The organism is Streptomyces chengmaiensis, assembly GCF_029846775.1.
Taxonomy (GTDB): Bacteria; Actinomycetota; Actinomycetes; order Streptomycetales; family Streptomycetaceae; genus Streptomyces; species Streptomyces chengmaiensis.
Genome location: NZ_JARWBG010000056.1, coordinates 1 through 40,828, shown reverse-complemented (window position 1 = coordinate 40,828; position 40,828 = coordinate 1). Strand labels below are relative to the sequence as shown.

The window sequence follows — 40,828 nt, the reverse complement described above, 5'->3', positions numbered from 1 at the left end:
GCCGGCGCCTCGGGCGCATGCGCCCGCTGCCCGGCTGTCGCCGCGGGCCCGGACTCGGCCCGGCTCTCCGGCTGCGGCGGCCCGCAGGCCGCGCCGTCGTGGCCGGTCGCCGCCGCCCGGCGCATGGAGGAGGCGCACTCCGGGCGCTGCCCGTCGGCGCTCGACGCGAGAATCGTCACATCCGCGTCGAGCGCGGTCATGTCCCCGCGGCCGTCGTCGCAGGCGAACAGGTAGCGGCCCGACAGGGCGGTCGCCGTCTCGCTCGCACACAGCAGCGAGTCCAGTTCGCGCACCCAGGGCAGGACGTCGTACGCGCCGCGCCCGTCCAGACCGGTCAGCGGCGAGGCCACGATGTTGCGGACGCGTTCGTGGCGCGGTGCGGGCAGCAGGCCCGCCGCGTCGAGCAGGCGGGCCAACTCCCCGCCGCAGGCGGCGCCCAGGCCGCGCAGCTGGACGTTGCCGCGGGAGGTGAGGTCGAGCCGGGCGTCGCCGAGGCGCTCGGCGGCGGATGCGAGGACGTCCGCCTGCGCGGCGGTCAGCAGGCCCGCGGGGACGCGCACGCGGGCCAGCGCGCCGTCGTTCGCGGAGTGCAGCCGCAGCGCCCCCGGGCAGGCGTCGGCGCCGTCCCGCGGGGGCGGTTCATCCCCGTACGGGCGGTTGGCGGCGGAGGGAGCCGTGGGCATGGGCGCGAGCATACCGACCATCACACAAGCCGTATCCCCTGCTCAGCTGCCCGCACCCCTACTATGCTCGATGACGGGCCAGACGGCCCGTCATCGCCGTGGACGGCGCAAGGGGAGGAAGCCGGTGAGAGTCCGGCGCGGTCCCGCCACTGTGAGTCCGGCAGGAGCGTGAAGAGCGCACCTTCCGGATGAGCCAGGAACTCCCGCCGTCCCCACTGCCCGGGGCGCGGACCCCGAGGAAGGCCGGACGCCGGATGATCCTGCTTCTGTCGACGTCGGACACCGACCTGCTGAGCGCGCGTGCGGCGGGCGGCCCTGTGCCGTACCGGTTCGCGAACCCCGCACGGCTCCCGCTCGACGAGCTGCCCGCGCTGCTGGAGGGCGCGGACCTCGTCGTCGTACGACTCCTGGGCGGGCTGCGCGCCTGGCAGGAGGGGCTGGACGCGCTGCTCGCCGGGGACCTCCCGGTGGTGGTGCTCACCGGTGAACAGGCCCCGGACGCCGCCCTGATGGAGGCCTCCACCGTCCCGATCGGCATCGCGGCCGAGGCGCACGCCTATCTCGCGCACGGCGGTCCGGCGAATCTGGAGCAGCTGGCCCGGTTCCTGTCGGACACGGTGCTGCTCACCGGCCACGGCTTCGAACCGCCGGCGACCGCGCCCGCCTGGGGGCGGCTGGAGCGCACGGAGCGTGACGGCGTCGAGGGGCCGACCATCGCGGTGCTGTACTACCGGGCGCACCATATGAGCGGCAACACGGCTTTCGCAGACGTGCTCTGCGGGGCGATCGAGGACGCGGGGGGCCGCCCGCTGCCGCTGTACGTGGCATCGCTGCGCGCCCCCGAGCCCGAGTTCCTCGACGAACTGCGCACCGCGGATGCCGTGGTGACCACGGTGCTGGCGGCGGGCGGCACCAGGCCCGCCGAGGCGCAGGCGGGCGGTGACAACGAGGCTTGGGACGCGGGGGCGCTGGCGGCGCTGGATGTGCCGGTGCTCCAGGCACTGTGTCTGACCGGCTCGCGCGACGCCTGGGAGGAGAACGACGAGGGACTGTCCCCGCTCGACGCGGCGAGCCAGGTCGCGGTGCCGGAGTTCGACGGCCGCATCATCACCGTCCCGTTCTCCTTCAAGGAGATCGACGAGGACGGCCTGCCGGCCTATGTCGCGGACGCCGAGCGGGCCGCCCGCGTCGCCGGGATCGCGGTGCGCCACGCCAGGCTGCGTTATGTCCCCGCCGCCGAGAAGCGGATCGCGCTGGTGCTTTCCGCGTACCCCACCAAGCACTCCCGCATCGGCAACGCGGTCGGTCTGGACACCCCCGCCTCCGCGGTCGCGCTGCTGCGCCGGCTGCGGGCGGAGGGCTATGAGTTTGGCGCGGAGGAGGTGCCCGGCCTTGCCTCGGGCGACGGCGACGAGCTGATCCGCGCGCTGATCGAGGCGGGCGGCCATGACCAGGAGTGGCTGACCGAGGAGCAGCTGGCCCGCAACCCGGTCCGCATCCCCGCCGCCGACTACCGGCGCTGGTTCGACCGGCTCCCCGCGAAGCTGCGGGAGGCGGTGGAGGAGCACTGGGGGCCCGCGCCGGGCGAGATGTTCGTCGACCGGTCGCAGAACCCGGACGGCGACATCGTGCTGGCCGCGCTGCGCCGCGGCAATCTGCTGGTCCTCATCCAGCCGCCGCGCGGCTTCGGCGAGAACCCGATCGCGATCTACCACGATCCGGATCTGCCTCCGTCGCACCACTATCTGGCCGCCTACCGGTGGATCCAGGCCGCCCGCGAGGACGGGGGCTTCGGCGCGGACGCCATGATGCATCTGGGCAAGCACGGCAATCTGGAATGGCTGCCCGGCAAGAACGCGGGCCTGTCAGCCGCCTGCGCGCCCGACGCGGCGATCGGCGATCTGCCGCTGGTCTACCCGTTCCTGGTGAACGACCCGGGCGAGGGCACCCAGGCCAAGCGCCGGGTGCACGCCACGCTGGTGGACCATCTGGTGCCCCCGATGGCGCGCGCCGAGTCGTACGGCGACATCGCCCGGCTGGAGCAGCTGCTGGACGAGTACGCGGCGATCTCCTCGATGGACCCGGCCAAGCTGCCCGCGATCCGCGCCCAGATCTGGACGCTGATCCAGGCCGCGAAGCTGGACCACGACCTGGGGCTTCAGGACCGCCCGGACGACGACGGCTTCGACGACTTCCTGCTGCACGTCGACGGCTGGCTGTGCGAGGTCAAGGACGCGCAGATCCGCGACGGCCTGCATGTGCTGGGCGGCGCGCCGACCGGCCCCGAGCGGGTCAATCTGGTGCTCGCCGTCCTGCGCGCCCGGCAGATCTGGGGCGGCACGTCCGCGCTGCCGGGCCTGCGGGAGGCGCTGGGCCTGGACGAGTCGAAGGCGACCCGCACCGACGCGGACGCGGCGGAGGAGACGGCCCGCGCGCTCGTCGAGGCCATGGAGGCGGCGGACTGGGAACCGGCCGCCGTCGCGGCAGTGGCCGCGGACCACGGTGAACAGGTCGCCGCGGTGCTGGAGTTCGCGGCCCGCGAGGTCGTGCCCCGGCTGGCGGGCACGACCGCCGAGATCGACCATGCCGTACACGCGTTGAACGGCGGTTTCGTGCCCGCCGGCCCGTCCGGTTCGCCGCTGCGCGGTCTGGTCAATGTGCTGCCCACCGGACGCAACTTCTACTCGGTGGACCCCAAGGCCGTCCCCTCCCGGCTCGCCTGGGAGACCGGCCAGGCGCTGGCCGACTCGCTGCTGGAGCGCTACCGCTCCGACAACGGCGAGTGGCCCACGTCCGTCGGCCTCTCCCTGTGGGGCACCAGCGCCATGCGCACCGCGGGCGACGATGTGGCCGAGGCGCTGGCGCTGCTGGGCATCCGCCCGGTGTGGGACGACGCCTCCCGCCGGGTGACGGGCCTGGAACCGGTCCCCCTGGCGGAGCTGGGCCGTCCGCGCATCGACGTCACCCTGCGCATCAGCGGTTTCTTCCGGGACGCGTTCCCGCACACGATCGGACTGCTGGACGACGCGGTGCGGCTGGCCGCCTGGCTGGACGAGCCGGCCGAGAGCAACTTCGTCCGCGCGCACGCGCAGGCGGACCTCGCCGTCCACGGCGACGAACGCCGCGCCACCACCCGTATCTTCGGCTCCCGGCCGGGCACGTACGGCGCGGGCATCCTCCAGCTGATCGACAGCCGCGACTGGCGTACGGACGCCGATCTGGCCGAGGTATACACGGTCTGGGGCGGCTATGCCTACGGGCGCGAGCTGAACGGCCGTGCGGCGCGGGAGGAGATGGAGACCGCCTACCGGCGGATCGCGGTGGCCGCGAAGAACACGGACACGCGCGAGCACGACATCGCCGACTCCGACGACTACTTCCAGTACCACGGCGGAATGGTCGCCACGGTGCGGGCGCTGCGCGGCACGGCCCCCGAGGCGTACATCGGCGACTCCACCCGCCCGGAGACCGTCCGCACCCGCACCCTGGTCGAGGAGACCTCCCGGGTCTTCCGCGCCCGGGTGGTCAACCCGCGCTGGATCGAGGCGATGCGCCGCCACGGCTACAAGGGCGCCTTCGAACTCGCCGCCACCGTCGACTACCTCTTCGGCTACGACGCCACGACCGGCGTGGTCGCCGACTGGATGTACGACAAGCTCGCTCAGACGTACGTCCTGGACCCGGAGAACCGGGAGTTCCTGCAGCAGGCCAATCCATGGGCGCTGCACGGCATCGCGGAGCGTCTGCTGGAGGCGGAGTCCCGCGGCATGTGGGCCGAGCCCGACCCCGCGGTGCTTCAGGCCCTGCGGGAGGCGTATCTGGAGACGGAGGGCGATCTGGAGGGCGGCGAAGCCTGAGAGACCCGTCGCACCACGACGCCCGGCCGGGCGCATCGGCGCGGATCGGCCCGCGACCGCGGTCAGGCCCGGGCGGGTGGGCGCCCGCCCGGGCCGCTGCCGGAGGGCGCCGCCGGTCAGCCGGGCCGTCAGGGCGCGTGGCCGTCAAAGCGCGTGGCCGTCAAAGCGCGTGGCCGTCAGGCGACCGATCCGATGCGCCCCGTCGGTGTGTCCGGGCCGTCGTGGTGGATGGGGGTGTGGGCCCCGGTCAGGGAGACGCCCGAGCCGCCGCGGCGGTTCGCGACGATTTCGGCGGCGATGGACAGGGCCGTCTCCTCCGGGGTGCGGGCCCCCAGATCGAGGCCGATCGGGGAGCGCAGCCGGGCGAGTTCGAGGTCGGTGACGCCGACGTCCCGCAGCCGTTCGTTGCGGTCCTGGTGGGTACGGCGGGAGCCCATCGCGCCGACGTAGGCGACGGGGAGCCTGAGGGCCAGTCGCAGCAGCGGGACGTCGAACTTGGCGTCGTGGGTGAGGACGCACAGCACGGTGCGGGAGTCGACGTCGGTCGATTCGAGGTAGCGGTGCGGCCACTCGACTGCGATCTCGTCGGCCTCGGGGAAGCGGGCCGGCGTCGCGAAGACGGGGCGGGCGTCGCACACGGTGACGTGGTAGCCGAGGAACTTGCCCACACGCACCAGCGCGGACGCGAAGTCGATCGCGCCGAAGACGATCATCCGGGGGGCGGGGACGCTGGACTCCACGAGGAGGGTCAGGGGCTGTCCGCAGCGGCTGCCGTCCTCTCCGATCCCCACGGCGGCGGTGCGGCCGGCGTCGAGGAGGGCGGCGGCCTCGGCGGCCGCGGTGCGGTCCAGTTCGGGATGTCCGCCCAGGGAGCCTTCGCAGGCGCCGTCGGGTCGGACGAGCAGCGTGCGTCCCCGCAGTTCGGCCGGGCCCTCGACGATGCGGGCGAGCGCCGCCGCCTCCCCTCGGGCGGCGGCGGCCAGGGCGGCCGAGAACACCTCCCTGACGGGGGCGTCGACGGGTACCGGGGTGACGAGGATGTCGATGACGCCGCCGCAGGTCAGGCCGACGGCGAAGGCGTCCTCGTCGCTGTAGCCGAAGCGCTCGAGCACGGTCCGGCCGTCTTGGAGGGACTGTTGGCACAGCTCGTACACGGCGCCCTCCACACACCCGCCGGAGACCGAGCCGATCGCCGTGCCCTCGCTGTCGACGGCGAGCGCGGCGCCTGGCTGGCGGGGCGCGCTGCCGCCGACGGCCACGACGGTGGCGACGGCGAAGGCGCGTCCCTGCTCGACCCACCGGTGCAGCTCGTCGGCGATGTCCAGCATGTCGGTCTCCTAACGGGTGTGCGGAGGTGTGGCCCGTGGGACGGGCCGGGGTTACTTGACGCCCAGCCAGCCCTCGATCGGGTGGAGGCCGAAGTAGGCGAGGAAGACCGCGGCCAGCACCCACATCAGCCAGCCGATGTCGCGGACCTTGCCCTGGGCGGCCTTGATCAGCACATGGGCGATGACGCCCGCCGCGATGCCCGCGGTGATCGAGTAGGTGAAGGGCATCAGCACGGTGGTCAGGAAGACCGGGATCGAGGTCGCCGGGTCGTTCCAGTCGATGTGCTTGGCGTTGGTCAGCATCATCGAGCCGATCACGACCAGCGCCGCGGCCGCCACCTGGGACGGGATCACCTGGGCGAGCGGGGTGAAGAACAGGCAGAGCGTGAAGGCGAGGCCGGTGATCACGCTGGAGAAGCCCGTGCGGGCTCCGTCGCCGACGCCGGCGGTGGACTCGATGAACACCGTCTGGCCGGACGCGCCGGCGAGGCCGCCGATCGCGCCGCCCGCGCCGTCGACGGCGAGGGCGCGGTTCAGCCCGGGCATCTTGCCCTTGGAGTCGGCGAGGTTGGCCTGCTGGCCGATGCCGATGATGGTGCCCATGGCGTCGAAGAAGCCGGCCAGGACCAGGGTGAAGACGATGACGCCGACCGTGATGCCGCCGACGCTGCCGATGCCGCTGAAGGAGACCTCTCCGAAGAGTCCGAAGTCGGGGGTGGAGACGATGGAACCGGTGATCTCCGGGGCGTTCAGACCGCCCCAGGCTGCCTTGTCGAGGCCGGCGAGCTGATGGACGACGGCCGCGAACACGGTGCCGCCGACGATGCCGATGAGGATCGCGCCGGGAATCCTGCGGACCTGGAGGACGAAGATCAGCATGACGGTGACGGCGAAGCAGAGCACCGGCCAGCCGGTGAGCACATCGGCGGTGCCGAGCTGGATGGGCTTGGCGCCGGCGACTCCGCCGGGGCCGGGCATGCTGGTGACGAAGCCGGCCTGGACCAGGCCGATGAGGCAGACGAAGAGGCCGATCCCCATGGTGATGGCGTGCTTGAGCGCCAGTGGGATCGCGTTCATGATCATCTCTCGTAGTCCGGTGACCACCAGGAGGATGATCACAAGACCGTAGATGACACACATGCCCATCGCGTTCTGCCAGGTCATCTCGGGGGCGACCTGGAAGGCGATGACGGCGGAGACGCTCAGTCCCGCGGCGAGGGCAAGCGGCACATTGCCGATCAGGCCCATCACGATCGTGGTGGCGGCGGCCGCGAACGCGGTGGCGGTGGTCAGCTGATCGCCGTCGAGGCGTGCGCCGGTGGCGTCCGGCACCGACAGGATGACCGGGTTGAGAAGGATGATGTACGCCATCGCCATGAAGGTGGTGATGCCGCCGCGCACCTCCTGCCCGATGGTCGATCCTCTCTGCGTTATGTGGAAATACCGGTCGAGCCAGGATCTTCCGGCGGGCTGGCGCGTACCGGCGCCGGCGTCCTCCGCCGCAGTCTTCGGCTCAAGGGACTGCTGGGTCATGGTGCCTACTCCCAAGGTTCACAGGGGCACCCGCATCGGAGTGCGGGATTTGGGATGGTGCGTTGGCTGCACGACCCGGGGGACGGCCCGAGACGAACTGGCACTGCTGTGGGGGTGCTGCTGTTACTGCTGACATTGCTGGTCCTGCGGGTACTGCCGGGTTCTCCGGGCGGCGTGTGACGGGCCGGGGAAGTGTGACGTTCCTGGTGAGGCACGGCGCACACCGCCCGGAGAGTCTGTGGGGATCAGGTGCCGGTGAGGTGCTCGGGCCGCACCGGCGTCCTGTTCAGCTCCAGCCCCGTCGCGTTCCGGATCGCCGCGAGGACGGCCGGGGTCGACGACAGGGTCGGGGCCTCGCCGATGCCGCGCAGCCCGTACGGGGCGTGCTCATCGGCCAGCTCGAGCACATCGACGGGGATCGTCGGCGTGTCGAGGATCGTGGGGATCAGATAGTCCGTGAAGGAGGGGTTGCGCACCTTCGCGGTCTTGGGGTCGACGACGATCTCCTCCATGACCGCCACGCCCAGGCCCTGGGTGGTGCCGCCCTGGATCTGGCCGACGACGGACAGCGGGTTGAGCGCCTTGCCGACGTCCTGGGCGCAGGCCAGCTCGATCACCTTGACCAGGCCCAGTTCGGTGTCCACTTCGACGACGGCGCGGTGCGCGGCGAACGAGTACTGGACATGGCCGTTGCCCTGGCCGGTGCGCAGGTCGAAGGCCTCGGTGGGGCGGTGCCGCCACTCGGCCTCGACCTCTACGGCCTCGCCTTCCAGGACGTCCGTCAGGTCTGCGAGGACCTCGCCGCCGTCGGTGACGACCTTGCCGCCCTCGAGCAGCAGCTCGGCGGTGGCCCAGGCGGGGTGGTACGTGCCGAACTTGGCACGCCCGAGGTCGAGGACCTTCTCGCGGACGAGCTCGCAGGAGTTCCTGACCGCACCGCCGGTGACGTACGTCTGGCGGGAGGCGGAGGTGGAGCCGGCCGAACCGACCTGGGTGTCGGCGGGGTGGATGGTCACCTGGGTGACGCCCAGCTCCGTGCGGGCGATCTGGGCGTGGACGGTGATGCCGCCCTGGCCGACCTCCGCCATCGCGGTGTGCACGGTGGCCACCGGCTCCCCGTTGATCACCTCCATGCGCACCTTGGCGGTGGAGTAGTCGTCGAAGCCCTCGGAGAAGCCGACGTTCTTGATGCCGACCGCGTAGCCGACGCCGCGGACGACGCCTTCGCCGTGGGTGGTGTTGGACAGTCCGCCGGGCAGGGCGCGCACATCGGCGCCTTCGGTGGTCACCCACTGCTGCTCGGGCGGCAGCGGCATGGCCTTGACGCGGCGCAGCAGCTCGGCGACCGGGGCCGGGGAGTCGACCGGCTGCCCGGTCGGCATGATCGTGCCCTGCTCCATGGCGTTGAGCCGGCGGAACTCCACCGGGTCCATGTCCAGCTCGGCCGCCAGCTTGTCCATCTGGGCCTCGTACGCGAAGCACGCCTGGACCGCGCCGAAGCCTCGCATGGCGCCGCAGGGCGGGTTGTTGGTGTAGAGCGCGATCGCCTCGATGTCGACGTCGTCGACGACGTACGGGCCCACGGAGAGGGAGGAGGCGTTGCCGACGACCGCCGGGGAGGCGGAGGCGTACGCGCCGCCGTCCAGGACGATCCGGCACTTCATGTGCGTGAGCTTGCCGTCCTTGGTGGCGCCGTGCTCGTAGTGGAGCTTCGCCGGGTGCCGGTGAACGTGTCCGAAGAAGGACTCGAACCGGTTGTAGACGATCTTGACCGGCTTGCCGGTGCGCAGCGCCAGCAGACAGGCGTGGATCTGCATGGACAGGTCCTCGCGGCCGCCGAAGGCGCCGCCGACGCCGGAGAGCGTCATCCGGACCTTCTCCTCGGGCAGGCCGAGGACGGGGGCGATCTGGCGCAGATCGGAGTGGAGCCACTGGGTGGCCACGTACAGCTCCACGCCGCCGTCCTCGCAGGGGACGGCGAGGCCGGACTCCGGGCCGAGGAAGGCCTGGTCCTGCATGCCGAAGGTGTACTCGCCGGTGACGATGACATCGGCGCGCTCGGCGGCCTCGGCGGCGTTGCCGCGGACGATCGGCTGGCGGTGCACGATGTTCGGGTGCGGGACGTGGCCGATGTGGTGGTCGTCCCGTCCCTCGTGGACCAGGACCGCGTCGGGCGCGGTGGCGGACGCCTCGTCGGTGATGACCGGCAGCTCCGCGTAATCGATCCTGATCTTGGCGGCGGCGCGGCGCGCGGTCTCCGGGTGGTCGGCGGCGACAAGGGCGACCGGCTCTCCGTGGTGGCGGACCTTGCCGTGGGCGAGGACCGGCGTGTCCTGGATCTCCAGGCCGTAGTTCTTCATCTCCGCCGGCAGGTCGTCATAGGTCAGCACGGCGTAGACGCCGGGCGTGGCGACGGCCTCGGAGATGTCGATGGATCTGATCTCGGCGTGCGCGACCGTGGAGCGCAGTGTGTGGCCCCAGAGCATGTCCTCGTGCCACATGTCCGAGGAGTAGGCGAACTCGCCGGTGACCTTGAGGGTGCCGTCGGGGCGGAGCGTGGACTCGCCGATGCCGCCCTTGGTCTTGGAGCCCTGGGTGAGGTTGGCAGGGGTGCCGGTGGTGGCCATCGTCAGACCGCCTCTCCCTGACGGGCGGCCGCCAGGCGGACCGCGTCGAGGATCTTCTCGTAGCCGGTGCACCGGCACAGGTTGCCGGAGAGCGCCTCGCGGATGTCGGCGTCCGTGGGCTGGGCGTTGCGCTCCAGCAGTTCGTCCGCGGCGACCAGCAGACCGGGGGTGCAGAAGCCGCACTGCACGGCGCCGGCGTCGATGAACGCCTGCTGGATCGGGGCGAGCTCACCCTGCTCACCGGTCTGGCCGTCGGACGGGCGCGCTTCCCAGCGCCGGGCGGCGTCCAGGCCGGCGCCGGACTCCGCGCTGCCGCATGCTCCGTCGGCGCAGCCGCCCTCGGAGCGCTGCCTGGCGTAGTCGGCCAGGCCCTCGACGGTGACGACCTCGCGGCCCTCGGCCTGGCCGGCCGCGACCAGGCAGGAGCAGACCGGGACCCCGTCCAGGCGGACCGTGCAGGAGCCGCACTCGCCCTGCTCGCAGGCGTTCTTGGAGCCGGGCAGCCCCAGGCGCTCACGCAGCACGTAGAGAAGGCTCTCGCCCTCCCAGACGTCGTCGGCTTCCTGCGGACGACCGTTGACCGTGAAATTGACACGCATGGTTATGCAGCTCCTTCAAGGGGGCGGCCGGCGCCGCGGTACTGCTCCCAGGTCCAGCCGAGCGTGCGGCGGGCCATGATGCCGACGGCGTGGCGGCGGTACTTGGCGGTGCCGCGGACGTCGTCGATGGGGTTGCAGGCGGCGGAGGCGAGCTCCGCGAACTGCTTGGCGATCGAGGGAGTGATGATCTTTCCGCTGTCCCAGAAGCCGCCTTCGTCCAGCGCGGCGTTCAGGAACTCCTCGGCGGCCTCGGCGCGGATCGGGGTGGGGGCGGCGGATCCGATGCCGGTGCGCACGGTGCGGGTCTCGGGGTGCAGCGCGACGCCGAAGGCGCAGACCGCGATGACCATCGCGTTGCGCGTGCCGACCTTGGAGTACTGCTGCGGCCCGTCCGCCTTCTTGATGTGCACGGCGCGGATCAGCTCGTCCGGGGCGAGGGCGTTGCGCTTGACGCCCGTGTAGAAGTCGTCGATCGGGATCAGACGGCTGCCGCGCACCGACTCGACCTCGACCTCGGCCCCGGCGGCGAGCAGCGCCGGGTGGGCGTCGCCGGCCGGGGAGGCGGTGCCGAGGTTGCCGCCGACGCCGCCGCGGTTGCGGATCTGCGGGGAGGCCACGGTGTGCGAGGCGAGCGCCAGGCCCGGCAGCTCGGCTCGCAGCTGCTCCATGATCGCGGTGTACGGTACGGAGGCGCCAAGCCGGACGGTCTCCTCGCCGGTCTCCCACTGGCTCAGCTCGCCGACGCGGTTCAGGTCCAGGAGGTACTCGGGCCGACGGTGGTCGAAGTTGATCTCGACCATGACATCGGTGCCGCCCGCGATGGGTACAGCCGTGGGGTGCTCTGCCTTGGCGGCGAGCGCCTCCTCCCAGCTGGCGGGGCGAAGGAAGTCCATGAGTGGCTCTCTTCTTGTGATCGGGGTCGTCTGTCGCAGCTCGTGCGTCGTCGCGGCTGGTGCGTCGCCGCAGGTCGTGCGCCGTCTTGGGCGGTCGGGTCCGGGACGGTCGGCCCTCGACTGGTTATTCATCTGCCGTTAACGCTGTGTGGCCTAGTACACAAGTCGTTTCCAGCCGGGTGCAGTCACCGAAACCATGAAGGAGTTGGCTGGCCGCCGGTCTCGTCTTGTAGATTCGAACGAAAGGCGAGGCTCAGTAACCTCACCGTTTCCCCCCGGAAACCATGGCCAAAGGGAACCGGTGACAACCAGACAACGACGAGAGAGATCGGCGGCGACGAGATGCGGCTGCGCGCACTGCTGGAAACCGATGCGCTGGGGCTGCGGCTGCTTGGCGGCGAGGAGGAACTCGACCGCGGCGTCCGCGGCGTGATGACGACCGACCTGCGGGACCCGAGCCGCTATCTCTCTGGCGGCGAGCTGGTGCTCACCGGTCTGGCCTGGCGGCATTCGCCGGAGGACTCCGAGCCCTTCGTCCGGATTCTGACGAGTGCGGGAGTGGCCGGCCTGGCGGCCGGCGAGGCCGAGCTCGGCGATATTCCGGAAGACTTGGTGGAGGCGTGTTTGCGCCATCGACTGCCGCTCTTTGCAGTTAATGAATCCGTTGCGTTCGCGACCATCACTGAGCATGTCGTACGGCAGGTCTCCGGCGAGCGGGCAGGCGATCTGGCGGCCGTCGTGGACCGTCACCGGCGGCTGATGACCTCGGGCCCGGCGGGCGGCGGCCCTGAGGTCGTCCTCGATCTACTCGGCTCCGACCTGGACCTTCGCGCCTGGGTGCTGTCCCCGTCCGGACGTCGGATCGCAGGCGCCCAGGACCCGCTGCCCGCCGGTGCGAGCGCCGCCCTCGCGGGCGAACACCTGGCAGCCTCCCGAGCGGGGCGGCGGGCCCCGTACCGCGCGGTAGTCGGCGGATCCACCTATTCCCTCTTCCCGATCCGTAATTCCGGGCGGGGGGCGGCCCCTGCCTCCCGGGATGTGCGGGAGACGGTGCTGTCCGAATGGCTGCTGGCGGTGGAGGCGGACGCGGGCGACTGGCCTGCGGCGCGGCTGGATCTGCTCCAGGGCGTCACCCAGCTGATCGCGGTCGAGCGGGACCGCCGGGAGGCGGCCCGCACCGTGCGGCGGCGGCTCGCCCAGGAAGTCCTGGAGCTGGTCCAGTCGGGCGCCGCGCCCGCGGAGATCGCCGCCAGGCTGCGGGTGGCCGCGCCCGTGCTGCTGCCGGGGCTCGGCGCCGCGCCGCACTGGCAGGTCGTGGTGGCGCGCGTGGACTGGGAGGCGCCCGGGGGCACGGCGGCGGCGGGCGCACCCGCCGTGGCCCCGGCCGCCGGCCCGGCCGTCGAGGCGGGGCAGCTCGCCCAGTCGCTGCTGGAGGAGATCCTGGTGGACCCGGCGGCCCCCGGCTCCGACCCCGCGGACCGGATCGCCGTCGCCCACACGGGCGAGGAGGCGATCGCGCTGGTGCCGCTGCCCGCGTCCGCCGTGCCCGTCGACCCCGAGTCCGGCGAGACCGACACGGCCGAGGCGGGGCTGCACGCCGACGAGCTGCTCGCCTCCGTCCGCGAGCCGCTGTCCGCCGGGCTCGCCGACGACGGCCGCCTCACCCTCGGCGTCAGCGCCGCGGTGCACTCCGCGGAGGGGCTGCGCGGCGCACTGGAGGAGGCCCGGCACGCCCGTCGGGTGGCCGCCGCCCGGCCCGGCAGGGTGTGCGCGGCCGGCCACCATGAACTGGCCTCGCATGTGCTGCTGCTGCCGTTCGTGCCGGACGACGTACGCCGCGCGTTCACGGCCCGGCTGCTCGACCCGCTGCGCGACTACGACCGGCGCCACCGCGCGGAGCTGATCCCGACGCTGGAGGCGTTCCTGGACTGCGACGGCTCCTGGACCCGCTGCGCGGTCCGGCTGCATCTGCACGTCAACACGCTGCGGTACCGGGTGGGCCGGATCGAACAGCTGACGGGCCGTGATCTGTCCCGGCTCGAGGACAAGCTGGACTTCTTCCTGGCCCTGCGGATGAGCTGACCGGTCCGCCCCACGGCCGACGGGCCGCCCCCCCCGGGGGTGATTGTGAACTGATTCACCTGCACCTCTTGGCCCGGCATGCCGTTCCATGCTGAGATTCCGTCTGACCCGATAGCTCGGGCCCGACGACGCCTCGGCGCCGTCGGGCCGACGGCTCATGCGGTCAGCGGCTTTACGCATCGGCTTGGACCCAACGGCTCAATGGCGTGCTCGGGGAGGGCAAGTGGCGCATACCGCCATGTCTGGTTCCGGAACCACTGCAGGTGACGATCCACTCCAGACCGCGGTATGGCGGCTGCGTTCACGCGGCTGCTGGACCGACGCGGCAGCGCTGCTCGCACACCGCGCCGACGAGCCGGCCGCGGCACTGGAGCGCACCGGACTGCTCGTCGAGCGCTGTCTGTTCACCGCTGAGGGCTGGGCGGAGGCCGAGGACGCGCTGCGCACGGCGGAGGCGACGGCCGCGAGCGACGAGGAACGCGGGGCGGCCGCCTGCGAGCGGGGCCGCCTGGCATACGCGGCGACCCTGCTGGGGATGCGCGACCGCGCGGACGAGGCACGCTCGGCGCTCGGCCGGGCAGCCGCGCTGCTCGCGCCCGCCTCGCCGGGCCGCCCGCTGCTGGACTTCCGCCGCGGGCTGGTGGCCGAGCACCTCTCGGACTCCCCGCAGGCGGCGCTCGCCGCCTACCGCCGCGCCCATGCGGGCGCGGAGGCGCGGGGCGACGCGCTGCTGCTGTCGTTCACCTGGCACCACCAGGCGGGACTCGCCCTGCGGGAGGGCGAGTTGGCGCAGGCCCGGCACGGATTCTCCGAATGCCTGCGGATCCGGGAGGAGTTGGGCTATCTGATCGGGACGGCTCCGGCGCTGGCGTCCCTGGCCGCGTGCGAACCGGAGCCGGAGGCCGGCCGCCTGCGCGAGGAGGCCGGCCGGCTCTTCCGTCTCCTGGGCGGCGTCCCGGTCTGGCTCGCGGACCAGCTCCGCCCCCAGGTCCCCGCCCAGCCGGGCCCCGCCGAGGCCTGACGGCCTCGGTGCGACGGGCCTGTTTCGGCACCGGGCCTCCGCCCCGGACCCCGGCATCGGGGCTCCGCCTCCTCCGAAGAACACCGGTGCGGGTCACCACTCAAGAAGACGGCGGCGCTTCGCGGGCCGGATCGCTCAGTCGGCCACCAGGACCAGCTTCCCCGCCGTACGGCCGGTGTCGCCCAGGGTGTGCGCCTCGGCAGCCCGGGAGAGCGGGAAGGTCCCCGCGACGACCGCCCGCAGGGTGCCCGCCTGCGCCATTTCCGCGACGGCCTGCATGCCCGACCGGGAGGCGTCCACCAGCATCCGCACGGCGCGGACCCCGAGCCGTGCGGCCTCCTGGTGGAACTCGTCGGTCCCCACCGGAAGGATCGACACCACGATCCCGCCGGGGCGCAGGACGCGCAGCGACCGCAGCGAGTAGTCGTCGCCGACGGTGTCGAGGACGATGTCCACGTCCTTCACGGCCTCGGCGAAGTCGGTCTCCCGGTAGTCGATCACCTCGTCCGCGCCCAGTTCCCGCACCAGGTCGTGCTTGCCCGCGCTCGCCGTGCCGATCACATGGGCGCCGTGCGCCTTGGCGAGCTGCACGGCCACATGGCCGACCCCGCCGGCTGCCGCGTGGATCAGCACCCGCTGGCCGGACCGGAGGCCGGCCGTCTCGATCAGCGCCTGGTACGCGGTCAGCGACACCAGGGGCAGTGCGCCCGCCTGCACGTGGTCGACGCCCTCCGGCTTGCGGACCAGGGCCCGGGCCGGGGCGATCGCGTACTCGGCGTGCGAGCCGTGGCCGAAGGGGTAGGGGAGCATGCCGAAGACCTCGTCGCCGGGCCGGAACGCTGCCACCCCGATCCCGGCAGCCGCCGTTCCGCGACAGCGGCCAGGCGCAGTACATCGAACAGCCGGTGCCCGAGTCCGGCACATCCAGCACTGCGGCCACCCGCGCCTGGGCCCTGGAACGGCTCGACCGGCCGCTGACCCTGGCGGAACTGTCCGACCACGCCCGGATGAGCCGCCGCACCTTCGCCAGGCGGTTCCACGACGAGGTGGGTCTCAGCCCGGGCCGCTGGCTGATCCAGCAGCGCGTCACCCGGGCCCGGCACCTGCTGGAGACCAGCGACCTGCCGGTGGACCGGATCGCCGGCCAGGTCGGCTTCGCCACCGGCGCCTCGCTGCGCCGGCATCTGCACGCCGCCATCGGCGTCTCCCCCCCAGGCCTACCGGCGCACCTTCCAGACGGTTCGCTGACGCATAAACACAGCGCCGTGTCCGGCCCGCCCAGGGTGACGGCGGGCCGACGTCGGGGACTGCCGATGCGCTGCTCCAGAGCGGCAAAGGCAGCCCGGGGAGCCCGAGTTGCGGCCGTCCGCATTCAGATGGGTGACCGTTCGCTGCACGTATTCCTGAGCAGGCGGGCCGAGTTGTACGATTGCGTACTGGTCGTCACCCAACGTGACTTCCCGCGCTCACGGTTGGCCTGTCCTCCCACTGCAGGAGGTATCGTGCGAGACCAGAAGATGTACTGCTACACCTGCCAGTCCGACGAACAACACCGCCCTCTCATGGCCGACGAGAAGATCCGGCTCAAAAACCGCACAGGCCGGAAGAACGTCGATGACGTTTTCATGTGCACGGCGCCGAACTGCCGCAATCTGCGGACCGGGTTCAACAAGCGTCCTTTCGATCCCGTCATCCGGATGCCGCTGGACTGACCTTGTGTGCCGGCGCCCGGCCAAGTCCGCCTGGTCCAGCAGCAGGGTGCGGATCCGGTGGGCCGCAAGCGCGTGGATCCCGCGGGGGGAGACGGCCAGCCGCAGGGCCGGATGCCGCTGGGCAGCGTCCGCGGCGACTTCGGCTCCTCCGCGATGAGCGAGGCGGGAATCGCAGTGGTTGATCTGCCGCCTTGATGTCGCTGCCCAGTCAGGGGCAGGAGAGAACGCCCCAGACCCGGCCTAACCGCCGAGCCAGCCGAGCGTCCCGCCCGGGTTCAGCAGGATCAGCACGAGGACGACGGCGAGAAGCACCCACACCAGCTGCCGCCACGGTCCTCCGCGACGCCGGCCGGGCCGTCGCTGGGCCGTCCAGGTCCGCCATCCCTCGGGTTCCGCCCGCGCCGGCCCGCCCCGGCGTGCCCGGCGCCGGGTCCTGCCCCGCCGCCGGGCGGCGGCCTCGTCCTCCCGCCGCAGGCGCTCGGTCACCATCCGGGCCCGCGCGGACGGCTCTTTGGGGGCGCGCAGCCGTGCGGGCCCTTCGCTGTCGCGCTGGAAGGCCTCCCATGCCTCGTCGGATATCTCGGACCGGTGCTCGTCGTGTTCACCGCGCTCACCGCGCTCGCCGCGCTCGTCACCCATATCGGCTCGCTCCCCCGCTCGACCGTCGTTGGCCTTCCAGCGTAGTCCGGCCCCGCAGCGGCCGAGCGCGGTGATCAGGAGCCTGTGAAGTGCCCGCGGACCAGGCACTGGACGGCCGCGGAGTCCTGGGCGGTGAGCGCGTCCAGCAGGGCCGTGTGCTCCGCCGCGTCGGCGACCAGGTCGGCCCGGAGGGCGGCGGGGGCGGCGTGCAGCGGCCACTGGGCACGGCGGTGCAGGTCGTCGGCGATCGTCACCAGCTGGTCGTTGCCCGCGAGGGAGAGGACCGCGCGGTGGAAGGCGCGGTCGGCCTCCGCGTACTCCGCGCGGTCGCCGACGGCGGCGGCCGCGGCGGTCGCCTCGGCCAGGGGCCGCAGCGCGGCCCACCGCTCGGCCGGGACCGTGCGGGCCAGACGGAGCAGCACCGGGACTTCGAGGAGCGCGCGGACCTCGGCGAGTTCGGCCAGTTCGCGCGGGGTGCGCACGGTGACGCGGAATCCCCGGTTGGGGACGACCTCGACGGCCCCCTCGACCGCGAGCTGCTGCATCGCCTCTCGTACGGGGGTGGCGGAGACGCCGAAGTGCTCGCCGAGGGCGGGGGCGGAGTACACCCGGCCCGGGGTCAGCTCGCCGTCGACCAGGGCGGTGCGCAGCGCCGTGAGGATCTGGGCGCGCACCGAGTGCCGGCGTACGGCGCGCGGGGCCGACGCCGCGGCGGGGGCTGGCGGTTCGCTGTGGGTGTGCTCGCCGCGGACCTGCCCCGGGACGCGCGGGCTGCCGGAGGCACGCTCGACGGCCGCCTGGGCGCGGGAGGGCCCTGATATGCGGGGGACGCGGGCGGCCGACGCGGCCGGCTCTGCCGGGGCCTGCGCTCTGGCCTGCTCCATTCTGGTCCTCCTCGGGGGTCGGGCACGGCCCGGCGCGCGCCGTGCAGGGCCCCTGTGCACGATAGGCGGACAAGGTCACAGTTCAAACACCGATCGCGTCGGGTAAGGTAAGGCTTACCTGCCAACGATCGCGATTCGGTGGTCCCTCCATGACCGTTCCCGCTGTGCTCCCCGGCCTCGCCTCACCCGTCGCGGATGCCTATGCGCGCCTGGCCGAGGTGTTCCCCGGGCTGCGCGTGACGGAGCTGGCGGAGGGCGAGCAGCCGCCGTCCGGGGACGGCTGGGTCGGGGCGTCCGAGCTGGCGGCCGGGGGCGAGGCCCTGGAGGCGTTTCTCGCCTGGGACGACGCCCAGGTGCAGCGGGACTACGGGCAGCGGGCCCGTCCCGATGTGATCGCCAGCTTCGGGCTGCACCGCTATGCCTGGCCGGCCTGCCTGCTGGTCACCGTTCCCTGGTTCACGCTGCGCAGGGCGCCGCGCGTGCCCGTCGGGTCCGTCGCCTTCCAGCGCGCTCTGGGCCGGATGACCGTACACGTCCGCGAATTCGCCTGTCTGCCGGACGACCCCGCCGCCGCGCTGCCGGGCGCCCGCGTCGTCCCCGACGAGGAGGCGCTGCGCGCCGAGGTGCGCAGCGCCGTCGCCGAGCACATCGAGCCCGTGCTGGACGGTTTCCGGCCCCGGGTGCGCCGCGGCAAGCGGGCCCTGTGGGGCATGGCCACGGACGAGATCGTCGAAGGACTGTGGTACATCGCACATCTGCTCGGGGAGGAACGGCGGGCGGTCGCGGAGCTGGAGCGGCTGCTGCCGGGGGCCACCAAGCCGTATGTCGGCACGGCGGGCTTCCGTGAACTGACGGGACCCGACGGAGAGGCGCTGCCCACACGGGACCGGGCCAGTTGCTGCCTCTTCTACACCCTGCGCCCCGACGACACCTGCGTCACCTGCCCGCGCACATGCGACGTCGACCGGATCGACAGGCTCCACCGGTCCGCCTGAACCACGCCTGTCACCGCAATGCCCTCGGAAACCTTTCCGATCACTTCCGGTTGCCCTGACCCACCCATACGCATGAGACTATTCGAACTCAACTCAGGGCTTTCATAAGAACGTTCGACTAGATCGCACCTATCCGAATGCCTTGCAGACTCAATGGCGTTCTCTTGCCAAGAATCAATGTGTGAGTGGCGGATCTTCGGCCAATATGGCCGCCGAAAGGCCTACCGCTTACGCAAGGAACCTAGGGAACACCGTCATGAGACTGACCGACATAACGCTGGACTGGCTGCTTCCGGGCGGTGTGCTGCTCGTGGGGGTCGTGGTGGCGGTGGCGGTGGCTGCGCGCGGCAAGCGCGCCAGTGAGAAGGCCGCGCCGTCCGACGACTCCTGGGAACGCAGCGAACAGCGCCGCCGGCGCAAGGAGGCCATCTACGGCACCGCCTCCTACGGCCTTCTCTTCTGCTGTGCCGCGGTGGCCGCCGCGCTCTCCTTCCACGGCCTGGTCGGCTTCGGCCGGCAGAACCTGAACCTCTCCGGGGGCTGGGAGTATCTGGTGCCGTTCGGCCTCGACGGCGCGGCCATGTTCTGCTCCGTCCTCGCCGTGCGCGAGGCCAGCCACGGCGACGCGGCCCTCGGCTCCCGGCTGCTCGTGTGGACGTTCGCCGGGGCGGCCGCCTGGTTCAACTGGGTGCATGCGCCGCGCGGCATGGGCCATGCCGGCGCGCCGCACTTCTTTGCCGGAATGTCGCTCTCCGCGGCCGTGCTGTTCGACCGCGCGCTCAAGCAGACCCGCAGGTCGGCACTGCGCGAACAGGGTCTGGTGCCCCGGCCGCTGCCGCAGATCCGGGTGGTGCGCTGGCTGCGCGCACCGCGCGAGACCTTCGGCGCGTGGTCGCTGATGCTGCTGGAGGGCGTGCGGACGCTGGACGAGGCGGTCGAGGAGGTACGCGAGGACAGGCGGCAGCACCAGCAGAACCGTCTCCGCATGCGGGACCGGGAGAAGAGGGAGAGGGCGCAGCTCAAGGCCCTCAACCGCCAGCACCGGGCCTGGGGTCGGGGACAGGTCGCGCGTCCCCCGGAGCTCTCCGCCGAGATGCAGATGACGGATATGCAGGTCACCGAGGTGCAGATGCTGAGCCCCGGCTCGGGGTCCGGGCATGGGCAGAAGGGCGACTCCGTCGGCTCCCCCGGCTCCGTCGTGGAGCCTGCCATAGCCGAGCAGGGACACCTGCCGCTTCGCCCCAGTCCCGGGAGCTCGGCTGCCGCCGGCTCCCGACCCTCCCTTCAGGCCGTGAAAGCAGCGCCGCATCCGCGTGGCGTTGAACCGCATACGGTGGACCTCACCGCCGAGGACGACACCCAGACCCTGCCGCGTCTCGACTCCCTGGAGCAGAAACTCAAGGATCTCGAGCAGCAGTTCGGCTGAGCTCGGCTGTTCGGCTGTGCGCGCGGAGGGGTCCTGCCTGTCTCAGGCCGGCCCCTCCGACTCGTGCCGGCGCAGTTCGAACCAGACGACTTTGCCCACCGCCTGTGTCCGCACACCCCAGGCGTCAGCGAGCCTCTCCACCAGAATCAGGCCCCTGCCGTGCGTGCCGAGTTCGTCGAGGTCTTCGAATTCGGCGCAGTCATCGCCTTCGCCGCCCTCGTCGCCCTCGTCGTCGGCGATGCGGGGCGGCGCCGCGGTCACATCGGGCACCGGCAGCCCCGGCACAAAATCTCTGACCTCCACCCGGAGTGTGGAGCCCGCCACGGCCGCCGTGACCACCGCACCATGATCGGTGTGTATCAGCGCATTGGTGACCAACTCGCTGGCCAGCAGCTCCGCCACGTCCGCCGTCTCCGTACCCGACCGCGTCCAGCGCCGCAGCGCCTGCCGCAGCGAATGACGTAACTCCGGCACGGCGGTGAGATCGGCAGAGCCCAGCCGGCGGCGCAGCCGCACATCCCCGCCCGCGGGCCGGACCTCCTCTCCCTCCACTGCCGTCGATGGTTTGCATCCGGGCCCGCACTCCGCGGGCTCGACCCCTGTATGCGCACTCATCATCCCCACCCGCACGTCGCCATGTCCCCTTCTCTCGAACACGCTCACCGGATGCATGCCCCACGCGGGGAACACCACTCATGTCCATTCGTCAACTATCGGAAACCCAACGCAAGACGTCCGGGCGAACGGCCCGAGGACCGGCGAGAGGAATCGTGATGCATGACGACCGCACGTTGGTGGAGGGACGCCTGGAGCGGGCCCTGAGTCAGTTCATCCGCCCCGCGCAATATGCGGAACAAGTGCCGCTGTCGCTTTCCGCATGGCATGTGCCGGGTGAGCCGGCGCCCGTTTCGCAGGCGCTCACGGCCCGCTTCGAGCCGTTCGCGATCGGAACGCCGTGGGGACCCCCGTGGTCCACGAGCTGGTTCCGGCTGGAGGGCACGGTGCCGCGGGTATGGGCGGGGCGGCGGGTGGAGGCGGTGATCGACCCGGGGTTCGGCGGGGACGCCCCCGGCTTCCAGGCGGAGGGGCTGGTGTACGACGCGGAGGGCGTCCCCCTCAAGGGGGTCCACCCGCAGAACCGCCATGTCCCGGTCGCGGCGCCCGCGGCCGGCGGCGAGGAGGTGCGGCTGCTGCTGGAGGCCGCCGCCAACCCGGCCGTGCTGCACGGCGGCTTCACTCCGACGCCCCTCGGGGACGTGCTGACCGCCGGGGACCGCCCCCTGTACCGGTTCGCCTCCGCCGACCTCGCCGTGCTCGACGAGGAGGTCTGGCATCTGGTGCTCGACATCGAGGTGCTCTCCGAGCTGATGCGGGAACTGCCCGCGGACCGTTCCCGGCATCATGAGATCCTGCGCGCCCTGGAGGACATGCTCGACACGCTCGATCTGCACGATGTCGCGGGCACGGCGGCCGCCGCGCGCGCCCGGCTGGCCGGTGCGCTCTCCCGTCCCGCCGCGCCTTCCGCGCACCGGGTGTCGGCCGTCGGACACGCCCATATCGACTCGGCGTGGCTGTGGCCGCTGCGGGAGAGCGTGCGCAAGGCGTCCCGTACCTTCGCCAATGTCACGGCGCTCGCCGCCGACTACCCGGAGCTGGTCTTCGCCTGCTCCCAGGCGCAGCAGTACGCCTGGGTGAAGGAGCACCAGCCGCGGATCTGGGAACGCATCAAGCGGGCCGCGGCGGACGGGACCTGGGCGCCGGTGGGCTCCATGTGGGTGGAGTCCGACGCCAACATGCCCGGTGGGGAGGCCCTGGCGCGGCAGCTCGTGCACGGCAAGCGGTTCTTCGCCGAGGAGCTGGGGGTGGAGACCGAGGAGATCTGGCTGCCCGACTCCTTCGGATACACCGCCGCCTTCCCGCAGCTGGCGCGGCTGGCCGGGGTGCGGTGGTTCCTCACCCAGAAGCTGTCCTGGAACCAGTTCAACAGGATGCCGCACCACACCTTCTGGTGGGAGGGCATCGACGGCACCCGGGTATTCACGCACTTCCCGCCCGTCGACACCTACAACTCCCGACTCCATGCGGCGGAACTGGCCCGTGCGGAGCGCAACTTCGCCGACAAGGGCCGTGCCACACGCTCACTGGTCCCGTTCGGTTTCGGCGACGGGGGCGGCGGCCCCACCCGGGAGATGCTGGAGAAGGCCCGCAGGCTGCGCGACCTGGAAGGCTCACCCCGGGTCACGGTGGAGAAGCCGTCGGCGTTCTTCGCCGCGGCCGAGGAGGAGTACGGGGCTGCGGCACCCGTCTGGTCCGGAGAGCTGTATCTGGAGCTGCACCGCGCCACGTACACCACGCAGGCGGCGACCAAGCGGGGCAACCGGCGCAGTGAGCATCTGCTGCGCGAGGCAGAGCTGTGGGCGGTCGCCGCGGCCCTGCGCGCACCGGGCTACCGCTATCCGCACCAGACGCTCGACCGCCTCTGGAAGACGGTGCTGCTGCACCAGTTCCACGACATCCTGCCGGGGTCGTCGATCGCCTGGGTGCACCGGGAGGCCGAGCAGACGTACGAGGAGGTGCGCCGCGAACTGGAGCGGCTGACCGACTCCGCGGTTGCGGCACTCGCCGGTGCGGGCGGGGGACCCGCGTCGCCGGGCCTGCTGAACTCCTGCCCGTATCCGCGCCGGGAAGTGGTCGCGCTCGCCCCTTCCGAAGTGCCGCAGGGGGTGTCCGCCCAGCCGCTCGCCGACGGGCGGACCCTCGCCCCGGTCACGGCCGGCCCGCACGCGGTCGGCCGCTGCCGCGACACGGGCGCGCCGCCGGTGCGGGCCGAGGCCGCGGCGGGCACAACCACGCTGGACAACGGACTGCTGCGGGTGACGGTCGACGGCGACGGGCTGCTGTCCTCCGTGTACGACCTGACCGCCGGGCGAGAGGTGCTGGCGCCCGGCGGCCGCGGCAATCTGCTCCAGCTGCACCCCGACCACCCCAACCAGTGGGACGCCTGGGACATCGACCGCCACTACCGGCGTCAGCATGCGGATCTGACCGCCGCCGACTCGGTGGAGCTGACCGAGGAGGGACCGCTGCGCGCCGCGGTGCGCGTCGTGCGCCTCTTCGGCGACTCCAGGGTCACCCAGGACATCCGGCTGGCAGGCGGCAGCGGACGCATCGACGTCGTCACCGAAGTCGACTGGCGGGAGTCGGAGAAGGTCCTCAAGGCGGCGTTCCCGCTCGATGTGCACGCGGAACGCTCCACGTCCGAGATCCAGTTCGGCCATGTGCACCGGCCGACGCATGAGAACACCCGCTGGGACGCGGCCCGCTTCGAGATCTGCGCCCACCGCTGGCTGCGGGTGGCCGAGCCCGGCTACGGCGTCGCGGTCCTCAACGACTCCGCTTACGGCCATGAGGTGACCCGCGCCCGGCACCCGGAAGGGCTGGGCACGACCGTGCGGCTCACCCTGCTGCGCGCCCCGCACAGCCCCGACCCTGCGGCCGACGTCGGCGCGCACCGCTTCCGCTACGCGCTGCTGCCCGGCGGCGGGGTCCCGGACGCCGTACGCGAGGGCCTGGCGCTCAACCTGCCGCTGCGGCCGGCGGCGGCCGTGCCGGACGGCGAGCCGCTGGCGGACACCGGGCACCCTTCGGTGACCGTCGAGTCGGTCAAACTCGCCGAGGACCGCGGCGGGGATGTGATCGTGCGACTGTACGAGTCCGCCGGCGGTCGGGCCGAAGCCGTGCTGCGGCCGGGCTTCCCCTTCGTACGGGCGCGGGTGACGGATCTGCTGGAGCGTCCGCTCGAGGACGCCGAGCGCGAGGGCGGGGGCGGGGGTGTGCGCGTACGGCTGCGGCCCTTCCAGATCCTGACGCTGCGGCTGACGCCCGCGTGAGCCGCCGGGTGCTGCGGCCGGTGCCGGCGTGAGCCGCCTGACGGGTCAGCGGGCCTCCCACACGGCCGCGGCCGTACGGTCGTCGGCGTAGCCCTTCACCCGCAGCTGGACGTCGGCGAGGTAGGCGGCGAGGCCGGGGGGCTCGCCGCCGCCCCAGCGCCCGGCCAGTTCCTCGGTGAGGGCGGGCTCGCCGCGCAGCGGCTCGGCGAGGCCCGCGCTGCACAGCAGCAGCGCATCGCCGGGGCGGGCCACGGAGGCACGGAAGCGGAACGGTTCGGCGGGGGGCGGCGGAGGGGGCTCGACATACGGGGACGGCGGCGTCGGGATGCCGAGGTCCATGGTGAGCCGGTCGCCCTCCGGGGTCTGTTCTGCGGTTCCGGCCCCGGTCGCGCCGTCGGCCGCCGCGGGCGGCTCGGGCGGCGTCGGTTCGATGTCCTGCCAGGCGCCGTCGCGCAGCCGGAACAGCCCGCCCCCGCCGACGCCGAAGAAGACGCGCGTACGGCAGGCGGGGTCGCCGGAGAGCAGCAGACAGCGCAGGACCGCGGCGTACTCCTCGGGGTCCGCCCCGCGTTCGGCGGCGTGGGCGCGCAGTCTGCCGAGGGTGCGGTCGGTGAGCCGGTGCAGCCCGGACTTGAGGTTGCCGCGGCGGCCCGCCCTGATGTCCTCGGCGAGGCGGTCGTGGCTGCGGCCCACGGCTGTGCCGATCCAGCGGCAGGCGTCGGCCGCGGCGAGGTGCGCGCCCTCGGCGGCGCGGGCCCCGCTGGCGATGGCCACCAGGACGAGAGCGGCCTCGCCGCCGCCGAAGCGTGCGGTGAGCAGCGCGTCGCGGCGCGGCTCCCCCCGATAGCGCGCGGAGTCGCCGCGGACGGACGCGGCGCGCAGGGTGCACGAGCCGTAGCGAGCGCCGTCGAGGACGGTGTCCGCGGTGAGTTCGTCGAGCGCGTCCGGGCGGGCCGGGGGCAGAGCGGTGGGCTCCGCCTCATAGGTGGGCGGCCCGCCGCCGACGACTCCGGTGGCAGGGCGGGGCGGTGGGGGCGCGGGAGCGGCGGCCGACCGGGGCGGCGGGGGCGCGGGCGTCTGTTCGACGGCCGGCCGGTGCGGTGGGGCGGTCTGCGGCGACACGGCGGCCGGCCGGTGCGGTGGGGCCGACTGCGGCGGTACGGCGGGGCGGGGCGGGGGCGGCTGTTCGGGCTGGCCCGAGCGGGGGATCTGGGCGGGCGGGCGGTCCGGCTGTTGCGGCCGTTCCGAGCGGTCCGGCTGTTGCGGCCGTTCCGAGCGGTCCGGCTGTTGCGGCCGTTCCGAGCGGTCCGGCTGTTCGGGGCGCTCCTCCGGCGGCGACGAGGTCTCCCACCAGGCGCGCGGACGGCCCGTCACCGTGCCTGCGGCGGAGGCGAATCGGTCGTCCAGAGTGTCGCCCGCCCGGAGGCCGGGACCGGTGTCCGCAGTGGATTCGGGTTCGCCGTACAGCCTGTTCCACCACTCGTCTTCGGTGGGAGGCCTCTCCCCCTGTTGACTCATGCCCTTATTGTCCACCGGGCGGGCCGGACGAAAACGGAGCGCGGTGAAAAAGCACAATGCGAATAATGGTGTTGGGGACGGGGGCGGGGTCTGGTGCTCGGAGCGATAGGTCTCGACGCGCGGCAGGAGTCGGCGTACCGGGCGCTGGTGGCGCTCGGGGCAGCGGAGGCGGCCGATCTGGCGCATCGGCTCGCGCTGCCCGAACCGGACACGGAGCGGGCGCTGCGGCAGTTGGAGCACCAGGGGCTGGTCGCCAGGTCGTCGGCGTGCCGGGGGCGGTGGGTGGCGGCCCCGCCGGGGGTCGCGCTGGGTGCGCTGCTTACCCGGCAGCGGCACGAGCTGGAGCGGGCCGAGCTGGCGGCTGCGGTGCTGGCCGAGGGGTACCGGGCGGAGGCGGCGGCGGGCGCGGGGTCCGCGGCGCACGATCTGGTGGAGGTGGTGACCGGCGCGAGCGCGGTGGCACACCGTTGTCTGCAGCTGCGGCTCGGTGCGGCCGAGGAGGTGTGCGCGCTGGTGACCGGCAGGCCCGTCGCGGCGCCCGGGTTGGACGACGAGGCGGCGGAGAAGACGGCGGGCCGGGGGGCGCCGTACCGGGTCGTGGTCGAGCGGCGGGTGTTGTCTCTGCCGGGCGGCACGGCCGGGGTGTCGGCGGCGCTGGGCGGCGACGTGCAGGTCAGGACGGTGGAGCGGGTGCCGGCCGAGCTGGTGATCGCGGACCGCGGACCGGCGATGGTGCCGCTGACCGGCAGAGGTGCGGAGCCCGCGGCCCTGGTCGTCCATGCCAGCGGACTGCTGGAGTCGCTGTCGGGCCTGTTCGAGGCGGTCTGGCGGGAGGCGCTGCCGCTGCGGCTGGGGGCCCACGGGATGCCGGAGGAGGGGCGGGCTCCGGGCCCGGACGCGGTCGACCTGGAGATCCTCTCGCTGCTGCTGGCCGGGTTGACGGACGCGAGCGTCGCCAAGCAGCTGGACCTGGGGCTGCGGACGGTGCAGCGCCGGGTGAAGGGGCTCATGGAGCTGGCGGGCGTGACGACGCGGCTTCAGCTGGGCTGGCACGCGTACCGGCGGGGCTGGGTGGCACGCGAACTGCGTGAGTGATCCAGATCCTGCACTCTGGGCAGATGGGCGTGTGGCAGCTCCTGATGGTCGGGGCGGTGATGCTGCTGGGCGTGCTCGGGGTGCTGATCCCCGGGGTTCCGGGGACCTGGCTGGTGTGGGCCGCGATCCTGTGGTGGGCGATGCAGGACCAGTCCGGTCTGGCCTGGGTGCTGCTGGTCTCCACGACGGTGCTGCTGCTGGTCAACCAGGTCGTGGTGTGGCAGCTGCCGCCGCGCCGCATCCGGGAGGTGGGCGTCACCAGACGCATGGCCGTCTTCGCCGGCGCGGGCTCGATCGCGGGTTTCTTCCTGCTGCCCGTGATCGGCGGGGTGGTCGGTTTCATCGGCGGCATCTACATCTGCGAACGCCTCCGCCTGGGCGGCCACGGGCAGGCGGCAGCCTCGACGAAGGCGGTGATGCGGGCGGTGGGGACGAGTGTGCTGGTGGAGCTGTTTACGTGCCTGGTGATCGTGGGGGCGTGGATGGGAGCGGTGCTGGGGGGTTGAGGCGGACGGGTACGAGCCCACGGCATGATCACCGATCCACACCGTGGGCCCCGCTGCCACTGCTGCGCCGGGATCGCGCCACCGGGCCCTTCCCTCAAGCGCGGAGCCCCGTCCCCGGGGGAGGGACCGGCGCGGACCCCGGCGTGAGCGCAGACCCCGGCGCGGCTGCGCGAAACCACCGCCCCGGGAGCCCGGAGGCAGAGCCCCTGCACCAGCACGGGCCTACGCCCGCAGCACACGTCCCCCCCCACAGGGCGGCAGCGCCCCCCGGAGGGGGCCGGGGGGCGGCAGGCCCCGGGCTACGGGAGGCCGTGGCCCTCCTTGGCCGCGCGGGCGGCGCGGCCGAACGCGCCCTGGCGCTTCCACTCCTTGCGGATGTCCGCGCGCAGGCGGGCGTCCGTCTTGGCGACATTGCGCCGGTTCTCACGGACCAGCTTCCGGTAGCTGTCGAGCCGGCGGGGCTGCAGTGTGCCGTCGTCGATCGCGGCGAGCACGGCACAGCCTGGCTCGGACCGGTGGGCGCAGTCGTGGAAGCGGCACTCCTCGGCGAGCTCCTCGATCTCCGAGAACGCCTGTTCGACGCCGCTGCCGGCGTCGAACAGCCCGACGCCCCGCAGCCCCGGAGTGTCGATGAGCACGCCTCCGCCGGGCAGGGCGAGCAGATTGCGGGTCGTGGTGGTGTGCCGGCCCTTGCCGTCGACGTCGCGGACGGCCTGCACATCCATCACGTCGTCGCCGAGCAGTGCGTTCGCGAGCGTCGACTTGCCCGCGCCGGAAACGCCGAGCAGCACGCTCGTGCCGCCGGCGACGATCGCGGCGAGCACGTCCACGCCGTGTCCCGCCGTCGCGCTGACGGGCAGGACCTGCACTCCGGGCGCGGTGGTCTGCACATCCTGGACCAGATGCCCCAGGCCCGCCGCGTCGGGCACCAGATCCGCCTTGGTGAGCACGATGAGCGGCTGCGCGCCGCTCTCCCACGCCAGCGCCAGGAAACGCTCGATCCGGCCGAGGTCCAGTTCGGCGGCGAGGGAGACCGCGATGACCGCCCAGTCCACGTTGGCGGCCAGGATCTGGCCCTCGGAGCGCTTGGAGGAGGTGGAGCGTACGAACGCGGTGCGGCGCGGCAGACAGGCCCGGACGTACCGCGGGCTGCCGCCGGGGTCGACCGCGGCCCAGTCGCCTGTGCACACGACCCGCAGCGGATCGTGCGGGGTGACGAACGCCGTGTCGGCCCGTACGGCCCCGTCCGCGGTCAGCACATCGCACTGCCCGCGGTCGACGCGTACCACCCGGCCCGGAAGCAGGCCCTGTTCGGCGTACGGGGTGAACTGCGCCGCCCAGTCGTGGTCCCAGCCATACGGGGCCAGCGCACGCTCGGAGTCAGCAGAGAAAGACAAAGGGGGAACCCTTCGGCAAGGGTGGCCCCGGCAACACCGCACACACGCACGCATCACACTCGGAAGCGCCGGCAGCGCCTGGCGAAGGTGAAAGTCGGTCAGCCGGAGACCACAGGGGTGGGATTGACAAACGCGAGAACCCGGGCCGCACCCGGCGCCATGACCGTCATCAACGTCCTCACCTCCTGCTCGATTCGGCTTCCAGAACCGCGGCTCACTCTAGACCTGCCGCACCGGAGAGCGGCAACCGGTTTTCCTTCTGTGACCTGAGACACACCTGACTGGTTTGCGCCGCCTTTACTATGTGTGAGAGCGGGGTCAGCCTCCCCGCCCCTGAACCAGAGAACCGAGAAGGAGCTGCGGTCCCGCAATGGGTGAGCCTCCCAGTACGAGCCGTGCCATCCCCGACCCGTCGCAGAGCGAAGCGGGGGTGGCACGGTGACCGAGATTCTTCTGCTGTTCCTCGCTCTCGCCCTGACCCTCGCCTGCGCCGTGTTCGTCGCGGCGGAGTTCTCGCTGACCACCGTGGAGCGCGGCGAGCTCGAACGAGCCGCGCAGGCCGGTGAGCGCGGGGCCGCCGGTGCGCTGAAGGCCGCCAAGCGGCTGACGTTCCAGCTGTCCGGAGCTCAGCTGGGCATCACCGTGACCTCGCTGGTCATCGGCATGCTCGCCGAGCCGTCGCTGGCGGTGCTGCTGCACGGGCCGCTGACGGCCGTCGGGCTGCCCGCGGGGGCGGTGTCGACGGTGGCCACGCTGCTCGGCGTGGCCGTGTCCACCGTGGTGCTGATGGTCGTCGGCGAGCTGGTGCCCAAGAACTGGGCGATCTCCAGCCCACTGGCCGTCGCCAAGGTGGTGGCGGGCCCGCAGCGGGCCTTCACCGCCGCGTTCGCGCCGCTGATCCGCCATCTGAACAACACGGCGAACCGCCTGGTGCGCCGCTTCGGCCTGGAGCCCGCCGAGGAGCTGGCCTCCGCCCGCACCCCTGAGGAACTGGTGGCGCTCGCTCAGCACTCCGCCCGGGAGGGTGCGATCGAGCAGGACTCGGCCGAGCTGTTCGTCCGCACGCTCCATCTGGGCTCGCTGAACGCGGAGAACGTGATGACGCCGCGCGTCGACGTCCAGGCCCTGGAGGCGCACGCCACCGCCGCGGACGCCGCGAACCTCACCCTGGCGACCGGGCTTTCCCGGTTCCCGGTCTACCGGGACTCCCTCGACCATGTGATCGGCACCGTGCACATCCGCGATGTGCTCGCGCTGGACGAGCCGGTGCGGGCCCGCACCCCGGTGACCGAGCTGGCCACCGAGCCGCTGCTGGTGCCCGACTCGCTCCCGGTGGACCGGCTGCTGGCCCGGCTGCGGCGGACCCGCACGATGGCCGTGGTGATCGACGAGTACGGCGGCACCGCGGGCGTGGCGACCGTCGAGGACATCGTCGAGGAGGTCGTCGGCGAGGTCCGCGACGAGCACGACCCGCACGAGCGGCCGGATCTGCTGCCGGTGGAGCCGTCGGCGGACGGCCGCAGGGCGTGGGAGGCGGACGGCGGCGTCCGGCTCGACCAGCTGGCGAAGATCGGCTTCAGCGCCCCCGACGGCCCGTACGAGACCCTGGCGGGTCTGATCGCCAACCGGCTGGAGCGCATTCCGCGCACCGGCGACCGGCTGGACGTGGACGGCTGGCAGTTCGCGGTGGCCCATGTCGACCACCACCGGGCCGACCAGGTCCGCATCACCGCGGCGGCGCCCCAGGACGGCGATGCGGAGACCGTCCGCGCCGAGGTGCCCGCACCCTCTCCCGTGCCCGCGGCCGAACCGGTCGCCGAACCCGTCCCGACCGCCGCGTCCGCCTCCGGGTCGGCCCCGGCGTCCGCCGTGCAGATCGCCGAGGAAGTCCGATGACCGCTCTGCAGATTGCCATCGGCGTTCTGACGCTCTTCACCAACGCCTTCTTCGTGGGCGCCGAGTTCGCGCTGATCTCGGTGCGCCGCAGCCAGATCGAGCCCGCGGCCCACAAGGGGAACAGGCGCGCCCGGCTCACCCTGTGGGGCCTCGAGCATCTGTCCGCGGCCATGGCCACGGCCCAGCTCGGCATCACCGTGTCCTCGCTGGTGCTGGGCGCGGTCGCCGAACCGGCCATCGCGCACCTGCTGGAGCCGCCGTTCGCGGCGGTCGGCGTGCCCGAGGGGCTGATCCACCCGATCGCCTTCGTCATCGCGCTGACACTGGCGACCTATCTGCACATGCTGATCGGCGAGATGGTGCCAAAGAACATCGCGCTCGCCGCGCCCACGGCCACCGCGCTGCTGCTGGCCCCGCCGCTGGTGGCCCTCACCCGCGCGCTGCGGCCCGTGGTCTTCGGGATCAACGCCTTCGCCAACGCGCTGCTGCGGCTGCTCAGGGTGGAACCCAAGGACGAGGTCGCCTCGGTGTTCACGGACGACGAACTCGCCCGTCTGGTGAAGGACTCCAGCGAGGCGGGCCTGCTCGACCCGGCGGACGGCCAGCGGCTGCAGGACGCGCTGGAGCTGGGCACCCGCCCGGCCGGCGAGGTGATGGTGCCGCTGAGCCGGACCGTCATGGTCGGCCATGACGTCACCCCGCAGCAGCTGGAGCGCAAGGCCGCCTCGTCGGGCTTCTCCCGGCTGCCGGTGACCGGTCCGGGCGACGAGATACTCGGCTACCTCCACATCAAGGACTCCCTCGGGGTGGCCGAGCGGACCCGCCCGTTCCCGCGCACCGCGCTCCACCCGGTGATACGGGTCGAGATCGACACTCCGCTGGACGACACGATGACCGCGATGCGCGCGGCCGGCACTCATCTGGCGGCGGTCACCGGTGAGCGGGGCACGGTGATCGGTTTTGTGACGATGGAGGATGTACTCGAGGAGCTGGTGGGCCCCGGACCTGCGACGGAGCGTCCCGCGGCGGCTAACGCCCGTTAGCAAGGTCACAGCTTTCGCCTCTGCTGCACCTTTGCGGGGTTGCCCTAGCATCTGAGCATGACGGTCCTCCCCGACAACGGGTTCTCGCCGGCCGCCGATTTCCCGAACGCATCCCATGAGCAGTGGCAGCGCCTTGTCGGCACGGTGCTGCGCAAAGCGGGCAAGGACGTTCCGGACGACGCGGCCGAGAGCATGCTGTCCACCGCCCTGGAGGACGGGCTTGCCACCCGTCCCCTCTACACGGCGGCCGACGGCGTCGCAGGCACGGCCGAGTCGACGGGGTATCCCGGATTCGCCCCTTTCACCCGCGGCGGCAGGCCGGAGGGCTCGGCGGTCAGCGGCTGGGACGTACGCCAGCGCCATGACCGGCCGGACCCCGTCCGCGCGAACGAGGCGGTGCTGGCCGACCTCGAGAACGGCGTCACCTCCGTCTGGCTGTCGGTCGGAGCCGCCGGAGTGCCCGTATCCTCCCTGGGCACGGCGCTGGAGGGCGTCTATCTCGACCTCGCGCCCGTGGTGCTGGACGCGGGCGCGGACTTCGCCCCCGCGGCGCACGCACTGCTGCGGCTCTACGAGGAGCGAGGCGTGGCCCCCGAGGCCGCGCTCGGCACTCTGGGCGCGGACCCGCTGGGCCATGCGGCCCGTACGGGCGACCATGCGGCGGTCGACGGCGGCATGACGGCCGCCGCCGAGCTGGCCCGGCTGTGCGCCGAGCGGCATCCGGGGCTGCGGGCCGTCGTCGTCGACGCGATGCCGTACCACGAGGCGGGCGCGTCGCCCGCGCAGGAGCTGGGCTGCTCGCTGGCGACGGGCGTGGCCTGGCTGCGTGCCCTCACCGCCGCCGGTCTGCCGGCGGAGGCGGCCTGCGCACAGCTGGAGTTCCGTTACGCGGCCACGGCCGACCAGTTCCTGACCATAGCCAAGCTGCGCGCCGCGCGCCGACTGTGGGCGCGCGTCGCCGAGGTGTGCGGCGTCGGGGGAGCGGGCGGCGCACAGCGCCAGCACGCGGTGACCTCTCCGGTGATGATGACCCGGCGCGACCCGTGGGTGAACATGCTGCGCACCGCCGTCGCCTCGCTCGCGGCGGGCGTCGGCGGCGCGGACGCGGTGACCGTGCTGCCGTTTGACCACGCACTGGGGCTGCCGGACGCGTTCGCGCGCCGCATCGCCCGCAACACCTCGACGATCCTGCTGGAGGAGTCGCACCTGGGGCAGGTCATCGACCCGGCCGGCGGCTCCTGGTACGTCGAGCGGCTCACCGGGGAACTGGCCGCGGCCGCCTGGGAGCAGTTCCAGGACATCGAGCGGGCCGGCGGCCAGGCCTCGGCGCTGCGCGACGGGCTGATCGCCGAGCGGCTCGGCGCGACCTGGGAAGGCCGCAGGAAGAAGCTGGCGACCCGCCGCGAACCGGTCACCGGCGTCAGCGAGTTCCCCCTGCTCGCCGAGCCCGCCGTGGAGCGCGAGCCCGCACCCGCACCGCCTTCGGGCGGGCTGCCGCGGGTACGCCGCGACGAGGCGTACGAGGCGCTGCGCGCCCGCTCCGACGCGCATCTCGCCGCCACGGGGGCACGTCCGCGGGTCTTCCTCGCCGCGCTGGGACCGGCCGCCGCGCACACCGCGCGCGCCGCGTTCGCGGCCAACCTCTTCCAGGCGGGCGGCGTCGAGCCCGTGCACGAGCCGGCGTCCGTGGACGCCGCGTCGGCGGCGGACGCGTTCACGGCGAGCGGCGCCGCCGTCGCCTGCATCTGCTCCAGCGACGCCCTGTACGCCGAGCAGGCGGCCGACGTCGCGAAAGCGCTCAAGTCGGCGGGCGCGCAGCAGGTGTTCCTCGCCGGACGCCCCGGCGAGCAGCGCGAGACCTACGAACAGGCCGGGGTCGACGCGTTCGTCGTCGCGGGCGGTGACGCGATCGCCGTGCTGAGCGGCGTACTCGACCGGATCGGAGTGGCGTGATGAGCATTCCCGACTTCTCGACGATCGAGCTGGGCGAGCCGTCAGATGCGGCGCGGACGGGCCGGGACCAGTGGCGCAGCGCCGTCAAGGAGGCCACCGGCAAGGGCGACGCCGATCTGGTGTGGGAGACGCCCGAGGGCATCCCGGTGAAGCCGCTCTACACGGGTGACGATCTGGCGGGCCTGGACTTCCTCCAGACCTACCCGGGCATCGCTCCGTATCTGCGCGGCCCGTATCCGACGATGTACGTCAACCAGCCCTGGACGATCCGGCAGTACGCAGGCTTCTCCACCGCGGAGGAGTCCAACGCCTTCTACCGGCGCAATCTGGCCGCCGGTCAGAAGGGCCTCTCGGTCGCCTTCGACCTGCCGACCCACCGCGGCTACGACAGCGACCATCCGCGGGTGACGGGCGACGTCGGCATGGCGGGCGTGGCCATCGACTCGATCTACGACATGCGGCAGCTGTTCGACGGGATTCCGCTGGACCGGATGAGCGTGTCGATGACGATGAACGGCGCGGTGCTGCCCGTGCTCGCCCTCTACATCGTGGCCGCCGAGGAACAGGGCGTGCCGCCGGAGAAGCTGGCGGGGACCATTCAGAACGACATCCTCAAGGAGTTCATGGTCCGCAACACCTATATCTATCCGCCGCAGCCGTCGATGCGGATCATCTCCGACATCTTCGAGTACACCTCGAAGAAGATGCCCCGCTACAACTCGATCTCCATCTCCGGCTATCACATCCAGGAGGCCGGGGCGACGGCCGATCTGGAGCTGGCGTACACGCTCGCCGACGGTCTGGAGTATCTGCGGGCGGGCATCGGCGCGGGCCTGGACGTCGACTCATTCGCACCGCGGCTGTCGTTCTTCTGGGCGATCGGCATGAACTTCTTCATGGAGATCGCCAAGCTGCGCGCGGCGCGGCTGCTGTGGGCGAAGCTGGTGAAGGGCTTCGACCCCAAGAACCCCAAGTCGCTGTCGCTGCGCACCCACTGCCAGACCTCGGGCTGGTCGCTGACCGCGCAGGACGTCTTCAACAACGTCACCCGGACGTGTGTGGAGGCCATGGCCGCGACGCAGGGCCACACCCAGTCGCTGCACACCAACGCGCTGGACGAGGCGCTGGCGCTGCCGACGGACTTCTCCGCTCGCATCGCCCGCAACACCCAGCTGCTGCTCCAGCAGGAGTCCGGCACCTGCCGGGTGATCGATCCCTGGGGCGGCAGCGCGTATGTGGAGCGGCTCACTCACGATCTGGCCCGCCGGGCGTGGCAGCACATCGAGGAGGTCGAGGCGGCCGGCGGCATGGCCAAGGCCATCGACGCGGGCATCCCGAAGATGCGCGTCGAGGAGGCGGCGGCCCGCACCCAGGCCCGTATCGACTCCGGCCGCCAGCCGGTGATCGGCGTCAACAAGTACCGGGTCGACAGCGATGAGCAGATCGAGGTGCTGAAGGTCGAGAACTCCCAGGTGCGGGCGCAGCAGATCGAGAAGCTGCGGCGGCTGAGGGAGGAGCGCGACGAGAACGCCTGCCGGGACGCGCTGCGGGCGCTCACCGCGGCCGCGGAGGCCGGCGCCGGCCGCAGCGGCGGTCCGGCCGGCAATCTGCTGGCGCTGGCCGTGGACGCGGCCCGGGCGAAGGCGACGGTCGGGGAGATCTCGGACGCCCTGGAGAAGGTGTACGGGCGGCACTCGGGCCAGATCCGTACGATCTCCGGTGTGTACCGGAACGAGGCGGGGACGTCACCGGCGGTCGAGCAGACGCGCACGCTGGTGGAGGAGTTCGAGCAGGCGGAGGGGCGCAGGCCGCGCATCCTGGTCGCCAAGATGGGCCAGGACGGCCATGACCGGGGCCAGAAGGTGATCGCGACGGCCTTCGCCGATCTGGGCTTCGACGTGGACGTCGGTCCGCTGTTCCAGACCCCGGCGGAGGTGGCGCGGCAGGCGGTCGAGGCGGATGTGCACATCGTGGGCGTCTCCTCGCTGGCCGCCGGTCATCTGACGCTGGTGCCCGCACTGAAGGAGCAGCTGGCGGCCGAGGGGCGCGAGGACATCATGATCGTGGTGGGCGGGGTGATCCCGCCGCAGGACGTCGAGACCCTGCACGAGGCAGGGGCCACGGCGGTGTTCCCGCCGGGCACGGTGATCCCGGACGCGGCCGCGGACCTGGTGCGCACGCTTGCCGGGTCGCTCGGCCACGAGCGTTGAGCCGGTGGGCGTGCCCGTGCCGACGATCGACATCGACAGTTATGTGAAAGGCGTGCGGGAGGGCTCGCGTGCGTATGTCGCGCGGGCCGTCACGCTCGTGGAGTCCACCCGGGCCGACCACCGCGCGCTCGCACAGCAGTTGCTCACCGAGCTGCTGCCGTACGCGGGGACGGCCCGCCGGGTGGGGGTCAGCGGGGTGCCGGGGGTCGGCAAGTCGACCTTCATCGACGCGCTGGGCACCATGCTCACGGGCCTGGGGCACAAGGTCGCGGTGCTGGCGGTGGACCCGTCGTCCAGCCGCACCGGCGGCTCCATCCTCGGCGACAAGACGAGGATGGAGCGGCTGTCGGTCGACCCGGCTGCGTTCGTCCGCCCGTCCCCCACGTCCGGCACGCTCGGCGGGGTGGCCAAGGCGACGCGCGAGTCCATCGTGGTGATGGAGGCGGCCGGGTACGACGTCGTGCTGGTGGAGACCGTGGGCGTCGGGCAGTCCGAGACCGCGGTCGCGGGCATGGTCGACACCTTTCTGCTGCTCACCCTGGCCCGCACCGGCGACCAGCTGCAGGGCATCAAGAAGGGTGTGCTGGAGCTCGCGGACGTCATCGCCGTCAACAAGGCGGACGGCCCGCACGAGCGGGACGCCCGCGCGGCTGCCCGCGAACTGGCGGGGGCGCTGCGGCTGATGCACCCGGCCGACGCGGCGTGGACGCCGCCGGTGCTGTCGTGCAGCGCCCGGGAGTCCGCGGGCCTGGATGTGCTGTGGGAGCGGGTGGAGCAGCACCGGGCGCTGCTGGACTCCGCGGGCCGGCTGGCCGCGAAGCGCCGCGAGCAGCAGGTCGAGTGGGTCTGGTCGATGGTCCACGACGAGCTGCTGGGCAGGCTGCGCGCGCATCCCGGCGTACGGGACCTGGCGCCCGCGCTGGAACAGCGGGTGCGTGCGGGCGAACTGACGGCGACGCTGGCGGCGGAGCAGATCCTGAACGAGTTCGGGTCCGGCGGGCGGGGATAGCGGGTCCGGCTACCCGCTCCGCTCCAGGACTCCCTTCAGGTGCTGCTCGTTCCTCGGCAGCTCCCTGCGCACCTGTGGCCGTGCGACGAGGGGGACGAGCAGCTTGCCGATCCCGTGGCCCTCGAAGTCGACGGAGATGGTCACCCGGGAGCGGTCTCCCTCGCCGAGGGGCTCGACGGTGCCGTGCACCATGCCGCGGACGGGGCCGTCGACCCCGCGCAGGGTCCAGCTCCTGGGCGGGTCCATTTCGTCGACTTCCGTGGTCATGGCGATCTCGCGCCCGCCGATGCGCCTGGTCACCCGGAAGGTGGACCCGACGGCCGGCGGAGTGCTCTCCGCAGGCTCCGCGGCCACCGCGTTCTCCTGCCACTCCGGGAGGTGGGAGGGATCGGTCACGTAGGAGAAGACGTCTTCGGGCCGGCGGTCGATCTCTATGGTTTCCTTGATCGCGGACATTTCTGCCCCCTTTTTTCAGGGTTAATCCCCATGATCTCACGAGGTTCCCCATCCCGGGGTCCCCTCCCTGGGCTCCGCCCCGGGCCCCCGGGCTCTTCGATCGACGGCGGGGCTCGTTCTGTCCCCGGAACACGGCCGAAGGCGAACCCGGAGTCCGGGGTGGAGCCCCAGAGGACTACGCTCCGACGGCCGCAGCCGGGAGCTTCACCTCAAAACGGCAGCCGCCTGTCACATTGCGCACGTCCGCCCTGCCGGCGTGCGCCTCGACTATCCCGCGGACGATCGCCAGCCCGAGCCCAGCCCCGGCCGGGGGCGTACGCGCCTGGCTGCCGCGCCAGCCCGTGTCGAAGACCCGCGGCAGGTCCTCCTCCGGAATGCCGCCGCAGCCGTCGGTGACGGACAGCACCACCCACTCCTCGCGGCGTTCCGCGGCGACGGCGACGGTGCCGTCCGCGGGGGTCCTGCGGATGGCGTTCACCAGCAGATTGGCCAGGACCCGCGTCATCTCCTTGCCGTCCACCTCCACCGGCACCGGCTCCACCCGGTCTCCGACGAGCCGTACGCCGTGCTCGCGGGCCAGCGGGTCGGCCCCGGCCAGGGCCTCCCCGACCAGGTCGTACACGGACATCCGGGTGGGGGTGAGGGCGAGCGCGCCGGCGTGGATGCGGGAGAGCTCGAAGAGATCGCCGACCATGCCGTTGAGCCGGTCCACCTCGGTGCGTATCTGGGTGAAGTACCGCTCCGGGTCCTGCACCACGCCGTCCTCCAGCGCCTCGGACATCGCCCGCAGTCCGGCCAGCGGCGTCCGCAGGTCGTGCGAGATCCAGGCGACGAGTTCCCGGCGCGAGGCCTCCAGCGCCCGCTCGCGCTCCCGGGAGGCAGCGAGCTTCTCGCTGGTGGCGGCCAGCTCACGGCTCAGCTCGGCAAGCTCGGCGGTGGGGGCCCGGTCAGGGGCGGAGAACGCGCCGCCCTCGCCGAACGACCGCGCCGCCTGCGTCAGCTCCCGGCTGCGGGCCACGACCCAGCGGCCCAGCAGCAGCGCCACGGCGAGCGAGACCGCCGCGGCCATCGCCGCCACCATGGTGACGACCTTGAGGTCGTGCGGCGACAGGAACATCGCCTGCGCGACGGCGAGGGTGCCCGCAAGCATCGCGGTCACCGTCACCGCGGCGACGACGGTGAGCGACACCGCGACGGAGCGGTGCCGCAGCAGCCGCAGCGCCAGCGCACCGAGCACCCCGGCGAAACCGGCTCCCAGCAGGGCGAAGAAGGCGATCAGAAGCAGGTCGCGCACGGGCTCAGACCTCTTCCCGGGCGACGGGCAGAGTGGCTGCGGAATCCTGAGGAGCGTCGAAACGGTAGCCCACCCCCCAGACCGTCTGGATCAGCCGCGGGCTGGCCGGATCATCCTCGATCTTGCCGCGGAGCCGCCGCACATGGACGGTCACGGTGGACAGATCGCCGAACTCCCAGCCCCACACCTCGTGCATCAGCTGCTCCCGGCCGATCGCCCGGCCGGGGTGGTGCATCAGATGGGCGAGCAGATCGAACTCCCGGAGTGTCAGGCTCAGTTCCCGCCCGTCCTTGACCGCCCGCCGCGCCGCCGGGTCCAGCACGATGCCCGCGGCCCGCAGCTTTGGACCCGTGCGCCGCGGCCCGTCCGCGGTACCCGGCCCGCCGTGCCTGCGCAGCACGGACTCCACCCGCAGCACCAGCTCGCGCGGGCTGAACGGCTTGGTCACATAGTCGTCCGCGCCGAGCTCCAGGCCCAGGATCCGGTCGTCCTCGTCGCCGCGCGCAGTGAGCATGATCACCGGTACAGGGGGCGCGTCGCCGGCCCTGAGCCGTCTGCAGACCTCCAGCCCGTCCATCCCGGGCAGCATCAGATCGAGCACCACCAGATCGTGCCGCCGCCCGGCGGCCAGCCGGAGCGCCTCGAGCCCGTCCGCGGCCCGGTCCACCCGGAACCCGGCCCGCTCCAGATAGCCGGTGACGACCTCGGCGACGGTGGGATCGTCGTCGACGACCAGAATGCTGTGCATCCCCCCAGTGTCCCCGCCCGCATGGTGTGCCGAGGGCCCCGGGGCCTTACGAATCGGTGACGTCACCGCTGCCGGACGCCGCCGGACATCTGCCGGGCGCTCCGGACGACCGCCTGACGCCGCCGGATGCCGCCGGACGCCTCCGGACGACCGCCTGACGCCGCCGGATGCCGCCGGACGCCTCCGGACGACCGCCTGACACCGCCGAATGCCGCCGGATGTCCGATCCGTTCAAGACCGCGGTCCGCGCCCGCGCATACGGTCGACGGCATGACCGCACAACCGACTCCACGACTCGACGCCATCGGACTGGTCGTCTCCGACATGGCCGCCTCCCTCGCCTTCTACCGCCGCCTCGGCCTGGACATCCCCGCGGACGCCGACTCCGCGCCGCACGTCGAAGCGGCGCTTCCCGGCGGCCTTCGGGTGCTCTGGGACACCGAGGAGACGGTCCGCTCATTCGACCCGCACTGGACCAGGCCGTCCGGCGGCGGCCGCCTCGGTCTCGCCTTCCTGTGCGGCAGCCCCGGGGAGGTCGACACCGTGTACGCGGACCTCGTCGCCGCGGGCTACCGCGGCCATCTGAAGCCGTGGGACGCCTTCTGGGGTCAGCGCTACGCGGTCGTGCTGGACCCCGACGGCTGTGAGGTCTCGCTCTTCGCCGACTCCGCGTAGGCCCCGAGGGTCATCCCGGCCAGATCGCGCATTTCGCGGGCGAGGTGTGCCTGATCGGCACAGCCGGAGGCCGCTGCCGCGTCCACGAAGGGCGCACCGAGGCGTACCAGGCGCAGGGCGCGCTGCAGGCGCAGCACCCGGGCCAGCGTCTTCGGCCCGTAGCCGAAGGCGTCCAGGCAGCGGCGGTGCAGCTGCCTGGCGCCAAGGCCGACCTCCTCGGCCGCGGCGGCGACCGTGCCGCCCGCCTCCAGCAGCCGTACCACGGCGCCGGTCAGCGGATCCGGCGGCCCCGCCGCGGCCGCCCGGCGCAGCGCCTCGGCCTCCAGCTCCGCCGCAGGGTCGGCGGCCCGCCCGACGCGAGCGGCGAGCCGCCCGGCCTCCGCCGCGCCGCTCAGCTCCGAGAGGTCCGTCCTCAGGTCGCGCAGCTCGTGCGCCGGCACCCCCAGGAACAGGGGGCCGGTCCCGGGTGCGAAGCGCACCCCGGCGAAGCGTTCGCCGAGAGCGGGGTCGGGCCGGTGCGCCCGGGTGTCGGGGCCGGCGACGAGGAGCCGGCCGTCGGCCCAGATCAGGTCCATGCAACCGTCGGGCAGCACGGGCAGGGCCCGGTCGGCCGTCCGGCTGTCCCGGACCGCCGTCCAGACGACGGCTCCCGCAAGCCTCGACGCCCGCTCCGCGTACACGGGAATGAGACTAGTAGTGCTTGGTCAGGTTGGTTGTCCTGGTGCGTGTCCTTCGGGCCCGGTGTGGCGTTGAGTGGGTGTGACTCCGGACGAGATGACTTTGGCGCGTGGTGAGTTGGAGGCGTTTGCGGCGGAGATGTTCGAGCCGTTCGCGAGAAACGACCAGCGCCGGTGGGGCC

30 protein-coding genes, 3 pseudogenes and 1 riboswitch are annotated in these 40,828 nt (G+C 72.7%); of the genes and pseudogenes, 17 read left to right on the top strand and 16 right to left on the bottom strand.

Features of this window, described 5'->3' with window-relative positions; genetic code table 11:
* Positions 1–704: pseudogene (locus tag QCN29_RS30890) on the bottom strand (cobalamin biosynthesis protein CobG); the annotation flags it as partial.
* 45 nt (positions 705–749) lie between these two features.
* A riboswitch (cobalamin riboswitch) is annotated at positions 750–908 on the top strand.
* 29 nt (positions 909–937) lie between these two features.
* On the opposite strand from QCN29_RS30890, the gene cobN reads away from it, so the two are divergent.
* Complete coding sequence (gene cobN, locus QCN29_RS30885) at positions 938–4,540, top strand: cobaltochelatase subunit CobN (protein ID WP_279932323.1); 3,603 nt, start codon at positions 938–940, stop codon at positions 4,538–4,540.
* A gap of 176 nt (positions 4,541–4,716) precedes the next feature.
* On the opposite strand, the gene QCN29_RS30880 is transcribed toward cobN, so the two are convergent.
* The 5 genes from QCN29_RS30880 to QCN29_RS30860 all read right to left on the bottom strand — a co-directional run bounded on the left by QCN29_RS30880 (position 4,717) and on the right by QCN29_RS30860 (position 11,520).
* Positions 4,717–5,868, bottom strand: a complete 1,152-nt coding sequence (locus QCN29_RS30880) for an XdhC family protein (RefSeq protein ID WP_279932321.1) — start codon at positions 5,866–5,868, stop codon at positions 4,717–4,719.
* A gap of 51 nt (positions 5,869–5,919) precedes the next feature.
* Complete coding sequence (locus tag QCN29_RS30875) at positions 5,920–7,401, bottom strand: NCS2 family permease (RefSeq protein ID WP_240138329.1); 1,482 nt, start codon at positions 7,399–7,401, stop codon at positions 5,920–5,922.
* Positions 7,402–7,646: 245 nt separating this feature from the next.
* Positions 7,647–10,028 (bottom strand): xanthine dehydrogenase family protein molybdopterin-binding subunit, encoded by a 2,382-nt coding sequence (locus QCN29_RS30870; RefSeq protein WP_279932320.1) that lies wholly within the window; start codon positions 10,026–10,028, stop codon positions 7,647–7,649.
* A gap of 2 nt (positions 10,029–10,030) precedes the next feature.
* Positions 10,031–10,627 carry a (2Fe-2S)-binding protein gene (locus QCN29_RS30865; RefSeq protein ID WP_279932318.1) on the bottom strand — a complete coding sequence of 199 codons (597 nt, stop codon included), beginning with the start codon at positions 10,625–10,627 and terminating at the stop codon, positions 10,031–10,033.
* A gap of 2 nt (positions 10,628–10,629) precedes the next feature.
* On the bottom strand, positions 10,630–11,520 hold the full coding sequence (locus QCN29_RS30860; RefSeq protein WP_279932316.1) for an FAD binding domain-containing protein: 891 nt from the start codon (positions 11,518–11,520) through the stop codon (positions 10,630–10,632).
* Between the two features lie 342 nt (positions 11,521–11,862).
* On the opposite strand from QCN29_RS30860, the gene QCN29_RS30855 reads away from it, so the two are divergent.
* Positions 11,863–13,602 carry a PucR family transcriptional regulator gene (locus QCN29_RS30855; protein WP_279932315.1) on the top strand — a complete coding sequence of 580 codons (1,740 nt, stop codon included), beginning with the start codon at positions 11,863–11,865 and terminating at the stop codon, positions 13,600–13,602.
* 238 nt (positions 13,603–13,840) lie between these two features.
* A complete protein-coding gene (locus QCN29_RS30850) occupies positions 13,841–14,623 on the top strand; it encodes a hypothetical protein (RefSeq protein ID WP_279932313.1) in 783 nt (260 codons plus the stop codon).
* Positions 14,624–14,758: 135 nt separating this feature from the next.
* Here the strand turns inward: QCN29_RS30850 and QCN29_RS30845 are convergent.
* Positions 14,759–15,484, bottom strand: a pseudogene (locus QCN29_RS30845) (NADP-dependent oxidoreductase); the annotation flags it as partial.
* Here QCN29_RS30845 and QCN29_RS30840 point away from each other — a divergent pair.
* The 3 genes and pseudogenes from QCN29_RS30840 to QCN29_RS30830 all read left to right on the top strand — a co-directional run.
* Positions 15,484–15,871 (top strand): annotated as a pseudogene (locus QCN29_RS30840) (helix-turn-helix domain-containing protein); the annotation flags it as partial. The pseudogenes QCN29_RS30845 and QCN29_RS30840 overlap by 1 nt on opposite strands.
* Before the next feature lie 254 nt (positions 15,872–16,125).
* The gene (locus QCN29_RS30835) at positions 16,126–16,335 is read left to right on the top strand and encodes a hypothetical protein (protein ID WP_279932312.1); all 210 of its coding nucleotides are present in this window, start codon (positions 16,126–16,128) and stop codon (positions 16,333–16,335) included.
* Positions 16,336–16,392: 57 nt separating this feature from the next.
* A complete protein-coding gene (locus tag QCN29_RS30830; protein ID WP_279932311.1) occupies positions 16,393–16,530 on the top strand; it encodes a hypothetical protein in 138 nt (45 codons plus the stop codon).
* A 45-nt stretch (positions 16,531–16,575) separates the two neighbouring features.
* Here the strand turns inward: QCN29_RS30830 and QCN29_RS30825 are convergent, their stop codons facing one another.
* Positions 16,576–16,974, bottom strand: coding sequence for a hypothetical protein (locus QCN29_RS30825; RefSeq protein ID WP_279932309.1), 399 nt, complete (start codon positions 16,972–16,974; stop codon positions 16,576–16,578).
* 74 nt (positions 16,975–17,048) lie between these two features.
* The gene (locus tag QCN29_RS30820; RefSeq protein WP_279932307.1) at positions 17,049–17,858 is read right to left on the bottom strand and encodes a GntR family transcriptional regulator; all 810 of its coding nucleotides are present in this window, start codon (positions 17,856–17,858) and stop codon (positions 17,049–17,051) included.
* A gap of 149 nt (positions 17,859–18,007) precedes the next feature.
* Between QCN29_RS30820 and QCN29_RS30815 the strand changes: the two genes are divergently transcribed.
* Positions 18,008–18,853: a (2Fe-2S)-binding protein gene (locus QCN29_RS30815; RefSeq protein WP_279932305.1), complete on the top strand. Its 846-nt coding sequence runs from the start codon at positions 18,008–18,010 to the stop codon at positions 18,851–18,853.
* A 256-nt stretch (positions 18,854–19,109) separates the two neighbouring features.
* A complete protein-coding gene (locus QCN29_RS30810; RefSeq protein ID WP_279932304.1) occupies positions 19,110–20,279 on the top strand; it encodes a DUF2637 domain-containing protein in 1,170 nt (389 codons plus the stop codon).
* 42 nt (positions 20,280–20,321) lie between these two features.
* Here the strand turns inward: QCN29_RS30810 and QCN29_RS30805 are convergent, their stop codons facing one another.
* Positions 20,322–20,831, bottom strand: coding sequence for an ATP-binding protein (locus tag QCN29_RS30805; protein ID WP_279932302.1), 510 nt, complete (start codon positions 20,829–20,831; stop codon positions 20,322–20,324).
* A 221-nt stretch (positions 20,832–21,052) separates the two neighbouring features.
* Here QCN29_RS30805 and QCN29_RS30800 point away from each other — a divergent pair, with 221 nt between their 5' ends.
* Positions 21,053–24,169, top strand: coding sequence for an alpha-mannosidase (locus QCN29_RS30800; protein WP_279932301.1), 3,117 nt, complete (start codon positions 21,053–21,055; stop codon positions 24,167–24,169).
* A gap of 45 nt (positions 24,170–24,214) precedes the next feature.
* On the opposite strand, the gene QCN29_RS30795 is transcribed toward QCN29_RS30800, so the two are convergent.
* Positions 24,215–25,687: a protein phosphatase 2C domain-containing protein gene (locus QCN29_RS30795; protein ID WP_279932300.1), complete on the bottom strand. Its 1,473-nt coding sequence runs from the start codon at positions 25,685–25,687 to the stop codon at positions 24,215–24,217.
* A gap of 93 nt (positions 25,688–25,780) precedes the next feature.
* Here QCN29_RS30795 and QCN29_RS30790 point away from each other — a divergent pair, with 93 nt between their 5' ends.
* Complete coding sequence (locus QCN29_RS30790) at positions 25,781–26,782, top strand: helix-turn-helix domain-containing protein (protein ID WP_279932299.1); 1,002 nt, start codon at positions 25,781–25,783, stop codon at positions 26,780–26,782.
* Positions 26,783–26,805: 23 nt separating this feature from the next.
* A complete protein-coding gene (locus tag QCN29_RS30785) occupies positions 26,806–27,288 on the top strand; it encodes a DUF456 domain-containing protein (RefSeq protein ID WP_279932324.1) in 483 nt (160 codons plus the stop codon).
* 299 nt (positions 27,289–27,587) lie between these two features.
* Here QCN29_RS30785 and rsgA read toward each other — a convergent pair whose 3' ends face one another.
* The gene (rsgA, locus tag QCN29_RS30780; RefSeq protein WP_279932298.1) at positions 27,588–28,685 is read right to left on the bottom strand and encodes a ribosome small subunit-dependent GTPase A; all 1,098 of its coding nucleotides are present in this window, start codon (positions 28,683–28,685) and stop codon (positions 27,588–27,590) included.
* A 438-nt stretch (positions 28,686–29,123) separates the two neighbouring features.
* Between rsgA and QCN29_RS30775 the strand changes: the two genes are divergently transcribed.
* Genes QCN29_RS30775 through meaB form a run of 5 tightly spaced genes read left to right on the top strand, consistent with a single transcriptional unit; the run spans position 29,124 to position 36,796 of the window.
* Positions 29,124–30,581 carry a hemolysin family protein gene (locus QCN29_RS30775; RefSeq protein ID WP_279932297.1) on the top strand — a complete coding sequence of 486 codons (1,458 nt, stop codon included), beginning with the start codon at positions 29,124–29,126 and terminating at the stop codon, positions 30,579–30,581.
* Positions 30,578–31,624: a hemolysin family protein gene (locus QCN29_RS30770; protein ID WP_279932296.1), complete on the top strand. Its 1,047-nt coding sequence runs from the start codon at positions 30,578–30,580 to the stop codon at positions 31,622–31,624. The genes QCN29_RS30775 and QCN29_RS30770 overlap by 4 nt, the downstream gene beginning before the upstream one ends.
* 57 nt (positions 31,625–31,681) lie before the next feature.
* Positions 31,682–33,577 carry a methylmalonyl-CoA mutase subunit beta gene (locus QCN29_RS30765; protein ID WP_279932295.1) on the top strand — a complete coding sequence of 632 codons (1,896 nt, stop codon included), beginning with the start codon at positions 31,682–31,684 and terminating at the stop codon, positions 33,575–33,577.
* Positions 33,577–35,787 carry a methylmalonyl-CoA mutase gene (gene scpA / locus QCN29_RS30760; protein WP_279932294.1) on the top strand — a complete coding sequence of 737 codons (2,211 nt, stop codon included), beginning with the start codon at positions 33,577–33,579 and terminating at the stop codon, positions 35,785–35,787. Before QCN29_RS30765 ends, scpA begins: the two co-directional genes overlap by 1 nt.
* Before the next feature lie 4 nt (positions 35,788–35,791).
* A complete protein-coding gene (gene meaB / locus QCN29_RS30755) occupies positions 35,792–36,796 on the top strand; it encodes a methylmalonyl Co-A mutase-associated GTPase MeaB (protein WP_279932293.1) in 1,005 nt (334 codons plus the stop codon).
* A gap of 9 nt (positions 36,797–36,805) precedes the next feature.
* Here the strand turns inward: meaB and QCN29_RS30750 are convergent, their stop codons facing one another.
* The 3 genes from QCN29_RS30750 to QCN29_RS30740 form a co-directional block, all read right to left on the bottom strand.
* Positions 36,806–37,252, bottom strand: a complete 447-nt coding sequence (locus tag QCN29_RS30750) for an SRPBCC family protein (RefSeq protein ID WP_279932292.1) — start codon at positions 37,250–37,252, stop codon at positions 36,806–36,808.
* A gap of 175 nt (positions 37,253–37,427) precedes the next feature.
* Entirely contained in the window at positions 37,428–38,546 is a 1,119-nt protein-coding gene (locus tag QCN29_RS30745) for a sensor histidine kinase (protein ID WP_279932291.1), read from the bottom strand.
* 4 nt (positions 38,547–38,550) lie between these two features.
* Complete coding sequence (locus QCN29_RS30740) at positions 38,551–39,294, bottom strand: response regulator transcription factor (RefSeq protein WP_279932290.1); 744 nt, start codon at positions 39,292–39,294, stop codon at positions 38,551–38,553.
* Between the two features lie 270 nt (positions 39,295–39,564).
* Between QCN29_RS30740 and QCN29_RS30735 the strand changes: the two genes are divergently transcribed.
* A complete protein-coding gene (locus tag QCN29_RS30735) occupies positions 39,565–39,969 on the top strand; it encodes a VOC family protein (RefSeq protein ID WP_279932289.1) in 405 nt (134 codons plus the stop codon).
* Here QCN29_RS30735 and QCN29_RS30730 read toward each other — a convergent pair.
* The gene (locus QCN29_RS30730) at positions 39,909–40,649 is read right to left on the bottom strand and encodes a helix-turn-helix domain-containing protein (RefSeq protein WP_279932288.1); all 741 of its coding nucleotides are present in this window, start codon (positions 40,647–40,649) and stop codon (positions 39,909–39,911) included. The two genes, QCN29_RS30735 and QCN29_RS30730, sit on opposite strands and share 61 nt — an antisense overlap.
* Positions 40,650–40,828 lie beyond the last annotated feature (179 nt).

Bases quoted from the DNA above. Each gene is read 5' to 3' on its own strand.
- cobN (WP_279932323.1), top strand. From the start codon at position 938: ATGATCCTGCTTCTGTCGACGTCGGACACCGACCTGCTGAGCGCGCGT.
- QCN29_RS30880 (WP_279932321.1), bottom strand. From the start codon at position 5,868: ATGCTGGACATCGCCGACGAGCTGCACCGGTGGGTCGAGCAGGGACGC.
- QCN29_RS30875 (WP_240138329.1), bottom strand. From the start codon at position 7,401: ATGACCCAGCAGTCCCTTGAGCCGAAGACTGCGGCGGAGGACGCCGGC.
- QCN29_RS30870 (WP_279932320.1), bottom strand. From the start codon at position 10,028: ATGGCCACCACCGGCACCCCTGCCAACCTCACCCAGGGCTCCAAGACC.
- QCN29_RS30865 (WP_279932318.1), bottom strand. From the start codon at position 10,627: ATGCGTGTCAATTTCACGGTCAACGGTCGTCCGCAGGAAGCCGACGAC.
- QCN29_RS30860 (WP_279932316.1), bottom strand. From the start codon at position 11,520: ATGGACTTCCTTCGCCCCGCCAGCTGGGAGGAGGCGCTCGCCGCCAAG.
- QCN29_RS30855 (WP_279932315.1), top strand. From the start codon at position 11,863: ATGCGGCTGCGCGCACTGCTGGAAACCGATGCGCTGGGGCTGCGGCTG.
- QCN29_RS30850 (WP_279932313.1), top strand. From the start codon at position 13,841: ATGTCTGGTTCCGGAACCACTGCAGGTGACGATCCACTCCAGACCGCG.
- QCN29_RS30825 (WP_279932309.1), bottom strand. From the start codon at position 16,974: ATGGGTGACGAGCGCGGCGAGCGCGGTGAGCGCGGTGAACACGACGAG.
- QCN29_RS30820 (WP_279932307.1), bottom strand. From the start codon at position 17,858: ATGGAGCAGGCCAGAGCGCAGGCCCCGGCAGAGCCGGCCGCGTCGGCC.
- QCN29_RS30815 (WP_279932305.1), top strand. From the start codon at position 18,008: ATGACCGTTCCCGCTGTGCTCCCCGGCCTCGCCTCACCCGTCGCGGAT.
- QCN29_RS30810 (WP_279932304.1), top strand. From the start codon at position 19,110: ATGAGACTGACCGACATAACGCTGGACTGGCTGCTTCCGGGCGGTGTG.
- QCN29_RS30800 (WP_279932301.1), top strand. From the start codon at position 21,053: ATGCATGACGACCGCACGTTGGTGGAGGGACGCCTGGAGCGGGCCCTG.
- QCN29_RS30795 (WP_279932300.1), bottom strand. From the start codon at position 25,687: ATGAGTCAACAGGGGGAGAGGCCTCCCACCGAAGACGAGTGGTGGAAC.
- QCN29_RS30785 (WP_279932324.1), top strand. From the start codon at position 26,806: ATGGGCGTGTGGCAGCTCCTGATGGTCGGGGCGGTGATGCTGCTGGGC.
- QCN29_RS30770 (WP_279932296.1), top strand. From the start codon at position 30,578: ATGACCGCTCTGCAGATTGCCATCGGCGTTCTGACGCTCTTCACCAAC.
- QCN29_RS30765 (WP_279932295.1), top strand. From the start codon at position 31,682: ATGACGGTCCTCCCCGACAACGGGTTCTCGCCGGCCGCCGATTTCCCG.
- scpA (WP_279932294.1), top strand. From the start codon at position 33,577: ATGAGCATTCCCGACTTCTCGACGATCGAGCTGGGCGAGCCGTCAGAT.
- QCN29_RS30750 (WP_279932292.1), bottom strand. From the start codon at position 37,252: ATGTCCGCGATCAAGGAAACCATAGAGATCGACCGCCGGCCCGAAGAC.
- QCN29_RS30740 (WP_279932290.1), bottom strand. From the start codon at position 39,294: ATGCACAGCATTCTGGTCGTCGACGACGATCCCACCGTCGCCGAGGTC.
- QCN29_RS30735 (WP_279932289.1), top strand. From the start codon at position 39,565: ATGACCGCACAACCGACTCCACGACTCGACGCCATCGGACTGGTCGTC.